The following is a 54,974-nucleotide window of genomic DNA, read 5'->3' as shown; positions in this document are numbered from 1 at the left end:
ACGTCGAGCTGATGACGTACGTGACCTGCCCGACCGTTCGCTATCACCCCGCGGTGGTGGCCCAGAAGGCCGCGACCCTTCAGCTCCTGTCCGACGGTCGTTTCACTCTGGGCCTGGGATCCGGCGAGAACTTGAACGAGCACGTCGTGGGTGAGGGGTGGCCCGCCGTCCACGCGCGTCAGGACATGCTCGTCGAGGCGATCGAGATCATCCGCGCGCTGCACACGGGCGACCTCGTCACCTACGACGGCGAGTATTTCCGCGTCGACTCCGCACGCGTGTGGGATGCCCCCGACGGTGGCGTCCCCATCGGTGTGGCCGTGTCGGGCGAGCACTCGATCGAACGCTTCGCCCCGCTCGGCGACCACCTGATCACCACGGAACCCGACGGCGATCTGATCGCCGGATGGGATGCGCACCACGAGGGCACCTCGCGGAAGATCGGCCAGATCCCGATCAGCTGGGATCCGGACAAGGATGCCGCGGTGGCCCGCGCCCACGATCAGTTCCGGTGGTTCGCCGGCGGCTGGGCGGTGAACGCCGACCTGCCCACTCCGGCCGGCTTCGCGGGTGCGTCGCAGTTCGTGCGGCCCGAGGACGTCGCGGAGTCGATCGCCTGCGGCCCGGACCTCGACGAGCTCGCCGAGAGCGTCCGCCCCTTCATCGACGCGGGGTTCACCGACATCGCGATCGTCCAGGTGGGCGACGAGCAGCAGCAGCGCTTCGTCGACGAGATCGCGGCCCCGCTTCTCGAGAAGCTCCGCGCGCTGTGAGGGGTCGGGGTGCGCACTGCGCGCACCCCGGCATCACGCGCGTCCGACGTACCCCGCCTCGGCGACCCACCGCTCGAGCTTCCAGACGGGGAAGCGGAAAATCCGGGCGACGGTGACCACGTCGTAGTCCGCCTCGGCGACGGCCGCGACCGCGAATTCCCGGAGGGAGCGGAACTCCCGACCTGCGAGAACCCCCTCGCGCAGATCGGAGAAAGTCCGCGGTTCGCGGGCGACACCCGCATCCTGAGCGACGAGGACGTAGCGCGAAGTGGGCGGGGGCGCGTCGCTCTCGGCCACGAGAGGAGCCGGAGGCGCCACGCCGATCTCCGTTCGGACGATCGTGGCGGTGGACGCGGGCGAGACGACCGTCGTCGCCGCCGGGGCGCTCCCCATCCACGGCGCCGGAGGAAGAGCGCCTCCCCACGACTTCTCCGTCGGTTCGATCGGGGGTGACGCGGGCGCAGGGTCGGCTCGCGGCGGCGTGACGGAGGTCGTCTGCGGCGCCGGGGTGCCTCTCACCCACGGGGCGGCGGGGAGCTCCCCTCCCCAGATCACCTCACTGGGCACGACATGGGGGCTCGACGCGGGCGCGGGCGCGGCCGACGTCATCCACGGCGCCGGAGGGAGGTCCCCGCCCCAGGTCACCTCGCTCGGCACGACGTACGGGCTCTTGGGTTCTCGATCGCTCCGGTCCCGAGCCGTCTCGCCGAACAGCTCCGACAGATCGATCTCGAAGGCTTCCGCGAGAGCGACGAGGGTCGCCAGCGAGGCCGTGGTGCGTCCGGATTCGATCGCGCGAACACGCGACTCCGAGATCCCGGCTTCGTACGACAGAGCCGTGACGGACAGGTCGCGCTCGCGCCGCAGACGACGGACTCGGTCAGCGAGGGTGTTCAGGACGGCGTCGAGGCGGTCGTCGACGGACATCGAGGTCACCTTCCGGCCTCAGTGCACTGCACCGATACCGCGCCCCGCGCGGGAGATGGCCCCGAAGGACGCCGGTCTCGAGTCGGAGAACCCGCCTCGACCGCGCCGTGTGATCGTACCGACACCGTTCTCCCCCTCAGGCACCAAGCCGTCGACTCATGTCCGGGGGAGACACTGAACACTATCGCGTCCGACGAGCGCCGTGTGAACGCCGCGCGCACCCCCTCGTGTGCGCCCGCTCCGCCGGCGCCGGCCCACCGGACTGACCGCCGACGACTCGTGGGCGGTCAGTCCGGTTCGTCTTCACGCGCCGTCGCGCAGGTCGCGGAAGAACGTGTCGACGTGGGCGCGCAGCGCCTCGACCCGTCGATCGCGAGCGGCCGCGGCGTCGTGCCCGAGGTAGGCGGGCGGATCGAGCCGCCGAACATTCCGCGAGCACTCGAACCGCGCGCACACGAGGGTTCCGACGGTGTTGCCCGCGCGCCCGGCCTTCCCGGCGCGGCGGGCGGCGAAGAACACGACGTCGTTCGGCAACGTCACATCGGAGCACCACGAGCATTGCGGGCGCGTGCGCGTCGGTTGCTCTGCTTGTCGCAGTTGAAGACCGACGGGGCTCCCGTCGATGTCGGCGACCACGAATCCGAGGAGCGGGGTCTTGGCGTCACGCCAGCCGAAGTAGTCGAGGCGGTCCCACGGAGCCGCGTCGAGGTCGGTGGGGATGACGATGGAGCTGCGCTCACGCGTGGAGACGTTGACGAAGCTGGAGCGGAGATCGGAGGCAGAGAAGGCGTGCATGGAAAGTCCCGTCGGTGAACCGCGTCGCGCGGGGCGGAGCGGCGACGAACGCGCGGGAAATCGCGCGGCGATAGGCCCGCCTCGAGAGGACGGGCGAGGTGGGCGCGTGCGGCGAAGCCGAGCGCCCGCGCCGGTCACCCGGCGAGGAAGGCGGCGTGCACGGCGCCTGTGCCGTCGGCGCTCCGCGCGCCGACGACCCCCTCACGCCCGGAGGGCATCGACGAGGTGACGGGGGACATGGACCCCACCATACGCCTCTCAGCCTCGGAAAACGGCCGAGCCGAGGACGCGCTCGACGGTCATCTCCAGGACGACCCGATCGGGGTTGACCCGCGGCTGCCGGTAGCGGGCGGCGTACAACTCGACCGCGTGGCTCACGGCATCCGGATCATCGCTCACCCGCGCCGCACCCTCGAAACTGATCCACTTCGCCCCGTCGACCGAGCAGATGGAAGCCCGACCACTGCGGTCCGCGTTGACGAACTTCTGCGTTCCCCGCGAACCGATGACGCGGACGACGCCGTCCTCGTAGGTGAAGCCGACCGGAACGGAATGCACCCGCCCCGACCGCCCGATGGTCGACAGGGTGGCCAGGTGGTATTCGCGGAGGAACTCGAAGGCGTCGTCGGTCAGCACGATTCCAGGGTGCCACGTCCCACGAGATCCGTGACCGTCTTCGTCGCAGCGTCCCACCGGCGGATGCCGACCGCTCGCGCTGCGAGATCCTCGCCGCCTCGTTCCTCGAGCACGCCGAGCGCGTCGCCCAGGCGCTCCAGCGGCACCCGCCGGGCGAGTGTCACGTGCGCCGTCCACGCGCCGGGAACCGAGTGGTCGACGTCGGCCCCCGGCCCGGCGAGCTCGTGGACTCGCGCGTGCAGCGAGAGGAGCTCCTCCGTCGGGACCACGGAGCGTGCGATGACCCGGTTGCGTCCCCTCCCGAACAGGACGGGGGCCCCGAGGCGGAGCGCGAGCGGAAGAGCCGCCTCCAGGGGCGCGACATCGAACGGCGCCAGGTCCGGTCGGACGAGGAGGGTCACGTGGGGGCGGTTGCTCTCGCCACGGTGACGGGCCTGACTGGGCAGGTCGGCGCTGACGAGGGCGTCCCACTCTGCGCGGACGGCGGAGTCGGTCTCGTCGTCGAAGACCAGCTCCAGGCTGACCACATCCGTCATCGTCGCTTCACCGGGTGGACCACCACGCGGCCGCCACCAGGACGGGCTGGAAGAACAACCGCCCGAAACGCTTCTGGTCGGTGTCCAGCCCGAACGCCGAACGACCCTTGCGCCACTGGTCGATGTTGCCGGGGAAGATCGCCACGAAGAAGGCGGCGAGCGCGGCTCCGATCCGACGCCGCTCCTTCGGGAGGACGAGGAGCGCAAGCCCGAAGGCCGCCTCTACCACGCCGGATGCCACGACCACCGCGTCGCGATCGAGCGGACCGTTCTCGACCAGCACGTCGGGCACCTGGGCCTGGAAGTCGCGGCGGGCGAAGGTCAGGTGCGAGACACCGGCGAACAGCATTGCCAGGGCGAGAGCCCAGCGCACGACAGATTTCATGGAGACACCGTACGACGGTCCTCGGTTGCCGCGGGCAGGCTTGACGCCACGTTCCGGCGCTCCCGCGCTCCCCTCACCGATCGCTACGGCACACGTCCCGATCGCGCAACCCCAGGCCGCCGACGGCGCACGGCGGTTGACTGGCATCACGGACGAAGGAGGTGCACCGTGACCATGACCGATACCGCGACCCGCGAGAGTCGAGAGCAGGATCTCGACGCCCTCCTCGTGCGCGCAGCCTCGGGCGACTGCGACGCCTTCGTCGAGTTCTACGACGCCACCTCACCCCGCATCTATGCGGTGCTGCTCTCCCTCACGGGGATCGCGGCGCGCGCCGACGCGCTTCTCGAGGGCATCTACGTCGAGGCGTGGGAACGCATGCGCGGGCGTTCGGCTCCCCCGTGCCCCGGCATGGAGTGGATGTCGGCCATCGCTCACCGCCACGCCACGGCGTCGCGGTGAGTCTCAGCGGGCGTCCGCGACGAGTGCAGCGGTGCTGTCGCCGAGATCGAGCGTGAGACCGCTCGATGAATTCGCCGCGTTCGCCAGGCTCTGTAGCACGGCGGGGTCGAGCACCTCGGGCTCCGCAGACCCGAACACGAACCGCAGGGGAATCGACGGCTGGATCCAGAGGGTGCTCCGCCCGGCGGGTTCATCCGATGGATGCCGCCACGAGACGGTGAAACTCTCGCCGCGACGCAACTTGGTCGCGATGACGACCTTGACGTGGGCGAGGACGCGATCGGGGATGCGGATCGGACTCGGAGAAGATCCGTAGAACAGTGAGCCCATCGGCGTCTCCTTCCGGGTGGTTCCGGTCCCCTGATCATACGAGATCCGCCCGGCTGAGCACATGAACCGAAAGGGAAGTCTCAGCGTGATCTCCCTTGTCGGACTCGAGCCGGAATGCATCGTTCGGCTGGAATCTCGGCGACCTAACTAGAATGCCTACACGGGGGCTCTACCCCGAGGAGACTCATGACGCTCGAGACGCAGGACGATCACGCGATGACGGCGGCGCGCGCGGTCGAAAGGCTCCGCCTCGCGGAGGCCCGGCTCGCTCGGCGGCGGCAGACGGATTGCGGTCCCAGCGAGAACGCCCGCGCGGCAATGCGTCTGATCCTGGAACGCGCCGACGCCGGAGTCACCGTCACCCCGACGGAGATCGCCCAGGCGCTCGGAATCTCCACCGCCTCGGTCACGGGGATGCTGGACCGCCTGCGCGCGGGCGGGTTGATCGATTTCGTCGCGAACCCCTCGGACCGCCGGAGCAAGTTCGTCGTCCCCTTCGATCGCGGCGCCGATCCGGATGCCATCGACCCGGTGACCGCGCGCATCCGCGAATTCGCCCTGGGCCTTCCGGAAGACACCGCGGATCAGCTCGCTGTGTTCCTGGACCGTGTGCGCGAGGTCGTCGACGCCGAGTGCGCCTGAGGGAGCTCAGCCCACCGAGGCGGAAACCGCGTCGGGGTCGGGCTCGGCCGTGATGCTCAGTCCCTGCGGGGAACTCGCCTCGTCCATGAGAGCTTCAACCCACCGACGATTGAGCTGCGGCGCTCGACTGCCGTAGAAGTGGAAGACCAGCGGGATCGACGGTGAGATCCAAAGCGTGCGGGTCCCGCTGCCGTCCCCCATCGGGAACTGGAACATGAAGGGTTCGCCGCGGCGCAGCTTGTTCATGAAGACCACTCGGAGGTGGGACAGGGTCCGATCCTCGATGTCGAAAGAATGCCCGAGGGTGTTGTAAACCAGTTTGCCCACGGCCACAGTCTATAACGCTTCACCCCCTTAACTACCTCGGCACTGGCCCCGCTCACCTCGACTAGAGTCCTGAACGTGGCGAGATCACCCCGGCCGAGGCGGCCCCGACGGCGGGTCCCGCGCGCGCTCATCGTCGCCGGCGCGATCGTCGCCGTCGTCGCTCTCATCGCCGGAATCGGCGTCGTCGGGAGCCTGGTCACGAACCTCTTCCAGACGCTGTCGGCGAAGCCGCCGGCGGTCGGCACCCGGATCGTCGCGCCGGACGAGTCGAAGGCCGCGCAGGCCGCACGCTCGGGAGAGGGCGACACCGACCAGGTCGCGGCCGCGCAGTGGCTCTCCACGCAGCCCACCACGTACTGGCTGACGCCCGAGCTCGACCCCATCGATGAGGTGTGGGACCGAATCGCTCACCTCGCGGCCGAGGCGCGAGACCAGAAGGCATCCATCTCGGTCGCGGTGTACGGACTCCCGGACCGCGATTGCGGCAATCATTCCGCGGGGGGCCTCGACCCCGCGTCGTACGCGCAGTGGACCAAGCGCATCGGCGACGCCCTCCGCAACGCCTCCGACATCCAGAAGATCGTCGTGCTCGAGCCGGACTCCATCGCCCTGTCCTCCTCGTGCGGGTCGGTGAGCGATCGCGCGGGCTATCTGCAGCAGGCGGTTCAGAACATCCGTGGAACGAACACCTGGATCTACGTCGACGGCGGCCACTCCGCGTGGCATCCCGCCGCCGAGATGGCGAGCCTGATCCAGGCGATGGGAGTCCTCCCCGACGTCCGAGGCGTGGCCCTGAACGTCTCGAACTACCAGGACACCGCCGCGGAGTTCGCCTACGCCCACGAGCTGTCCGACCTTCTCGGCGGAACTCACGCGGTCGTCGACACTTCGCGCAACGGCGCAGGCCCCGCCGGGTCGGAGTGGTGCAACCCCTCGGGCCGCCTGGTCGGCAGCCCCGGCGGCTCCTACGGCGATGGAGTGGTCGACACCAACCTGTGGATCAAGCCGGCCGGTGAGAGCGACGGCGAGTGCAACGGGGGTCCCGTCGCCGGCGCATGGTGGCCGGCCGCAGCGGCGGAATTGACCCGCGAACAGCGCTGACCCAGGGGTCGACCGCGACCGTGCCGGGAAGTGTGTCAAAATTGCGCTCGTCGCGCTGCGACACCGCGACTCGGGGGAGAACGCGGGCACGGTCCCGTGCGAAGCCGGAAGAGTGGGTGACATGAGCGACAGCACCGAGATGCTGAAGACAGCCGTAATCGTGGAAGACGATCCCGATATCCGCCACCTGCTGGTCGAGGTGCTCGAATCAGCGGGCTTCTCCACCGTGTCCGTCGGCAACGGGATCGACGGGGTGCGCGCGGTCATCGCCTATCAACCGCTCATCACCACGCTGGACGTGAACATGCCCGGCATCGACGGCTTCGAAGCCGCGCGCCGGATCCGCCAGCAGAGTGACACCTACATCATCATGCTCACCGGTCTCGAAGAAGAGGCCGACGTGGTCCTCGGTCTCGGCGCCGGCGCCGACGAATACGTCGTGAAGCCCTTCCGCCCGCGCGAGCTGCGCGCGCGCATCGAGGCGCTGCTGCGTCGCCCCCGGGGCGGAGAGTCGGCCGTCTCGTCGGCACCGCGCCAGGACAGCGTCGGCCCGTCCTTCCCGGCGGGCCGCTCCGAGGTCCCCAGCGTGCAGCCCGCCGCCACCGGTCCCACGGCGGCCGTCATCGTTCCGTCGTCGCAGGGACCGGAGCCTCGACAGGCCGCTCCGGGCGGAGAGGTCGTCCCGCGGTCGGCACCGGGAGAGCTCACTCCGACCGGCGGCGCCTGGGTCGCGCACCGCGACCTGCTCCTCGACCCCGACAGCCGGCTCGTCCGGGTCGGTGGGGAAGAGCTGGAGCTCACGCGGACCGAGTTCGACCTTCTCGCGACCCTCATGGAATCGAAGCGACGCGTCCGCAGCAAGGCCGATCTCACCCTCGTGCTCCGCGGGGAGTCCTACGTCACGAGCTATTTCGTCGGCGAGGCGGACAAGCGCGCGATCGAGGCGCACATGACGAACCTGCGTCGCAAGCTCGGCGACAACCCCGCGAACCCGCGCTACATCGAGACCGTTCGCGGAGTGGGCTACCGGCTCACCTCCGAGCTGCTCGCGACGCCCTGACGCTCCGCGCATACAACGGATGCCTCGACCCTCCCCAGGGCCGAGGCATCCGTTTTCTCTGATGCGTTCGGGCGTATCAGACCGGGTGTCCGTCAGACCTTGAACCCGTGGTGGCGACGGACGAGCTTGGAGAACATGAGGAGCGTCTGGAGGACGGTCACGACGCCGACGATCGGCCAACCGATCCACAGGATCGACGACTGCACCATCGGACCGACCATCACCCAGATCACGGCGAGCGCGATCGCGACGGCGACCAGCACGACCATCGGGGTCCAGTGGCCGAGACCGCCACCGCGTTCGGCCTTGGCCTGCATGGCCCAGTTGTCGACCTTCTTGCGCGAGAGGAATCGGGTCCAGGAGCGCACGAAGTGGCTGATGCGGATCCACATGAAGATCTCGGCAGGGAAGAACAGGACGGCGAAGAGCACGTCCGTGCGATCGACGTTCTTCATCGTGCGGGCGATGCGCAGGTTCAGCAGCATCGCGATCACCGGCGGGATGAGCCACAGCGGCGAGAACACGAAGGCGCCGATCGAGAGCGAACCCGCCAGCAACGTGAGGAAGGCCACGCGGACGAAGAGGTTCGTGAGCATGCCGAAGTTCTCGAACCAGCGCAGGCGCAGGTTGGGGTGGAACGGCTGGCCCTTCGTATCACCGCGCTGGCCCGGCCACATCAGCTCGATGGCACCGTAGGTCCACTTCACCTGCTGGGCGTCGTAGCCGGAGAGGGTGGTCATGCCGCCCACGTCGGCGCGGGCGTACGGGCTGATCTTCGTGAGGTAGCCCGCGCTCTTGATCTGCAGGGACAGCAGCGAGTCCTCGACCTCGGAGTCCTTCACCCAGGGGGTGGACTGGTGGTTCTGCTTCATCGCGTCGCGCAGGGCGTTCGTCGAGAAGATCGAGAACTGCCCACCGAGCACGGCCATGTTTCGGCCGCGGAGCATGTTCTGCAGGTTGAACGCCGCGAACTGCGTGCGCTGACCCGCGGTGAGGAACCGCGCGACGAGACCCTTGATGGGCTTGTCGTCGATCGTGTAGATCGCCGAGATACCACCGATGCGCGAGTCCGAGATCGCCTCGGTCTCGAGGTACTCGACGGCCTTGGAGTCGGCGATGGTGTCACCGTCGACGCCGAGGAGGTAGTCGTACCCCTCGACGAGCGAGTAGCCGTAGTTGAGCGCGCCGACCTTCTTGTCGGGGTTCTTCCCGATGTCGTGCACGAAGACCTCGGTGAACTGCTCGCCGAGTTCGGTGTGCAGCTCGTGCGGTCCGCTGAACTCCGACGCGATCTTCACCGTGGCATCCGAGGTGTTGTTCACGACAACGTGGATGACGTCGGGCACACGGGTCTGAGCGAGGAGGGCCTCGATCACGTCCGCGATCGACTCCTCCTCGTTGTAGGCCGGGATGACGCAGCCGATGGTGGACCGGTGCACGGAGGTGTTCTCCAGCACGGCCGCGAAGTCGTCGGCGAAACCGTGCTCACCCGCGGCCTCGAGCGCACCCTGGTGCATGTCGAAGTCCCTCGTGTGGGGGGTGAAGCTGCGCGCATCAGTCATGGCGGTGTCTTCCTGTCGGTTCTCGCGGCGTATCGGCCGAGTCCTACTCTGATAGGTTCGCCGCAAGACGACCGCTGTACACGACCACCGTCGCCGCAAGATTTGCTCAAGATTGCGGCGGCACCCGAAGGAGACGTCCGTCCGTGATCGTCCTCGCCCTGCTGGCATCCATCGCCGCCGCGGGAGTCGCCCTCACGATGCTCTTCCTGGCCCACGGTCGACCCGACGACGATCGGGGCGGAGAACGCGCCGACATGGTCCGGTACTTCGGTATGTCGGCGATCGCCGCCCTCGTGTGCGGGGCGATGAACGTCATGGAGACCGCGTGGGACTCGGTCGCCGCCGCGGCCGCCGGGAACGCGACCAACATCGTGGCGGTCGGACTGCTGTGGGCCGGCGCACGTCGATTGAACGGTCGACGTGCGATCGGCGCCGTGAGCACGGGCGCCGGCGGCATCCTCCTCTTCGGCCTGACCTTCCTCGTCCCCCTGGACGACGCGACTCTCCTCAAGACGGCCGGTCTCGTCGTGTTCTCGGCGCTGTGCGCGCTGGAATGCGCGCGCCCACCGGTCGGGCAGCTGGGCGGGGCCCGGCTCCTCTCCTGGACGTTGAGCCTCTACGCCGCCTACAACCTCGCCCGCCTCACCGTCGCCGCCGCCTTCGGCATGGGGCCGCTGCTTCGGCCCGGGCCGGTATCGGCTGAGACCACGGCGGCCGTGAGCGCGGTCGCGATCGCCCTGGTCTCCGTGGGCGCCGTCTGGGTCGGTCGGCAGCTCGACGACGACCCCGCGCCCGGAACGCGGGCCTTCGCGCGGGGAGCCCTCCGCCGTGAGACCAGTCGCCTGCTCTCGGAGCACGCCATCATCCGCGCGACCCTCGTCCGCGTCCCCGAGATCGACCTGATCCGCGCCGCCCACAGCGGCGAGCGGGGAGAGACGATGCTGCGCACCGTGGCCGACGCCGCGATGGATGCGGTGCCCGGTGCCGTCACCGGGATGCCGGCGCGCGACACGGTGTTCGTCGTCGCCCCCGCAGCGACGGACGCAGCCGGGGTCGAGGAGTCGCTGCGCAACGCCTTCGCGCGCCGGATGCCGTCGATCGATTACGACGACGTCCCCGATCTCGCCTTCGAGCACCATCTACTCAGAGACGTCGACGACCTCTCGTGGCTCATGGAGAGCCGGCGGTCGCGACCGCGTCGGACGCAGTCCGGAAGCGACTGAGTCCGACACGCAGGGTCAGCCCTGGTTCGTCGTCTGTCCCCAGCCGGGCGCGCGTCCGTTCGTGCTCGATGTGCCCGTGCTCTGCCCGTTCGTGGACTGTCCCTCGTCGGCGAAGATCGCGATCGGGAGGTACTGGTAGACGGTCTGCTGGCTGAACGAGGTGTCGGTGTTGGCCGTTCCCTCGACGGCGACGTTCAGCGCGAACTCCAAGGTGATGCCGTAGGTATCCGTCGGCAGCTGCCGGATCGAGGTGGTCGGCACGAGAAGACCACCCTGGAAGCTGTTCAGAAGCAGTCCCCGGTCGGAGCGCAGGGTGTCGGAGGGAACCAGGGTCCGCGGGTCGGCGCTGAACTGGAAGGGACTCGACACCTGGCCGCTGGTCTGCGCGGTCTGCGAAGTGATCGAGATGGACGAGACGTAGACGCGACGCTTCTGGGCGAGGACGGCCTTCTCGTCCACGCGGTTGTCGACGATGTTGACCGCGAACCCGAGCTGCTTCTCGTTGGTCGCGGTCCACTCCATCGTCCGCTTGGGATCGACCGCCCAGACGTCGAGGCGCAGCTCGAGGCCGTCCGCGACTTCCGACGTCAGACGCACGGACCCGTCGTAGGTGAACTGCGAGTCGAAGGGCTTCGTGCCCGCCGACGACTGCGGCACGGGTGTGGGGACGACCACGGAGGCGTTGCTTCCGGCCTGTCCGGGGAATTGTCCGATGGCATCGGCGATCTGGCTGCAGCCGGACAGCATCGTCGGGACGACGAGGGCGAGGGCGACGGCGGTTGCGGCTACGCGTGCACGACGGCGAGAGGGCATGCTCACAGGTATCTCCTGAGGAACGAGCGCGAAACGCGCGAGAGGTCGATGATCGACCATCACGCTGCAGGATGCAGGCCTCAGGGGGAGTCTGACCGGGCGACGCGATCGGGATCACGCGCGGCGAGCAGAGACAGGATGGCGCGCAGAAGACTACACCACTCTCTATACACTCGGAGAATGGCATCCTTGAGGAGCGTCCCCCCGGCGGTTCCTCCGGAGGGCATTCCCGACGACGACACGACGAATCCGGGCAGTCGCACGCGTTCGGTGTGGCTCCTGCAGTTGGTGCTGGGCGCGAGTGTGGTCATCACGGTGCTGCTGGTCCAGGCTCTCGAGCCCTCCCTCTTCTCGCTGTGGCCGTTCTCGTCCGGTGTGGGCGTCATCATCGCGCTCACGGCGATCGCCATCGTGGTGCCCTGGCAGAAGTTGCCTCGGTCGGCGGTCGCCGCGATCCCGTTCGGCGACATCATCGGCATCGGTCTGCTGAGCTTCGGAACCGACCTCCGCTTCGGTTACTTCTGGGTCTTCCCCATCATCTGGATCGCCACCCACTTCACCCTCGTCTACCTGATCTCGGCGATCAGCGCGGTCGGCGTCATCATCGTCGTAGATGCCACGGTGAACGCGTCCGGCCCGGTGACGGCGCTCCGACTGATCGTCGTCCTCCTGTCGCTCGCCTTCATCGCCATCACGTCGTTCCTCTCGGCCCGGCAGACGAGGGCGTTCAAGCAGCTGCTGCGACGGCAGGCCAGCCGTCTCCAGGGAACTCTCCAGCGCGTGTCCGGTCAGGAACGGCGCGTCTCGCAGATGCTGAACGGGCTCGACACCGGCATCGCGCGCCTGTCGGTGGACGGCGAGGTGCTCGCCCTGAACGACACCTACGTCGCCCTCTACGGGGTCGAGCGCGACGAACCGCAGCGCCCCGGGTCGGCTGTCGAATACGCGACGCTGAGGGGCGAGCCCCTGCCCGAGGCGGAGCGACCCTTCGCGCGGGCGTCGCGGGGCGAGCAGTTCGACGACGAGCGTGTGTGGCTGTTCGATCCGCACGGGGAGTGGCACGCCCTGTCCGCCTCGACCCGACGACTCATCTCCTCAGACGAGCCCGAGAGCACGCTGCTGATCGTGCACGACATCACCGCACTGATCGAGTCGGAGCGCGCCCGTGAACGCCTCGCCGCCACGGTGTCCCACGAGCTGCGCAACCCGCTGACGGCGATCATCGGACACGCGGATCTCGCCCTCGACGATCCGAACCTGTCCCCCAAGGTCCGGGAGCAGCTCGAGGTGATCGCTGGCGCCGGCGAGCGGATGCAGAAGCTCATCTCCGAGATCCTCGCGACGTCTCGAGGTGTGTTCCGCGAAACCTCCTCCCCCGTCGCCGCCGACGCGAGTCGGATCATCGCGTCGTCGCTGGCGTCGTTCCGCCCCGCGGCCGCAGCGCGTCGGGTGAGCGTCGTGGACGATCTGCCGGAATCGGCCGAGGTCGGAGGAGACGCCTTCCGTCTCCGCCAGGCGTTCGACAACATCCTGAGCAATGCCATCAAGTACACCCCGGCGGGGGGAACGATCCGCATCTCGGGCGAGGTCTCGGAGGAGGACGTGATCCTGAACTTCGCGGACACGGGGATCGGCATCCACCCCGATGACCTCGAGCGCGTCTTCGATCCGTATTTCCGCGCGCAGTCCGTCCGCGAGAGCCCCACACCCGGGACCGGGCTCGGAATGGGCATCATCCGCAGCATCGTCGAGGATCAGGGCGGTTCGCTCTTCCTCGAGAGCGAGCTGGGCGCAGGCACGACGGTCACGGTGATCCTGCCCGCCCGCGCCGAAGCCGGAGCCGCCTGATGCCGTCGGACGTCCTGTCCAATCTCGGTTTGGCGCAGGCGACGGTCGCGACCCTCGGGACCGTGATGATCATCGGGTTGGGCTTCTTGCACCGTCCCTCCCGATCCGCGCTGCTGTGGTCGCTGGCGTTCGTGTTGGCGATGTCGAGCACCTGGGTCTCGGTCACCGGGGCGATCCTCGAGGACGAGACCGTCCGTCGCGCCGGCCTCGGTCTCATGCTGGGGGCCCCCGCCCTCATCTGGTCGGGCTTCCGTGCGCGTCGCGGGGCGCGCGCCCTTCCCTGGGTCGGGGCCGCCCAGGCCGTGGCGACGGCGCTCGTGTTCGTCCTCGTCACCGATCTCAGCGCCTACGGTCTGGTGTTCCGCTTGGCGTTCGTCGGCTCCTCGGTCTTCGCGGGTCTCACCGTGTGGGAGTTGCGTCTCGCCGCCGACCGCCTTGAACGCTTGGCGCTCCCCCTGACGGTCGTCTCGGCCGCCTTCGTGGCGCTGGGGGTCGGGACGCTCATCTCGGGGCTCGCCGCGCCCACGACGCTGGGCGATCTCGAGCTGCCGCGAGTCCTCAACGGGCTGGGGATGCTGATCTTCCTCGTGTGCGCCACGGTCTCACTGCTGTATTTCACCTCGGTCTCCCCGAGTGGCCGACGCGCGGCATCGAGCTGGCCGCACTTCGTCGTCACCGCCACCGACCGCCTGTCTCGCGCGGAGCGCGCGCACGAGGAATCGTGGGCCGTCTTGAGCGTCCGCCTCGACGACCCCGCCCAGCTGCGCAGTGCTGCGGGCGAGAGCGGTTGGCTCAGCCTGGTCGCGCAGTTCGAGGCGATCGTGGCCGATACCTTTCCCGCCGAGGCGGACTTGGGCCGGGAGATCCGCGGCCGCGTGGTGGTCGTCGTCTCCCGTCCGGACTCGGTACTCCGCGAGCACGTGCGCTCCGTCCTCCGCCGGGTCACCGAACTCGACGTCTCCGCCTTCATCGACATCCAGCTCTCCGCGAGCGTCGGATGGGTTCCGGCGGCGACCGGCGGTTACGATCTGACCTCGCTCATCGCCGCAGCGGACGCGGCGGCCGGGGAGGCGACGCGCCACGGCGGCGACCGGTGGGAGCGCGTCAGAGCCTGATCAGCCGCCGGTGCTGGCGTCTCCGCCACCCGCGATCGCCACGGTGAGCGAATCGCTGGCCGTCTGCTTCGCGAACTCGTTCGACGTGGGGGTGGTCTGAACCAAGAACTCGAAGGTGAACTGAAGGGTGACGAATGTCGCCTCCGCCGGAACCTCTCCGACGTTGAACGTCTGCGAGTAGCTGTACGGCGAGAGGACCAGGTAACCCGGAGCATCCGTCTGGTCGCTCTGGGGCGAGAGCGCCGCGAACGACTGCGACGCGTTGCCCGGTACCGCCGTCATCGTTGCCCGCTGCAGGTACACCTTCTGCCCGTCGTTGGGCGTCACCGTCGTCTCCATCGAGAGGTTGACGGGCTTGAGAGCTGTCGCCGTCCAGCGGTCCATCGAGAGCGTGGACCAGTAGTTCACCGTGGCGGCGACGGATCCTGCCGTGAGCGAACGTTGCGTGGACCCGCTCGACAGGTCGTTGCGGACGGGCTGCGGGGCCGTCGTCATCGTGGCCGTGGGCGACGCGGACACGGGCGCTTGACCGCCACCCTGAGCCCACGGAGGAGCTCCGCACCCGGTGAGACCGAGCACGGCCGTCACCGCCACGGCCGTGACGAAAACCGCTCTGCGGCGACGCGCTGCGAGACGCATGAATCCTCCCCCGGACCTTTCCCCCCAGTGTAGGTGGCGTGGAGGCGGGTACCGCCGACCACAGGTGCTGGCCTCGTTGGCGCCGGGGGCGCGGGATTCATCGCCGTACCGGTTCACAACGCCGCGAAGCTGTGGCCCTGCGTCACCTCTGCGGTGATGAGGATGGGCAGGTGGTCGCTGAGCCCCTGGGGCAGCGTCTTGATGTGCGCGATGTCGAACCCGATCGACGTCGCGAAGTCGTAGTGGCCCCGGAAGAAGCGGTAGCGGGTGTACGTGCGGGCATCGCTGAGGGTGAGCTCGTACCCCTGGTCTCGCACTTTCTGCCCCAGGTTCTCTTTGAACACCGGGTAGTTGTAGTCGCCCACCATCAGCGCGGGCAGACCGGGGCCGAGGTTCTGCAACTCGGCCAGAGCGGTGCGGATCTGGTGGCGGCGCAGGGAGTTGAGCGCGGTCAGCGGCGCCGCGTGGAACGACGCGACGATGACGTCGCGCCCGCCGTCGATGTCGCGCAACCGCACGCCCAGCATGCGCTCCTCCGCGGGCTTGAGGACGTAGTCGTGCAGGGACTTCTTCAGCCCGATGGCACGGACCTCTTCGGCGCGGAAGGTGTTCTCGCGGTAATAGACGGCGAGACCCAGGCGGTTGCGCTGAGTCGCCTCCGCGAGCCGGAGACCACCGATGTGCTCGGGGATGTCGGTGGAGTCGCACTCCTGCAGGCAGAGCACGTCGACCTCGTGCGTGTCGACGAGGGCGACGAGCTCACCGGCGGCGCGGTGCTTGTTGAGGTTGTACGAGATGACCTTCATGGCCCACACAGCATACGACCGGCGTCGAAGAGCGGGGCGAGGGTTGCGCTCACGCCGCCCGAGGCGGATTCAGGATGCCGCGTCGTCGGCGTCGCGACGGTTGCGCGTCTGCTCGGCCCGCGCGGCGAGTAGGTCATCGGCGGGGTAGCCGACCTCGGCAAGCACGAGACCGCGGGCTGCCAGCACCTTGGTCTCTGGAATGCGCAGGCGCGCGTCCCGGATGGCGACGACGTCGTCGACTCCGATCCGCCCCTCCCCCACGGCGACGCACGCGCCGACGAGGGCGCGCACCATGCTGTGGCAGAACGCGTCCGCGCGCACGTTGGCGACCAGCACACCGTCGTCACCGCGCCGCCAGTCGTATTCGAGCAGGGTCCGGATCGTCGTGGCCTCCTCGCGCGCTTTGCAGTACGCGGCGAAGTCGTGAAGTCCGATCAAGCGCCCCGCGGCGGCATCCATCGCCTCGACGTCGAGCGTGCTTCGCAGTGTCGTCGTCCGCAGCCGGTCGAGGGGGTCGTAGCCGGTCGTCGCGTCGGCCAGACGGTAGCTGTACCGGCGCCAGACGGCCGAGAATCGTGCGTCGAACCCTTCGGGGGCGATCGAGGTGCGACTCACCGTCACGTCGGGATACGCACCGAGGACTCCCCGCACGCGGCCGGCGAGGGAGGCGACGGCATCCCCCTCGTCGTTGTCACGCCTGCGGCGGGGCAGACGGGCCGCCTGCTCCTCGTCGAGGTCGAGATGCGCGACCTGCCCGCTCGCGTGCACACCTGCATCGGTGCGCCCGGCCACGATCAGTCGCGGTGAGCCCCCGACGATGCGCTCGAGCGCGGTCTCGAGATCGCCCTGCACCGTGCGCAGCCCGGGCTGGCGGGCCCAGCCACGGAAATGCGAGCCGTCGTAGGCGATGTCGAGACGGATGCGCACGCCTCCAGCCTACGAGCGCCGAGGGGCGCTCGCGAACGCGAGCGGGCGACAACCGTGCGCGAACGACGAGGCCCCCACCCTGATCGGGTGGGGGCCTCGTACGAGCGAGAAGGCTCAGGCCTTGGCGTCGTCCTGGACGGCGTCGTCGGCGGCGGCCTCGGCGGCAGCGCCCTCCTCGGGCGACTCGGCGCCGGCCTCGGCGGCCTCGTCGTTCGAGGTCTCCTCAGCAGCGGTCTCGTCGGCGGTGGGCTCCTCGGCGGCGGCCGGGGCGGCAGCGGCGGCGGGGGCCGCAGCGGCCTTGTTCGACGCCTTCTTCGCGACGGGCTCGAGCACGAGCTCGATCACGGCCATGGGGGCGTTGTCGCCCTTGCGGTTGCCGACCTTGGTGATGCGGGTGTAGCCGCCGTCACGCTCGGCCACCAGGGGCGCGATCTCGGTGAAGAGGGTGTGCACGACCTCTTTGTCGCCGATGACGCTCAGCACGCGACGACGCGCGTGGAGGTCGCCACGCTTGGCGAAAGTGATGAGGCGCTCAGCGAGCGGGCGGAGGCGCTTGGCCTTCGTCTCGGTCGTCTTGATCGACTTGTGCGTGTAGAGGGCTGCCGCGAGGTTCGCGAGAAGCAGACGCTCGTGGGCCGGGCCGCCTCCGAGGCGGGGACCCTTCGTGGGCTTGGGCATGTCTTATTACTCCAGGAGAAGGTTCGGTCGGGTCCGACGGGGTCAGACGGTTTCTTCGTCGTAGCCGCTGTAGAACTGAGCGCCGTCGAAACCGGGCACCGAGTCCTTGAGCGACAGGCCGAGGGAGGTGAGCTTGTCGCGCACCTCGTCGACCGACTTCTGACCGAAGTTGCGGATGTTCATCAGCTGCGTCTCGGAAAGGGCGACCAGCTCCGAAACGGTGTTGATTCCCTCGCGCTTGAGGCAGTTGTACGAGCGGACCGACAGATCGAGGTCTTCGATCGGCATCGACAGCTCGTTCGAGAGGACGGTCTCGACCGGCGCGGGGCCGATCTCGATGCCCTCGGCCTCGACGTTCAGCTCGCGGGCGAGGCCGAAGAGCTCGACGAGGGTACGACCGGCGGAGGCCACGGCATCGCGCGGGGCGATGGAGGCCTTCGACTCGACGTCCAGCACCAGCTTGTCGAAGTCGGTGCGCTCACCCGCACGGGTGGCGTCGACGCGGTAGCTGACCTTGAGCACGGGCGAGTAGATCGAGTCGATCGGGATCTGACCGGCCTCTGCGTACTCGTTGCGGTTCTGGGTCGCCGAGACGTAGCCGCGGCCACGCTCGATCGTCAGTTCGAGCTCGAACTTGGCGGTGTCGTTGAGCGTCGCGATGACCAACTCGGGGTTGTGCACCTCGACACCCGCGGGAGCGGAGATGTCGGCGGCGGTGACCTCACCGGCGCCGGTCTTTCGCAGGTACGCCGTGATGGGCTCGTCGCGCTCGCTCGAGACGACCAGCTGCTTAATGTTCAGGATGATCTCGGTGACGTCTTCCTTCACGCCCGGGATGGTGCTGAACTCGTGCAGGACGCCGTCGATGCGGATGCTCGTGACGGCCGCGCCGGGGATCGACGACAGGAGGCTGCGACGCAGCGCGTTGCCGATCGTGTAACCGAAGCCGGGCTCCAGCGGCTCGATGACGAAACGGCTGCGGAACTCCCCGATCTTCTCCTCGGTCAGAGTGGGACGCTGTGCGATGAGCACTATGTGTTCCTTTCGATCACGTGCCCGCTATATGACACGTGTAATGGGGTGAGGTGTTGAGTTGTACTCGCGGGATGCCAGGTGACCTCGACGGTCGCTCGGGGCATCCGGAAGTCTGAATCGCGCGGGAGCGCGGCGTTCCCGGGGAGTGACGAGCACTCCCCGGGAACGAAACGCATCAGACGCGGCGACGCTTGGGCGGACGGCAGCCGTTGTGGGCCTGCGGCGTCACGTCCTGGATCGAGCCGACCTCGAGGCCGGCCGCGGTGAGCGAACGGATCGCGGTCTCACGACCCGAACCCGGACCCTTCACGAAGACGTCGACCTTCTTGACGCCGTGCTCCTGCGCCTGGCGAGCGGCCGACTCCGCGGCCATGCCGGCGGCGTAGGGCGTCGACTTGCGCGAGCCCTTGAACCCGACACCGCCGGACGAAGCCCAGCTGATGACGGCACCCGAGGGGTCGGTGATCGAAACGATGGTGTTGTTGAACGTCGACTTGATGTGGGCCTGACCCACGGCGATGTTCTTCTTTTCCTTGCGGCGCGGCTTGCGCGCGGCGGACTTGGCCTGTGCCATGTGCGTTCTCCTGAATCCTGACGCTCAGCCCGCGGCTTAGCGCGCCTTCTTCTTGCCGGCGACGGTGCGCTTGGGACCCTTGCGGGTACGCGCGTTCGTCTTCGTGCGCTGACCGCGCACCGGGAGGCCGCGGCGGTGGCGCAGGCCCTCGTAGGAACCGATCTCGACCTTGCGGCGGATGTCGGCGGCGACCTCGCGACGGAGGTCACCCTCCACCTTGTAGGTGCCTTCGATGTGGTCGCGCAGAGCGACCAGCTGGTCGTCGGTGAGGTCCTTGACGCGGATGTCCTGGCTGATGTCCGTTGCGTTCAGGATCTCGACGGAGCGGGTGCGACCCACGCCGTAGATGTAAGTAAGTGCGATCACCACGCGCTTGTCGCGCGGGATGTCGACGCCGGCGAGACGTGCCATGCGGCTCTCCTCAGAGTGTCGTGGAGGTGTGGAGCAGGATCGGTGCTCGGGCCTCCGACCCGAGGTGTCCCCCATCCGCTTCGCGGAACGGGATCTGATCCTGCCGTTGTGTATTCAGTTGGAAAAGGTGTCGAGCTGGAAGCTCAGCCCTGGCGCTGCTTGTGGCGCGGGTTGCTCTTGCAGATCACCATCACGCGCCCGTGACGACGGATCACCTTGCAGTGGTCGCAGATGGGCTTGACGGAGGGGTTGACCTTCATGATGTTCCTGATTTCGCTGTCTTCGAGACCGCGGAAGCGGCTCGTTACTTCTCGGCCGGACTCAGCGGTAGCGGTAGACGATACGACCACGGGTGAGGTCGTAGGGGCTCAGTTCGACGACGACGCGGTCCTCCGGGATGATGCGGATGTAGTTCTGCCGCATCTTGCCCGAGATGGTCGCGAGCACTTTGTGCCCGTTCGTCAGCTCGACACGGAACATCGCGTTGGGCAGTGCTTCGGACACCGTGCCCTCGATCTCGATGACACCGTCTTTCTTCGCCATAAACTCGCTCACGCTCAGTTGCAGACCGGCCGGTCTGCGGTGGATGGGGATTCGGTGCTTCGACACGCCAATGAAGGCGCAACGCACCAAAGATCAAGCATACGTGGTATCGCCTGACCCGGCAACTCGCCGGGAGTGTCGTCAGCCGTTGAGGCGGGCGACGATGTCCTTCTGCGGGTCGCCGGACAGGTCGGTCTGGTTCTGCAGGACGGTGCCGTTGACGGCGATCGTCGGCGTGGCCACACTGGTCGCGTTCGGCTGCAACGGGGTCTTCTGCGTCATCGCCGTCACGAACTTGGTGTACGTGCCCGACGTGATGCAAGAGGACACGGCATCCGATGCTCCCGCTGACGTCGCGATCGAGGCGAGGGTCGCGTCATCGAGGCCCGCGGTGTTCTCCTTGGGCTGCTGGGCGTAGAGCGCCTTCACGAACGCCGGGATGTTCGCGGAGTTGTCCACCGCGACGCAGTACGCGGCGTTGGCCGCACGCGTCGAGTACTGGGTGCCCTGCGAGAGACGGTCGAGGATGGCGATCGGGTGGATCTTCAGCGTGATCGTGCTGTCGTCGACGAGCTGTTGCAGGGTCGGGCCGTACGCCTGCTCGAACGAGTTGCACACGGGGCACATGAAGTCGATGTAGGTGTCGACGGTCTTCTCACCCGATCCGACGGAGATCGCACCGGTCTCGGTGTCGACCGCGGAGGCCTGCGGCAGCGTGCCGGGCGAGGTCGCCTGGCTGTTGGCGAACCACACCACTCCCCCGACGATCAGGACCACGACCAGAGCGGCGGCGGTCACCCCGATCGCGAACCAGTTTGTGGTCTTCCGCGCGGCGGCCATCATCATCAGTCGATCTCCTTCGGCACCACACCGAACGGCGCCAGTTTCTCGGCACCGCCGTCATGCGCGGTGAGGACCCAGATGCCTCCATCATGCACGGCGACACTATGTTCCCAATGGGAGCCGGCCGTGCCGTCGACGGTCGAGACGGTCCACCCATCGTCCTCGGTGAACGTCTCCTGGTCGCCGATGACGACCATGGGCTCGATCGCGACGGCCAGGCCGGGGCGCACCTCGGGTCCGCGGTCCGGAACCGCGTAGTTGAAGATGCTCGGCGACTCGTGCATCTTGCGGCCGATGCCGTGACCCACGTAATCGCGCAGGATGCCGTAGCCCCCCGCGGGCGCGTGCTCCTGGATGTACTGCTCGATGGCCGCGCCGACCTCGGCGAGGTGGCTGGCGCGGCTGAGCGCCGCGATCCCCGCCCACAGCGATCCCTCGGTCACCTCGGACAGTCGCCGACGCGGTGCCACGAGTTCTTCGGGCGCCTCTCCCGGCACGATCATCGTGAAAGCGGAATCGCCGTTCCATCCGCGGAACTCCGCTCCCGCGTCGATCGAGAGGATGTCACCCGCCTGCAGAGGACGATCGTTCGGGATGCCGTGGACCACCTCCTCGTTCACGGAGGCGCAGATGGTGTGCCGATAGCCGCGCACCATCTGGAAGTTGGACACCGCTCCGCGCGCCGTGATCAGCGCGGACGCCGCCGCATCGAGCTCGAGCGTCGTGACGCCCGGCGCGATCAGTGCGCGGACGGCATCCAGTGCATCGGCGGTGATGAGTCCGGGTTCGACCATCGACCGCAGCTGCGCGGGCTTCTTGTAGATCGAGGAGCGCAACCCCACGTCAGGCGGCCGGTGTCGCGGCGATGCCGCGCGCTTCGAGAGCAGCGAAGATCCGGGCCGTGACCTCGTCGAGGCTGCCCACCCCGTCGATCTCGTCCACGATGCCGCGCGTGCCGTAGACATCGAGAATGGGGGCCGTCTCGCGCTCGTAGATCCCCAGACGGGTCGCGATCGCCTCTTCGGTGTCGTCGGCGCGGCCCTGCTCGGCGGCGCGGGCGGTGAGACGCGACAGCGACTCCTCTCGGGGCACCACGAGCGCGATCACGGCATCGAGGGACTCGCCGCGGCCCTCGAGGAACTCGTCGAGGTGCATGACCTGCGCGAGGTTGCGGGGGTACCCGTCGAGGAGGAATCCCTCGGCGGCGTCGTCCTGCGCCAGACGGTCGCGTACGACGGCGCTGGTCAGCTCGTCGGGAACGAGGTCGCCCCCATCGATGATGGACTTCACCTGAAGGCCGAGCTCCGTGCCGTCCTTGACGTTGGCGCGGAACACGTCACCCGTGGAGACGACCGGGATGCCGAGGGCGTCGCCGACGCGGACGCCCTGGGTTCCCTTGCCCGAGCCCTGCGGCCCGACGATCAGAAGGCGAGCGGTCATCGCAGCAGCCCTTCGTAGTGGCGCTGCTGAAGCTGCGCGTCGATCTGCTTCACCGTCTCGAGGCCGACACCCACGATGATGAGGATCGAGGCTCCGCCGAAGGGGAAGTTCTGGTTGGCGCCTACCGTGGCCAGCGCCACCAGAGGCAGCAGCGCGATCAGACCGAGGTAGATCGAGCCCGGCAGCGTGATGCGGGTGAGCACGTAGTCGAGGTACTCGGCGGTGGGGCGACCGGCGCGGATGCCCGGGATGAACCCGCCGTACTTCTTCATGTTGTCGGCGACGTCGACCGGGTTGAACGTGATCGCCACGTAGAAGTACGCGAAGCCGATGATCAGGAGGAAGTACACGAGCATGTACAGCGGGTGGTCGCCACGCGTCAGGTACTGGGAGATCCAGGTCACCCACGGGGCCGGCTCCTGGCCCGCCTGCGGCTGGTTGAACTGGGCGATGAGCGCCGGGATGTACAGCAGCGACGAGGCGAAGATGACCGGCACGACACCGGCCATGTTGACCTTGATCGGGATGTACGTGTTCGTGCCGCCGTAGGTGCGGCGTCCGACCATGCGTTTGGCGTACTGCACCGGGATTCGACGCTGCGACTGTTCGACGAACACCACGAGGGCGACGATCACGATGCTGACGGCGAGCACGAGGAGGAAGACCTCGACGCCGCGGGCGTTGAGGATCGAGATCATCGCGCCGGGGAACGTGGCGGCGATCGAGGTGAAGATGAGGATCGACATGCCGTTGCCGACGCCGCGCTCGGTGACGAGCTCGGCGAACCACATGACCAGGCCGGTGCCGGCGGTCATCGTGATGATCATGAGCAGCTGCGCCCACCAGATGTCGTTGGTGAGGAGCTGCTGGCACTCGGGCACACCGGCGGAGCCGAAGAGCTGGCCCGAGCGCGCCACCGTGACGAGCGTCGTCGACTGCAGAAGAGCGAGCGCGATCGTGAGGTAGCGGGTGTACTGCGTGAGCTTGGCCTGACCCGCCTGGCCCTCTTTGTAGAGGGTCTCGAAGTGCGGGATGACCACGCGCAGCAGCTGCACGATGATGGTCGCCGTGATGTACGGCATCACCCCGAGGGCGAAGATCGACAGCTGCAGCAGAGCGCCACCGGAGAACAGGTTGACCAGGGAGAGCAGACCCTCGGTACCACCCGACTGGTTCAGACACTGCTGAACGTTCGGGAAGTCGACGAAGGGCGTCGGCACGTGGGCACCCAGCCGGTAGATGGCGATGATGCCCAGCGTGAAGGCGATCTTCCGCCTCAGGTCGGGCGTGCGGAAAACCCGCGCGATGGCGCTGAACAAGGGAGATTCCTCCAGAACGATCTCGGCACGCGACGGGGCGCACACCAAATCAGACTAACCCAGAAGGGGCCGACGGCCGTAAGGCCGCCGGCCCCTCCAGGGTCGGGCGTCAGTTGACGGAGCCGCCAGCGGCGACGATCTTCTGCTCAGCGGAGCCGGAGACCTTGTCGACCGAAACGGTCAGCGCGACCGAGATGTCGCCGGTGCCGAGCACCTTGACCTTCTCGTTCTTGCGGACGGCGCCCTTCGCCACCAGGTCGGCGACGGTCACGTCGCCACCCTGCGGGTAGAGCTCGCCGAGCTTGTCCAGGTTCACGACCTGGTACTCGACGCGGAACGGGTTCTTGAAGCCGCGGAGCTTCGGGGTGCGCATGTGCAGCGGCATCTGCCCACCCTCGAAGCCGACCTTGACCTGGTAACGGGCCTTGGTTCCCTTGGTACCGCGACCCGACGTCTTACCCTTCGAGCCCTCACCGCGACCCACACGGGTCTTGGCGGTGCGGGCGCCCGGGACGGGACGCAGGTGGTGGACCTTGAGCACGCCGGGGCGCGCCGCGGGGGCTTCCTTCTTCTCGGCCGTCTTACGAGCCGATGCCTTCTTCGGGGCGTCGACCGTGGCGGTCTCGTCCTTCTTGGCAGCCATTAGTCGATCTCCTCAACCTTGACGAGGTGGGCGACGGTCTTGACGTAACCGCGCGTCTGCGCGTCGTCGGGACGGACGACCGAGTCGCCGATCCGCTTGAGACCGAGCGAACGCAGCGTGTCACGCTGGTTCTGCTTCTCGCTCACCTTGGACTTGATCTGCGTGACCTTCAGACGCTCGGCCATCAGGCACCTACCTTCTGAGCGGCGGCCTCGGCGCGCACGAGGCGGGCCGGGGCGACCTGGTCGAACTCCAGGCCACGGCGGGCGGCCACGGCGCGGGGCTCCTCGAGCGACTTCAGCGCCTCGACGGTCGCGTGCACGATGTTGATCGTGTTCGACGAGCCGAGCGACTTCGAGAGGACATCGTGGATGCCGGCGCACTCGAGGACGGCGCGGACGGGACCACCGGCGATAACACCGGTACCGGCAGCGGCGGGGCGCAGGAGCACCACACCGGCAGCGGCCTCACCCTGGACGGGGTGGGGAATGGTCGAGCCCGAGCGGGGGACGCGGAAGAAGTTGCGCTTGGCCTCTTCGACACCCTTCGAGATGGCGAGGGGGACTTCGCGGGCCTTGCCGTAACCGACACCCACGACGCCGTTGCCATCGCCCACGACGACGAGCGCCGTGAAGCTGAAGCGACGGCCACCCTTGACCACCTTCGACACGCGGTTGATCGTCACGACGCGCTCGAGGAACTGGCTCTCGTTGCGGTCGCGCGAACCACGGTCGCGCTGGTTGGTGTTGCGCTCGCGACCACCGCGACGCGGCTCGCGCTCACGCTCGGCGGGGGCCTGAGCCGCAGCCGCACCCTCAGCCGGTGCAGTCTGCTCGGTCACTTCGGTCTCCTTGTTGTCACTCACAGGTTCAGCCCTCCTTCGCGAGCTCCGTCGGCGATCGCGGCGACACGACCGGCGTAACGGTTACCGCCGCGGTCGAACACGACGTCGGACACGCCGGCGGCCTTCGCACGCTCGGCGACGAGCTCGCCGACCTTGCGGGCCTTGGCGGTCTTGTCACCGTCGAAGCCGCGCAGGTCGGTCTCGAGGGTGGAGGCGGAGGCCACGGTGTGGCCCTTGCTGTCGTCCACGACCTGGACGAAGACGTGGCGAGCGGAACGCGTCACCACGAGGCGGGGGCGCAGCTCGGTACCGACGATCTTCTTGCGAAGACGAAGGTGGCGACGCGAGCGAGCGACGGACTTTGTCTTGACAGCCATGGCTACTTACCACTCTTTCCGGCCTTGCGGCGCACGACCTCGCCCGCGTACCGCACACCCTTGCCCTTGTAGGGCTCGGGCTTGCGGATCTTGCGGATGTTGGCGGCGGCCTCGCCGACGGCCTGCTTGTCGATGCCGCTCACGGTGACCTTGTTGTTGCCTTCGACCGTGAGGGTGATGCCGGCGGGCGGGTCGATCAGGACGGGGTGCGAGAAGCCGAGGGCGAACTCGATCGAGCTCCCCTTCTGCGCCACGCGGTAACCCGTACCGACGACCTCGAGGCCCTTGGTGTAGCCCTCGGTGACACCGATGATGTTGTTGTTGATGAGAGTGCGGGTCAGGCCGTGGAGCGACCGCGACTCGCGCTCGTCGTCCGGACGCGTGACGAGAACCTGGTTCTCTTCGACCGCGACCTCGAGGGGCTGGGCAACGGTGAGCGCGAGCTCGCCCTTGGGGCCCTTGACGGAGACCTCCCGGCCGTTCACCGAAACGGTGACACCGGCGGGGATGTCGATGGGAAGACGTCCAATACGCGACATGTCAGATCACCACACGTAGGCGAGAACTTCTCCGCCCACGCCCTTCTGCTCGGCCTGACGGTCGGTGAGGAGACCGGAGGAGGTGGACAGGATGGCGACGCCGAGGCCACCGAGGACCGTGGGGACCTCGGTCGACTTCGCGTACACGCGGAGGCCGGGCTTCGACACGCGCTTGATGCCGGCGATCGACCGCTCGCGGTTCGGGCCGTACTTCAGCGTCATGTTGAGGGTCTGGCCGACGCGAGCGTCTTCGACGCTCCAGTCGGCGATGTAACCCTCCTGCTTGAGGATGGCGGCGATGTTCGTCTTGAGCTTGGAGCTCGGCATCGACACGGAGTCGTGGTGCGCCGAGTTCGCGTTGCGCAGACGGGTCAGCATGTCTGCGACCGGGTCTGTCATCGTCATGTGTTGCTTCTTTCGATCATGAGGTTTCGACTGCCGTTACGCGACAGTCGACCTTCTATGAGGGGCCCCCGGAAACCCGGGGGCCCGAGGTGTCAGGCCTGCGCGTCGGCCGACTGGAAGGGGAAGCCGAGCTGGCGGAGCAGCGAGCGACCCTCGTCGTCGGTCTTGGCGGTGGTGACGATGGTGATGTCGAAACCACGCACGCGGTCGATGCGGTCCTGATCGATCTCGTGGAACACGGACTGCTCCTGGAGACCGAAGGTGTAGTTGCCGTTGCCGTCGAACTGCTTGGCCGACAGTCCGCGGAAGTCGCGGATGCGGGGCAGGGCGAGGTTGACGAGGCGGTCCACGAACTCCCACGCACGGTCGCCACGGAGGGTGACGTGCGCACCGATGGCCTGGCCCTCGCGCAGCTTGAACTGCGCGATGGACTTGCGGGCCTTGGTGACGATGGGCTTCTGACCGGTGATCTTGGTGAGGTCGTCGACCGCACCATCGATCACCTTGCTGTCACGAGCCGCCTCACCGACACCGGTGTTCACGACGACCTTGACCAGACCGGGGATCTGCATGACGTTCTCGTAGCCGAACTCGTCCTGCAGCGCCTTCTTGATCTCGGCGTTGTACTTCTGCTTCAGGCGGGGCTGGATCTTGCCAGCCGCCGCGGCAGTCGAGGTGCTCATGTTCAGAGGTCCTTGCCTGACTTCTTCGCGAAGCGCACGCGGACGGTGCGCTTGACGCCGTCCTTCACCTGCTCCTCGACCCGGCGACCGACACGGGTCGGCTTCTTGGTCGAGGGATCGACGATCGCGACGTTGGAGATGTGGATCGGAGCTTCGAAGGTCTCGATGCCGCCGGTCTTGGTGCCGCGCTGGGACTGACCCACGCGGTTGTGCTTGGTGACGTAGTTCACGCCCTCGACGATGACGCGGTTCTGCTCGACGAGGACCTCGAGGACCTTGCCCTGCTTACCGCGGTCGCCGCCGCGCTCGGGCTTCGCGCCCGAGATGACCTGAACCAGGTCGCCCTTTTTGATTTTCGCCATGATCAGATGACCTCCGGGGCGAGCGAGACGATCTTCATGAACTTCTTGTCGCGAAGCTCACGGCCGACCGGTCCGAAGATACGGGTGCCGCGGGGCTCCCCGTCGTTCTTCAGGATCACGGCGGCGTTCTCGTCGAACTTGATGTACGAGCCGTCGGGACGGCGGGTCTGCTTGACGACACGGACGACGACGGCCTTGACCACGTCGCCCTTCTTGACGTTTCCACCGGGGATCGCGTCCTTGACCGTGGCGACGATGACGTCACCGAGGCCGGCGTAGCGACGGTTGGAGCCGCCGAGCACGCGAATGGTGAGCAGCTCCTTGGCGCCGGTGTTGTCGGCGACCTTCAGCCGGGATTCGTTCTGAATCACTTTTTACTCCTTGGATTCCAAGTAAGCCGCGAGGCTTACTTGGCCTTCTCGAGGATCTCGACCAGGCGCCAGCGCTTAGTGGCGCTCAGCGGACGGGTCTCGTTGATGACGACGAGGTCGCCGATGCCCGCCGAGTTGGACTCGTCGTGCGCCTTGACCTTCGAGGTGCGGCGGATGACCTTGCCGTAGAGCGGGTGCTTCACACGGTCCTCGACCTCGACGACGATGGTCTTGTCCATCTTGTCGCTGACGACGTAGCCACGACGCGCCTTGCGGTAACCGCGGGCGTTCTCGTCGCGAACGTCGTTCTCGGAGTGCTCGTGACCGGCGACCTGCGCCTCGGCCTTCTTCGCGGTAGCCATTACTCCGCCTCTTCCTTCGCGGCGTCGTCAGCGGAGTCCGCCTTCTTCGCCTTGCTCTTCTTCGCCTTCGTCGCCTCGACCGGGGCCGGGGTGGCGCGGATGCCGAGCTCGCGCTCACGGATCACGGTGTACAGACGCGCGATGTCGCGCTTGACTGCACGGATGCGACCGTGGCTCTCGAGCTGGCCGGTGGCCGACTGGAAGCGCAGGTTGAACAGCTCTTCCTTGGCCTTACGCAGCTCCTCGACGAGGCGCTGGTCTTCGAACGTGTCGAGCTCGCTCGGGGCGAGCTGCTTGGTGCCGATCGCCATTACGCGTCGCCCTCCTCGCGCTTGATGATGCGTGCCTTCAGGGGCAGCTTGTGAATTGCTCGGGTCAGAGCTTCGCGAGCGAGCTGCTCGTCGACGCCCGCGACCTCGAAGAGGACGCGGCCCGGCTTGACGTTCGCAACCCACCACTCGGGGGAACCCTTACCCGAACCCATGCGGGTTTCGGCGGGCTTCTTCGTGAGGGGGCGGTCGGGGTAGATGTTGATCCACACCTTTCCACCGCGCTTGATGTGACGCGTCATGGCGATACGAGCGGACTCGATCTGACGGTTGGTCACGTAAGCGGGGGTCAGCGCCTGGATCCCGAACTCACCGAACGACACCTGGGTGCCACCGGTGGCCTGGCCCGAACGGCCGGGGTGGTGCTGCTTGCGGTACTTGACCTTGCGGGGGATGAGCATTACGCCGACGCTCCTTCTGCCACGGGGGCCTCGTTACGAGGGCCACGACGACGGTCGCCGCCGCGGTCGTCACGACCGCGGGACTTGGGCGCGTTGGCCTGCTCGCGGGCGAGCTCCTTGTTGGTGAGGTCGCCCTTGTAGATCCAGACCTTCACGCCGATGCGGCCGAAGGTGGTCTTGGCCTCGTAGAAGCCGTAGTCGATGTTCGCGCGCAGGGTGTGCAGGGGCACACGGCCTTCGCGGTAGAACTCCGAGCGGCTCATCTCGGCGCCGCCGAGGCGGCCCGACACCTGGATGCGGACACCCTTGGCACCGGCACGCTGAGCGCCCTGGAGACCCTTGCGCATCGCGCGACGGAACGCCACGCGAGCGGTGAGCTGCTCCGCGACACCCTGAGCGACCAGCTGAGCGTCGGCCTCGGGGTTCTTGACCTCGAGGATGTTCAGCTGGATCTGCTTTCCGGTGAGCTTCTCGAGGTCGGCACGGATGCGCTCGGCCTCGGCGCCGCGGCGACCGATCACGATGCCCGGACGGGCGGTGTGGATGTCGACGCGGACACGGTCACGCGTGCGCTCGATCTCGATGTTGCTGACACCGGCGCGGTCGAGCGAGGTGGTCAGCAGGCGACGGATCTTGATGTCCTCGGCGAGGTAGTCGGCGTAACGCTGACCGGCCTTCGTCGAGTCCGAGAACCACCGCGACACGTGGTCGGTCGTGATGCCGAGGCGGAAGCCGTACGGGTTGACTTTCTGTCCCATTACTTGCTCGCCTTCTTGTTGGCGCGAGCCGGGGCCGCCTCAGCGGTCTCGGGCGTCGCGAGCACGACCGTGATGTGGCTCGTGCGCTTCTTGATCTGGAAGGCGCGACCCTGAGCGCGGGGCTGGAAACGCTTGAGCGTCGTGCCCTCGTCGACGTACGCGTTCTTCACGTACAGGTCGGCGTCATCCAGGTACTCGTTCGTCTTGTCGGCCGTGACGCGAGCGTTCGCGATGGCCGAGGCGACGAGCTTGTAGATCGGCTCGCTCGCGCCCTGCGGCGCGAACTTCAGGATCGCGAGGGCCTCTTCGGCCTGCTTGCCCTTGATGAGGGCGACGACGCGACGAGCCTTCTGAGGGGTCACGCGGATGTGTCGCACACGTGCGATGGACTCCACCATTTCTCTCTCCTCCTCGGTCGCCTTAGCGGCGACGGCCCTTCTTGTCGTCCTTCACGTGGCCGCGGAAGGTGCGGGTGGGCGAGAACTCGCCCAGCTTGTGGCCGACCATGGTCTCGGTCACGAACACGGGGATGTGCTTGCGACCGTCGTGCACGGCGATGGTGTGTCCCAGCATGGCGGGGATGATCATCGAACGGCGCGACCAGGTCTTGATGACGTTCTTCGAACCGGCTTCGTTCTGCGAGACGACCTTGCGAAGCAGGTGCTCGTCGACGAAGGGGCCCTTCTTAAGGCTGCGAGGCATCTTCCTCTACTCCTACTTGCGCTTCTTGCCGGCGGTGCGACGGCGGACGATGAGCTTGTCGCTCTCCTTGTTCGCGTGGCGGGTGCGGCCCTCGGCCTTACCCCACGGCGACACAGGGTGACGACCACCGGAGGTCTTACCCTCACCACCACCGTGCGGGTGGTCGACCGGGTTCATGGCGACACCACGCACGGTCGGGCGGACGCCCTTCCAGCGCATGCGGCCGGCCTTGCCCCAGTTGATGTTCGACTGCTCGGCGTTGCCGACCTCGCCGATCGTCGCGCGGCAGCGGACGTCGAAGTTGCGGATCTCGCCGGAGGGCAGACGCAGCTGCGCGTAGGGGCCGTCCTTCGCGACCAGACGCACGGAGGCGCCGGCCGAACGGGCCATCTTCGCGCCGCCACCGGGACGGAGCTCGATCGCGTGGATCACGGTACCGGTGGGGATGTTGCGCAGCGGCAGGTTGTTGCCGGGCTTGATGTCAGCACCGGCACCCGACTCGACGACGTCGCCCTGCGACAGCTTCGCCGGAGCGAGGATGTAGCGCTTCTCACCGTCGGCGTAGTGCAGCAGCGCGATGCGCGCGGTGCGGTTGGGGTCGTACTCGATGTGAGCGACCTTGGCGTCGATGCCGTCCTTGTCGTTACGACGGAAGTCGATCAGACGGTACTGACGCTTGTGTCCACCACCGATGTGGCGGGTCGTGATGCGGCCCTGGTTGTTGCGGCCACCGGTCTTCGACAGCGGGCGCAGCAGCGACTTCTCAGGCGTCGATCGGGTGATCTCGGCGAAGTCGGCCACCGACGAGCCGCGGCGACCGGGGGTCGTGGGCTTGTACTTGCGAATAGCCATTGTTCTTGTCCTCTATCCCGACCGTCAGCCGACAGACGTGAAGATGTCGATGGTGCCCGACTTGAGCGACACGATGGCGCGCTTGGTGTCCTTGCGCTTGCCGATGCCGAAGCGGGTGCGACGGGCCTTGCCGACGCGGTTGATCGTGTTGACCGAGGCCACCTTGACGCCGAAGATCTTCTCGATGGCGAGCTTGATCTCGGTCTTCGACGAACGGGGGTCCACCAGGAAGGTGTACTTGCCCTCGTCGATGAGCGAGTAGCTCTTTTCCGAGACGACCGGCTTCAGGATGATGTCGCGCGGGTCCTTGTTGACGGTGGTCATGCCGAGACCTCCTCGGTGGCTGCGGACTTCGACGCGACGAACGCGTCGTAGGCGGCCTTGGTGAAGACGATGTCGTCGGAGACGATCACGTCGTAGGTGTTCAGCTGGCCGACGGTCAGCACGTGGACGTACGCGAGGTTGCGGACGCTCTTGATCGTCAGCTCGTCGTCGCGGTCGATGACCACGAGGACGTTCTTGACGGCACCGAAGGCCTTCAGCGCGGCGGCAGCGGCCTTGGTCGAGGGGGCACCCTCGATGGCGAAGCTGTCGACGATGTGCAGACGCTGCCCACGAGCACGGTCGCTGAGCGCACCCAGGAGGGCGGCCGCGATCATCTTCTTGGGGGTGCGCTGGCTGTAGTCGCGGGGCTTGGGGCCGTGGACGATGCCACCACCGGTCATGTGCGGCGCGCGGATCGAGCCCTGGCGGGCGTTACCCGTGCCCTTCTGCTTGAAGGGCTTGCGACCGGCACCGGAGACCTCGCCACGACGCTTGGTCGAGTGCGTGCCCTGGCGAGCCGCAGCGCGCTGCGCCACGACGACCTGGTGGATCAGCGGGATGTTCGTCTTGACGTCGAAGAGCGCGGCGGGCAGCTCGACAGAGCCGGCCTTCTTGCCGTCGGCCTTCACGACGTCGAGCGCGAGAGTCGAGTCAGCCATGATCAGGCACCCTTCACTGCGTTGCGGACGTAGACGATGCGGCCACGAGCACCGGGGACGGCGCCCTTGACGAGCATGAGTCCCTTCTCGGCGTCGACGGCGTGCACCGTGAGGTTGAGGACGGTCACGCGCTCGCCACCCATACGGCCGGCCATGCGCATGCCCTTGAAGACGCGGCTCGGGGTCGACGAGGCGCCGATCGAGCCGGGCTTGCGGTGGTTGCGGTGCGCACCGTGGGATGCGGAGACGCCCTTGAAGTTGTGACGCTTCATGACACCGGCGGTGCCCTTGCCCTTGCTGGTGCCGACGACGTCGACCAGCTGGCCGGCCTCGAACAGACCGTCGACGGTGAGCTCCTGGCCCAGCGCGTAGTCTGCGGCGTCAGCCGTGCGCACCTCGGTGAGGTGGCGGCGAGGGGTGACGCCCGCGGCGTCGAAGTGAGCCGTGAGCGGCTTGTTCACCTTGCGGGGGTCGATCTGGCCGTAGCCGATCTGAACGGCGTTGTAGCCGTCCTTCTCGAGCGAGCGCAGCTGGGTCACGACGTTCGGTGCGACCTCGATGACGGTGACGGGAACGAGCTTGCCGTTCTCGTCCCACACCTGGGTCATGCCGAGCTTGGTGCCGAGGAGGCCCTTGGAGATCTTGGAGTTGATGTCAGCCATGTCGAACCTCAGAGCTTGATCTCGATGTTGACATCGGCAGGAAGGTCGAGGCGCATCAGCGAGTCGACGGCCTTGGGCGTCGGGTCGATGATGTCGATGAGGCGCTTGTGGGTGCGCATCTCGAAGTGCTCGCGGCTGTCCTTGTACTTGTGGGGCGACCGGATGACGCACACGACGTTCTTCTCGGTCGGAAGGGGAACCGGGCCCACCACGGTGGCACCGGCACGGGTCACGGTGTCGACGATCTTGCGCGCCGACGAGTCAAGCCCGGCGTGGTCGTACGACTTCAGGCGAATGCGGATCTTCTGTCCCGCCATTGTCTGCTCTCTCTCTTTCTCGCGTCTTACCCGACCTGGGGCATTGGACGCACGGTGGCGCTTTCGCGCCCTGGCACTTCCCCTCGCTTTCGCGAGAGATGCTGCACCGCTGTTCAGCTGTGAAACCGGATGCCATGGCATCCGGCCCGCCCCTCGCACGCACGCGCGCGAATCTCACGAGGAGATGAAGGGGGTTCGGTGTGGTGTTCTGCTGCCCGCGGCCCAGGACCCTGCGCTGACGCGCCGCCTGTGCACTGCCGAGACAGTGATCCTGGCGCACGCCGAGCGCGCACCGGAATGTGGAACTGGACTAGTCTACGTACCGCTCGGGCGAGTCGCAAACCCGGGCGTGTCGCGCCCGGCCGATGCACAGCAAACCGCAGTCCGAACGACAGCGGCGCCGCCCCGATGCTCGGGGACGGCGCCGCTCCGGGCTGCGTTCGTCAGGCGTTGCCGATGTGCTTGTCGACGTTCGCTCGGGTCTCGTCGACCTTCGCGTGGTGTTCCGCGGGAACGACCTTCTTGATGGCGTCGGCCGCTCCGTCGAGCACCTTGTCGCTGACCTCTTCGGCCTTCTCGCTCTTCAGAGCCTCTTCGATCTTGTCGCGGTTCTCGTCCAGGAGCTTTTTGCCCTTGGCGATGATGTCGTCCACTCCCATGCGCATCTCCTTCGCAGACACGGCCGGCGATTCCGCCGACTCTCGCCTCATTGTGGTCACGGACGGGCGTGGAACGGAACCCCCGGCTTCGGAGATCGCACTCGAGGGAGAATCCCCCGCGGGAACGACAAAGGCCGGGCCCGAAGGCCCGGCCTGTGCCGAGTGAAGTCTGGAAGGACTTACTTGAGGATCTTGGTGACGGTACCGGCACCGACGGTGCGGCCACCCTCACGGATCGCGTAGCCGAGGCCCTCTTCCATGGCGATCGGCTGGATGAGCTCGACCGACATCTCCGTGGTGTCACCGGGCATGACCATCTCGGTGCCCTCGGGCAGCGTGATGACGCCGGTCACGTCGGTGGTGCGGAAGTAGAACTGCGGGCGGTAGTTCGTGAAGAACGGGTTGTGGCGGCCGCCCTCTTCCTTGGACAGGATGTACGCCGTGCCCTCGAAGTTGGTGTGCGGGGTGACCGAACCGGGCTTCACGACGACCTGGCCGCGCTCGACGTCGTCACGCTTGGTGCCGCGGAGGAGCAGACCACAGTTCTCGCCGGCCCAGGCCTCGTCGAGCTGCTTGTGGAACATCTCGATACCCGTGACCGTGGTCTTCTGCGTCGGGCGGATGCCGACGATCTCGACCTCGGAGTTGATCGCGAGGGTACCGCGCTCGGCGCGACCCGTGACGACCGTTCCACGACCGGTGATGGTGAAGACGTCCTCGATGGGCATGAGGAACGGCTTGTCCTTGTCACGCACCGGGTCGGGGATCGACTCGTCGACGGCTTCCATGAGCTCGACGATCGCGTTGACCCACTGCTCGTCGCCCTCGAGAGCCTTGAGACCCGAGACGCGGACGACGGGGGCGTTGTCGCCGTCGAAGTCCTGCGACGACAGCAGCTCGCGAACCTCGAGCTCGACGAGCTCCAGGATCTCCTCGTCGTCGACCATGTCGCTCTTGTTCAGTGCGACCAGCAGGTAGGGAACGCCGACCTGCTTGGCGAGCAGAACGTGCTCACGGGTCTGAGCCATCGGGCCGTCGGTGGCGGCGACCACGAGGATCGCGCCGTCCATCTGAGCGGCACCGGTGATCATGTTCTTGATGTAGTCGGCGTGACCGGGCGCGTCGACGTGAGCGTAGTGACGCTTCGGGGTCTCGTACTCGACGTGCGAGATGTTGATCGTGATACCGCGCTGACGCTCTTCCGGCGCCGAGTCGATCGACGCGAAGTCGCGCTGAACGTTGGTGGCCGACGGGAACTTGTCGGCGAGCACCTTCGAGATGGCAGCGGTGAGCGTGGTCTTGCCGTGGTCGACGTGACCGATCGTTCCGATGTTCACGTGCGGCTTGGTCCGCTCGAACTTGGCCTTAGCCACTGGGTCCTCCTCAGGACGTTGGTTGCGAGGTCTCGGGCACTGGATTGCGACCGGTTCTTCGCGGGGATGGTTCTCAGATTACTAGAGAGTCGGTATTCAGTTTGAGCGGATGCCGGGAACCTGAGCAGAACCCGGGGTTCCCGGCATCCGTGAGAGCGGTTTTACTCGCCCTTGTTCTTCTGGATGATCTCGTCGGCGACGGCCTTCGGGACATCGGCGTAGCTGTCGAACTCCATCGAGTAGACGGCGCGACCCGAGGTCTTCGAGCGCAGGTCACCGATGTAGCCGAACATCTCGGACAGCGGCACGTTGGCCCGGACGACCTTGACGCCGGCGGCGTCTTCCATCGACTGGATCTGGCCACGACGCGAGTTCAGGTCGCCGATGACGTCGCCCATGTACTCCTCGGGAGTACGGACCTCGACGGCCATGATCGGCTCGAGGATCGTGGGGTTCGCCTTGCGGACGGCCTCCTTGAAGCCCATGGAGCCGGCGATCTTGAACGCCATCTCCGAGGAGTCGACGTCGTGCGAGGCGCCGTCGAGGAGGATCGCCTTGACACCCACCATGGGGTAGCCGGCGAGCACGCCGACGTTCATGGCGTCCTGGAAGCCCTGGTCGGTCGGCGAGATGTACTCGCGCGGGATACGACCACCGGTGACCTTGTTCTCGAACTCGTAGGTCTTGTCGGCCGTGACCTCGAGGGGCTCGATCGCGAACTGGATCTTCGCGAACTGACCCGATCCACCGGTCTGCTTCTTGTGCGTGTAGTCGTGACGCTCGACCGACTTGCGGATGGTCTCGCGGTACGCGACCTGCGGCTTTCCGACGTTGGCCTCGACCTTGAACTCGCGCTTCATGCGGTCGACCAGGATGTCGAGGTGCAGCTCGCCCATGCCCTTGATGACGGTCTGACCGGTCTCGGAGTTCTGCTCGACGCGGAACGTCGGGTCTTCCTCCGCGAGCTTCTGGATGGCGACACCCAGCTTCTCCTGGTCGGCCTTGGTCTTGGGCTCGATGGCGACCTCGATGACCGGCTCCGGGAACGTCATCGACTCGAGGACGACCTGGTTGGCCGGGTCGCACAGGGTGTCACCGGTGGTGGTGTCCTTGAGGCCGATGACCGCGTAGATGTGACCGGCGGTGACCGAGTCGACCGGCATCTCCTTGTTGGCGTGCATCTGGAAGATCTTCCCGATGCGCTCCTTTTTGCCCTTGGTCGCGTTGACGACCTGGGCGCCGGAGTCGAGGTGACCCGAGTACACGCGGATGTAGGTGAGGCGACCGAAGAACGGGTGCGTCACGATCTTGAACGCGAGAGCCGCGAAGGGCTCCTCGCGGTCGGCGTGGCGCTCGATGACGATCTCTTCGTCCTTGGGGTCGTGGGCCTCGATGGCCGGCACGTCCAGGGGCGAGGGGAGGTAGTCGACGACCGCGTCGAGCATGGGCTGCACGCCGCGGTTCTTGAACGCCGAACCGCAGAGCACGGGGTAGAGCTCCGAGTTGATCGTCATCTTGCGGATGGCGCCCTTGATCTCGGCGACCGTGAGCTCCTCGCCACCGAAGAACTTCTCGAGGAGGGCGTCGTCGGACTCGGCGACGGTCTCGAGGAGCTGCTGGCGGTACTCGGCGGCCTTGTCGGCGAGGTCGGCCGGGATCTCCTGGATCTCGTACTTGGCGCCCATGGTCACGTCACCCTTGGCGTCGCCGGGCCACACCAGTGCGCGCATCTCGACGAGGTCGATGACGCCGACGAAGTCGTTCTCGGCACCGATCGGCAGCTGGATGACCAGCGGCTTGGCCTTCAGGCGGTTGACGATGGTGTCGACCGTGAAGTAGAAGTCGGCGCCCAGCTTGTCCATCTTGTTGACGAAGCAGATGCGGGGAACGTCGTACTTGTCGGCCTGACGCCACACGGTCTCGGACTGGGGCTCGACGCCCTCCTTGCCGTCGAAGACGGCGACGGCGCCATCGAGCACGCGCAGCGAGCGCTCGACCTCGACCGTGAAGTCGACGTGACCGGGGGTGTCGATGATGTTGATCTGGTTCTTGTCCCAGAAGCAGGTCACAGCAGCGGAGGTGATCGTGATGCCACGCTCCTGCTCCTGCTCCATCCAGTCGGTGGTCGCCGCACCATCGTGCGTCTCACCGATCTTGTGGTTGACGCCCGTGTAGAACAGGATGCGCTCGGTCGTCGTGGTCTTGCCGGCATCGATGTGGGCCATGATGCCGATGTTGCGGACCTTGTGAAGGTCGGTGAGCACGTCTTGTGCCACGGGTGTCTTCCTTACCTGTTGGGAGGTTGATGCCGGGCCCATCGGAGGGTCCGCGACCGGGGTGCGGTCACGGACCCTCCGCGGGTTTTACCAGCGGTAGTGCGCGAAGGCGCGGTTCGACTCGGCCATCTTGTGGGTGTCTTCGCGGCGCTTGACCGCGGCACCGAGGCCGTTCGAGGCGTCGAGGATCTCGTTCTGCAGACGCTCGGTCATCGTCTTCTCACGACGACCCTTCGCGTAGCTCACGAGCCAGCGCAGCGCGAGGGTGTTCGCACGGTGCGGCTTGACCTCGACGGGAACCTGGTAGGTCGAGCCGCCGACGCGGCGGCTCTTGACCTCGAGGGTGGGACGGACGTTGTCGAGCGCCTTCTTGAGCGTGGCGACGGCGTCCTGGCTGTTCTTCGCCTCGACACCCTTGAGGGCGTCGTAGACGATCGACTCGGCGATGGACTTCTTGCCGTCGACGAGGATCTTGTTGACCAGCTGGGTGACGACGGGAGCGCCGTACACCGGGTCGTTGACGACGGGACGCTTCGGGGCAGGACCCTTACGAGGCATGTTTCTCAGCCCTTCTTCGCGCCGTAGCGGCTGCGAGCCTGCTTACGGTTCTTGACAGCCTGGGTGTCGAGTGCACCGCGGACGATCTTGTAACGGACACCGGGGAGGTCCTTGACGCGACCGCCGCGAACCAGCACGAGCGAGTGCTCCTGCAGGTTGTGGCCCTCGCCGGGGATGTAGGCGGTGACCTCGGTGCCGTTGCGCAGCTTCACGCGGGCGACCTTGCGCATGGCCGAGTTCGGCTTCTTGGGGGTCGTGGTGTACACGCGGGTGCACACGCCGGCCTGCTGGGGGTTCGACTTCAGCGCGGGAGCCTTGGTCTTCGAGACCTTCGGCGAGCGGCCCTTGCGAACCAACTGCTGAATGGTTGGCACGTTCTCTCCTTGATTGGCTGGACGTTCCCTCGCGGTGGCGCCCAGGGTGCTGCACGGTGACAGCGTCGTGTCTCCCCCGTCATGTCGCTCATCTTGCGATTCGTGACGTGTCGGGCTCACGTGTGATCCACCGCGCGCCAGAATGATCTTGCGCGATTCGTGGTGGATATGCCGTGGGGGCGACCTGTTCGCAGGCCGATCCCTGAGATGGTGCGAGCGTTGATCCGAACGACTCACCCGAAGGCATGACGCACGGCGCGCGTGAACGCACACCCGGTCAATGATACGCGTTCCCCGGGACGTGGGCAAACGAGTACGGGTCCGGTCACTGGGAGTATCCCGGATGCCGAGCCCCTCAGCCTGTCAGCAGCAGGACGGCCCCGACGATCGAGGCGACGAGCACCACCGCGATGACCGCGACGAGGACGATGACGCGGCCGGCGCCCCGGTTCGCGCGCGGACGGACCGTCCCGATGTCCGGGGCCGACGGCGCTCGGACGGCGGCGACACGCTCGACTCGCGCGGGCGCGTCGCGTCGCGGTTCGTACGACTCCGTGGCGAGGGCGTCGGGGACACGGGCATCGCGAACGGCGCCCTCGACCACCGGTTCCGTCCGTCCCCCTGCCGCTTCGCGGCGACGACGGCGCGAGCCCGAGGCGGTCTCGTCGTCGACGTCCGCGGCGGGACGAGCGCGCGTGGCCTCGTCGAGCGGATCCGGGTCGGAGCTCCGGCGACGGGTGAGCTCATCGGGGACGAGGCCCTCCGCCTCCGGCGTCGATCGACTCCGCGTCGCCTCGTCGGGAACGGCGGCGTCGAGCGGGGGAGGCGTGGCGGCGCGCCGCGGAGCGGTGGTGCCCACCTCGTCGTCGGCGGGACCGGCCCGGCCGGGAAGTGCGGATCGCGTCGGGGGCGAAGCGATGGTCGCGTCGTCGACGACCTCACGGTGCGAGACGACCGTCGCGTCGTCGGGAAGATCCACCCGCGACCGCGACATCTCACCCGCCGGCACCTCCGCGCGCGACACGATCGTCTCGTCGTCCGGAAGATCCACCCGCGAAGCCGAGGGCTCCTCCACCGGCACCTCACGACGCGACACGACCGTCGCCTCGTCCGCAAGGTCCACCCGCGAATCCGAGGACTCCTCCACCGTCGCCTCACGACGCGAAACCACCGTCGCCTCGTCCGCAAGGTCCACCCGCGAAGCCGAGGACTCCTCCCCCGGCGTCCGCCGCGAGACGAAAGTCTCGTCCTCGGGGACGTCGGCCGCAGACCGAACCGTGTCGTCGTCCGGGGTGTCCCGACGGGAGAGGACCGTCTCGTCGGCGAGCTCGTCGTCCTCCGCCGGCGCCGGGGTCGGCCACGATCGGAGTCGCCCTGCCCAGAGCGTGACCTCGTCGGGGTCGTCCGGGCGGTCGTACGGGCCGCTCACGCGTCGCTCCGCGAGAGGCGCACCTCCGCGTCACCGAGGAAGAAGCGCTCACCGGCTTCGATCTCCTCGCCCGGAGGGGCCTCGACCTCGGTACCCATGAGCGTGGCGAAGAGGACGCCGTTGGTGGAGTGCAGATCGGTGACGTACCAGGTGTCGCCGCGGAGCTCGAGACGCGCGTGGGTCTTGGAGACCGTCCGCGTCTCGTCCGAGATCGGCACGAGCTGCGCATCCGGATAGGCGGAGTCGGGGCCGGGACGGCGACCCAGGATCACCACCGCGGAGGTGAGATCGACGGGCGTGCCACTCGGCGGCACGAGAGCCCACGGGATTCGCTTGCGACGCGTGACGACGGTCCGATCGAGGGCGTCGAAGTCGTCCTCTGCCGACACCGCCGGAACCTCGGGCTGCGTGTAGAGCGCCGACACCGACGTGCGCGCGGAGCGGGGGGAGCCGGCATCCGGAGCCTCAGCCACCGCGGAGACCGCCTCGGACAACTCGGGGAACTCGTCGAGGGCCGCGGCCACCGAGGGGCGAGGAGCGGGGACCGCGTCGGGTGCGGGGCGAGTGAGGGGCACGTCCGCGATGGGCGCGGATGCGGCACCCTGCGAGGAACGACGCGGCGGGTTGGCCCACGGAGCGACGGGGTCGGACTCCTCCTCGACCTCGTCGGCCGGAGCGGGCGAGGGCGTCGGTGCGACCACGGGCGGCGCCCAGGTGGGGACGGCCGCCGGAGCGTCGGCGACGTGGGAGCGGGGAGCCTCGGGCGCTGCGGACGGAACCGGCGGGGCGGCGGGGGCGGCTGCGGGACGGTCGTCCTCGACAGGTGACCCGTCGCGCAGGGCATCGAGCACGTCGAAGACGGACGTCGCGGGCGCGGCGTCGCGGGCCTGCCCGACCCGCTCGTCCTCTGCACGAGGGCGCTCCGCCGCGGGGGCGGGGACGTGAGCCGGCGGGGCCCAGTCGTTCACCGAGGGAACCGCGTCGGCGAGCGACGGCGAGGGAGCGGCGAAGGGGAGGGTGACCGGGGCGGACACCGGCGCGAGCGGCGCGGAGGGAGCCGCGGCATCCGGGGCGGGAGCCGAGGGCCCCTGTTCCGGGGTCCATCCGCCGATGAGGGGGACGTACGGGCCGTCGAAGTCCTTGCCGCGCCGGACGGGAGCGGAGTTCTCGTCGGGGCGGCTCGTACGGCGCTCCCCGTGCCACCGCGCGGACCCGAAGCCCAGGATGCTCGCCCAGATGACGGGGAACAACGCCCCCACGACGGTGAGGCCCGCTCCGACCCCGAACCCCGTGTTGATGCGATGCACCGCCACGATGAAGACCGCGATGAAGGCGATCCCTCCGAAGATGGGCACGAGGTTCAACAGGATCAGCCACGGCGAGAACCCGCCGAGCTTGAGCACGGTGGCCCCGTTCAGGACGGGCACCCACGCCTTCCAGGCGGGTTCTCCGACCTTGCGGAAAAGCGCCGCGAGGGCGAGAGCGAGCCAGACGTACAAGACGACGACGAGGGCGAAAGACGTCGCCCCGAGCACCACCATGGTCGAATCGTTCATGTCGTGTCGCGTTCCACCAGGGCGGTGGAGCGCTTCCCCCTCTCGTCGCGGTGCGGCGACCCCCGCCGCGAAGGGCGTGGAGCGAGGAACCGCAGGAACGATCTCAACGATACGGCCGCACGCAGGCGCCGCCAGAAGCCCCGCTCACGGGTGAGAGTACGGCGTTCCTCGTCGACGATGCGCCAGAACGCCTCCACCTCGTCGGAATCCACCTGCTCCGACGAGAACACGGCCCGGTCGGCACCCTCGGCGAGAAGCGTTCCGGAGGGGGTGGCGAAGGCCTCCGCCACCTCGCGACGCGTCGGCGCGCGCGGAACGGTGCGACCCGCATCGACGCCCGCGTCGACGTACTCGTCCCAGCCTCCGGCGATGGCCGTCCGCGGATCCGCGTCGCGGCGGCGCCCACGACGGCGCACCGCCTTGGCGATGACGACCGCGAGGAACGGGCCGAAGAGCACGAGCAGGACGAGCAGCGAGATCCCCGCGATGCGCAGGCTCGCCCATAGCCAGGCGAGGTCGACCCCGTCGTCGGTGCGCGGGTCGTCGTTCTGGGCGTTGTCCTCCTGGACCGGCTCGGGAGGCACGACCTCCTGAACGGTGTCGGGCCGCACCTCCGTGACGTTCTCGGGATCCTGCTGCTGAGTGACCTCGAGGCTCGGCGACTGCTCCCACTGCGGGGTGACATCGATGGGAGCCCATCGGCCGTCGGATCCCTGCACCTCGGTCCACGCGGTGAGATCGCGCGCTCGACACTCCCCCGCCTCGCAGGTGGAGAGCTTCGCGTCCGTGGACACCAACCGCGTGCCCACGACCACCCGAGCCGGGAAGCCGAGCTCGTGGGCGATGAGCGCCGTGGCGACGGCGAACTGCTCGTCATCGCCGACGGCGGCGACGAAGTTACCCGAAGCGGCGGCTCGCGGGTCGTCTTCCCGCTCGAGCAGACGCTCGAACATGCGGTCGATACGGGCCAAGGAATGTCCGGACGCGCTGGGCTGGAGCTGATACCCCTGCAGACCGGCCGCCCACTTCGGCGTCGGCCCACCCTCCGGGGCGAGGCTGTGGCTGAGGTAGCCCCGCTGACGGAGCATCTGGACCAGGCTCTGCAGAGCCGCGCCGTCGTTGCCGCTGGCGTGTTCCTGGACCCAGCGACGGAGGTTGTCTCCCCCGGAGACGCCGTCTCCCGCGCCCGGCGGGGTCATCGTGGCGAGGTCGTCGGTGACGGGCTCGACGGCGTCGAGGCGGTAGCGATCCCCCTCGACGAGCCCGCCGTCAGCGGTCTGCACGCCCGCCTCGGCGTCGGAGCTGTAGTAGAACCGGTCGGCGAGAAGGCCGCGGCGGTCTCCCTCGAACGTGGCGGACGCGAGACGGCCGGCGGTCGGCATCCAAATGCCTCCGAGGTCGACGATCTCGACCTCCGCCTCGACGGGCCTACCCTCCCCCGCATCGCGCGTCGACGGAAGGCGCACGAACCCGGCACCCTCGTTGCCGGAAGCCCGGAAGATCTCGCCGTCGTAGGCGTCGAGGGTCGCGATGCGGATGCGCTCGGGCTCCGCCCCCGTCCCGCCGACGCGGAACAGCACCTGGTCCGAGCGCGCGTCGGAGAACATCGAGCGGTACTCCGACAGGGGACTCACGGCCTCGGCGATCAGTCGCTCCGGACCAGCGGCCGATCGGAGGACCTGGCGATCCGCGTCGCGCGCGGCCGCAGGGACCACGGCGACCGTGACGGCCACCGCGACCACCAGCATCCCCGCGCCGAGGCCCAGCCGTCGGCGATCCGCACGCGAGCGTCCAGGGCCCACGGGAACGGCCGAGACGTCGCTCGCTCGGCGGAGGGCTCGCCCGCGCTCGTCCTGCGCCCTCCACGCCAACCACAGCACCGAGACCAGCAGGGCGCTGAGACCCACGAACGTCTCCACCGGCGCCGGCAGGTCGAACGAGCCGATCGATAGGGGCGCACTGGTCGAGGTGCGCCCGAAGAAGAGGCCGAACCCGGTCATGCCCAGACCGCCCACGACCGCGAACGGTGCCCAGCGATCGCCGCGGGTGGCGAGAGCGAAGGTGAGGGCGGTTCCCACGAGGAAGATCACGAGCGCGGGGATCAACAGGTTGCGGTAGGCCCCCACCGGCAGATCGACCGTGACGAGGTCCTTCCAGGCGACGATGATGCCCGCGAACGACTCGCCCAGGCCGCGCAGGACGTCGAGGGGAGAGGTGAGCCGCGAGGGGACGGCCAGCGGAACCGCGAGCACCGTGAACGCCCCCAGCAGACCGGCCGCGAGGATCCACCCGCTCCACCGGCGCCACGACACGACCCCCACGACCGCTCCGGCGACGATGACCGACACCGCCACCAGCAGCAGGAAGGAGCCCGACGCGTAAACGGGCCAGGCGGCGACGGTGGCCAGCGCGACCGACAGCACGGTGTAGACGGCAGCGGCCGCATTGCGCGGCAGGTTCGTCCCGCGCCGGCGCATCCCCGCGCGCGTGCTTCGACGCCCGCTCACGAGGTCGCCCCCCTCACCAGCAGACCCGAGAGGTCGTCGAGGGTGCCGATGGTCAGCACCGTCAGGCCCGCGATGTTCTGCATCCGCGGGTGCGCGCGCTCGTCGCAGATCACGGCGGCGACGGCCGTGTCGGCCGGGAACGCGAGGGCCGCCTGGCGCAGGCGGCTGAGCGGCACTGCGGCGCCCACGACCACGAAGGCGATCGAGAGGCGTTCGTTCGCCTCGGATGCCAATCGGCAGACGTCCTCGACGGGCATGGTGTTCTCGTGCCGCTCGATCGCGCTGAACCCGTCGAGCATCGTGCGCGGGGCCACGACGGGGATGTGACGAATGGCGCGCAGGCGCCCTTTCACGACACGCGGGATCTCGGACCCGGTGACGATGTCGATGTCACGCGCGTCGCGCACGGCCCGAAGGCCTAGGGAGGCCGCGGCCGAGACGGCGAGCTCGTACTCGTCGGCGTCCGTGTACTCCTGCGTCGCCGCAGCGAGCACGACCGCCATCCTCGAGCGGCGCGACTCTTCGTACTGCCGCACCATGAGCCGGCCCGTCTTCGCGGTGGACTTCCAGTGCACCTGCCGACGGGAGTCCCCGGGGACGTACTCGCGGATGGCGTGGAACGACATGTCCGCATCGACCAGTCGGCGCGTGGCGTTGCCCTCGAGGTCGCGCACGAGACCCGCGCTCGTGGAGGGCAGCCCCACCGTGCGCGGGTGCACGAACAGGTCGTGCACGTCGTCGAAGGCGTGCTCCCGACGAAGCAGGCCCACGGGGTCGCTGCGCACCGTCGTGACAGGCCCGACCCGGACGACTCCGCGCGGGAGCGGGGGGATCTCGAGCGGTTCCGTGGAGCTCTGCCCGGGGCGGAGGAAGGGCACCCCGAACTCCACGAGGCCCCGACCGACGGGGATGTCGAGGCGGCCGGGCAGCGCGGGACGCGCGCTCTCGTTGCGCACAACGATCTGTCCCGTCACACCGTTGCCGGCGGTCACGCGCTCGTGCTCGAGCGCCAGGTCGACCTCGTAGGCCCGAGCGCCGAACAGGAACGGCACGCTCATGACCAGCAGGATCAGGGCCGCGCTGCCCGCGACCATCCACTCGACCCACCCGAACAGCACGCCCAGCAGCAGGCCGACCGTCGCGGCGACCACGACCACCACCCCGGCGGGACGCACGGTCCGGCCAGCCCATCGCACCGCGGCGGCGACGGCCTCGGTCGTGATCCGCCACCACTCCGCGACCTGGACCACCGCACGCACGATCCGACGCTGTCGACGGACCGAGGTCGACGTGACCGAGGTGCGCGAGCCCGTCACCATGGTGCCCGCCGAGGTCCGCGTGAGACGCGACTCGGTCAGATTCAGATCGGGCACGGCTCACCCCCCGAGCGGGGTGCGGACGCCACGGGACGCGCCACCGTCAGGCGCTCTCGCGCTGCGAGGGCGGCTGGGTGTCGAGGAGCACCTGGCCGACGACGGCCTCTTGGGTGACCCCGTCGAACTCGGCTTCGGGGTGCAGGATGAGCCGGTGCGCCAGCACCGCGACGGCCAGGGCCTTGACGTCGTCGGGGGTGGCGTAGGTCCGCCCCTGCGACGCGGCACGGGCGCGCGTGGCGCGCGTGAGGGCGAGGGCCCCGCGGATGCTCACGCCGAGGCGGACCTCGTCGGCCGTGCGGGTGGCATCCACGAGACGCGCGATGTAGTCCAGCACGAGCGCGTCGACGTAGACGGATGCCGCGAGGTCGGCCATTCCGACCAGGGCCTGCGGCGTGATGATCGCGCGCAGCTCGGCCGTGGCGACGGGCGCACCGTCGAGGATGCGGACGGTCGCCGCGTGGTCGGGGTACCCGAGCGAGGTGCGCAGCAGGAAGCGGTCGAGCTGGGCCTCGGGGAGACGGTAGGTTCCCGCCTGCTCGACGGGGTTCTGGGTCGCCAGGACGAGGAAGGGCACGCCCACCTCTCGAGAGACGCCGTCGATGGTGACCTTGCCCTCTTCCATGACCTCGAGCAGCGCCGACTGGGTCTTGGGGCTCGCGCGGTTGATCTCGTCGGCCAGGACGATGTTCGCGAAGATCGGGCCCGTGTGGAACTCGAAGGTCCCCGTCTTCTGGTCGTAGACCGTGATGCCCGTGATGTCACCGGGCAAGAGATCGGGGGTGAACTGGATGCGCGTGTTCGTGCCCTGGACCGACGACGCGACCGCCCGCGCGAGCGAGGTCTTGCCAGTGCCGGGGACGTCCTCGAGGAGGACGTGGCCGTCGCTGAGCATGGCGGTGAGCACCAGCTCGACCACGTGCCGCTTGCCGAGGACGGCGCGCTCGACGTTGTCGGCGATCTGCGAGAAGGTCTGGGAGAACCAGGTGGCCTGCTCCTGGGTGATCGTCATGTCGAAATCCTTCGGTGGGCGAGAGCGGGAATGGGGATGCCGGGAGGGCTCAGGACGAGGGCTTCGGGGCGGAGGCGCTGGGCTTGCATTCGCCGCCGAAGTCGGTGGACGCGGAATCGAGGTTCCAGCCCTGAGCGGACCAATCGACGGTGACGCGGATTTTGTCGACGCTCGCGGCTTCGGCGGGGACGGCCGTTGCGGCCGCACCCTCGGCACGCGGGAGCTGATTGCCGTTCTTGTCGAAGTAGCGGGCGTTGTCGTAGTTGAAGGTGACCTTGGCTTTGTCATTGCTCGAGGAGCCGTTCGCGGAGAGGGTCTTGCCGCCCTCGCAGCTCGCCACCTTCCATGACGCCTGGACCTGGTACGGGGCGCTCCCACTCGCAGGTGTCACGGCGCCGTACTGCGACTGGGTACCCCACACCTGGTGCTGGAAGTACACCTGGATCTCCGGGTCGCGGTCGAAGATCGTGTTACCCGGACCCCAGTTGACGAATCTCTTGTCGTTGAAGCGCGGCGGCGGATCGCCATCGTTGATGCGGTCGATGTACCACCGTGCTTCATTGCCCTTGATCGTCTCTTTCGCTCCGACCCGGAAGGTGTACCCCTTCGGCGCCGCCTTGCTCTGCTCGGCGTTCACCTGCTGGTCCAGGCTCACCGAGCCGTACGACCGGCCGTTGAACCACGACTCCGCGCACATCGTGAACGTGTACGTCTCGCCGTCGCCGAGTGCGGTGAATCTCTGGGTGTCACCACCGCTGCGGGGGATGCAGGGCAGCCCCTTCTGCACGATGTTGAACCGCACCTCGGAATCCGTGCCGTTCTGCTGCGCGGTCGCGCGGGCGTCGACGGTCGAGGTGCCGTTTCCGTTCGAGGTCGAGGTCAGCGTGAGGGTCGGATTGGTCGGTGCCCCGACGCCGTGCGCGATAGCGCTCAGCTGATTGCCCGCCGAGGCGCCACCGAGACCCGGAGGCACGGTGAAGCGCGAGATCGGGGTGACGGTGACCTGCGTCGACGAGTTGGAACCCACGCGGAAGCGGGCGACCTGCACGACCTCCTGGTTGCGGCCGACGCTCACTTGGATCTTGTCGCCCGCGGCGCTCGCGATCTCGAGGGTCCCCGTCTCGGCGCTGTCGACGCCCTTGATGACGAGGTCGGCGAGGTTTCCCTCTCCCCCGGTCTGCGTCGGCGTGAAGTCCATGCCCTGCGGTGCGTTCGGCGGGCGGTACGCCCACCCGGTCGTGCGCACGGCCGCCTTGGACTCGCCGACGCTGTTCACCGCGGTCACGACGTACTCGCGCTGTTCGCCGTTGGGAGCAGCGATCGGCGGACAGGTGCCGTCCGCGCCGCACTGGCCGACGACCGCGCCGTTGGACCGCACGGTGAAGCCCGAGATCGCGGGGTAGGCGCGTCGCGCCTCGCCCGGATCCACGCGGAGGGTGAGGGAGCCGTCGGCGTAAGCGGTCTGTCGCACGCTCCCCGGCGGGCGCGGGAATCCGAGCAGGTCGAGCACCACGCGGGCGTCGCGCGTCGACGCCGTCGTGCGCCCCTGCGCGTCGCGGAGCGTGACGCTCGCGCTGCAGGTGGCGCCGGGGGCGTCATCGCTCCACGAGGCGACGATGCCCGAGGCCGAGGCGACGCCGAAGCTCACGCCGGCGCAGGCAGCCGTCGGGCGCACGTCGACGACCTCGAGGGGCGTGCGCGGCAGCGGGTTGACCTCGCCGCTCGTTCCGACGACACCGATGGTGCAGCTCGAGCCCGAGGCCTGCGAGCACTGCTGCGACGTGGTGCCTCCCTGCGGAAGGGTCGAGGGAGCAGCACCCACGCGCAGCACCAGGCGCGCCGGGGCGACCGCGTTGTGGCTCGTCACCGAGATGATCGCGGCGTTCTCGGTGCCGGGAACGGAGCGGTCGTTGCCCGTGACGGTCACGATCGACCCGTCGAGCGACACGCCGAAGGCGGATCCGCCGTAGTCCAGGGCGTAGCGGATGCCGTCCCAGTCCTCGCGACCCAGCTGCCAGCTCGTCATATTGCGCAGATCGAAGGTGGCCGTCTCACCGGGCCCGACCGTCAGGGCTCCGGGCTTGAGCTCGGGCTGAGGGTCGCGCGCGACGATGCCGATGGGCACCGACACCACCGTCCATTCCTCGGTGCCCGCGATGCGCACCGGCACCTGGCAGGCATCGGTATACGGGGAGCCGGCGCCGGCGTCGTAGCGGACGACCGTCCCCGTAACGGAGCACCGTCCTTCGGCGCGCACCCCGGTCGCCGAGACATCGCTGCCGACCTCGAGCGTCGCCCGGCGTGGGAGCGCGACGAGCCCTGCCATGTCGAACTCGACCGAGGCGAGCTCGTCGACGCGCTGAGCGGCGCCCGGGCGCAGGGAGAGACTCAGGTCGTCGTCACCGGGGACGCGCAGGAACGCGTACGTGGTCACGTCGGAGTCGCCGACGCGGCCGGTGATGGCGAACGGGATCACGCGTCGCGTCGCGGGCAGGGTGCCCGAGATCTGGCGACCGTTCAACGTGACGTCTGCGGGCGTGCCCCACAGCGAGACGTCGAGGTCGCTGACGTCACCGCCGGACCACGTTGCTTTGCCCGCGAGCACATCGACGCCGGAGGTGAAATCGTCGCGGTTCTCGACCGTCAGCACGGTGTCGGTGACGACGGGATAGTCCGGCACGTTCTCTCGGACGACTTTGACCACGATGAGACCGCGGCCGGTGTTTCCCGAGTCGGAGGCGACGTCGTAGAGGAACGACATCGTTCCCGGCTGTTCGCCCGCCTCGATGACGACGCCGGTGTCGGACACCGCGTCGATGTATCCCTTGAGGCGGGCGTATTCAGGGTTGTCGCTCTCGTCGACGAGCTTCTCGGGCAGGTCCGGACGGACGCCGGTGAGCGTGAGCCGCCCCTGCGTGGGGTCGATGTCGTTGGCCAGCGGGCTCACGCGGATCGTACGGTCAGCGCCGGCCTGCACCTGCACGTAGTCGGTGAAGGTGATGGGGCTGGGGTTGGCCTGCGCATCGAGCACGCCGATGCGGACGGTCCCCTCGCCCGTCGCTCCCGAGGAGTCCGAGACGCGGTACCGGAAGGACACCTGACCACGGTCACCGGGGACCGAGGAGTACAGGATGCTGGACCCGTCCGGCGAGATCGAGGCGGTGCCGCGGTTGGGCTGCGCGACGATCCGGTCGAGCGTGACGGCGTCACCGTCGGGGTCGACACCGAAACCCTTGAAGTCGATCGAGGCGGTGCCGCCGCTGAGGACGCGGCCCTCGAGGGTGTCGGGCAGGGGGGCGCGGTTCGCCTCTCCGCCCAGGACCGTGACGTGCACGGTCGCTTCGTCCCAGAGAGCCGGAGTACCGGTCGTGTAGACGCGGTACGTCACCTCGTACGAACCCGGCGTCGTCGGGGCGAGGTAGCGCAGCACTCCCCCGGAGGTGAAGGCGAGGGCATCGCTGGCCGGCTGGGTCTGCACGCTCGAGGGGTCGAGCGTCGGGCGTCCGCCCGCCGGTGAGATGTCGTTGTCGAGGACGGGGATGTCGATCTGCGCACCCACGCGCACCGTGACGTTGTCGTCGACCGCGATCGGAGCGATCTCGGGGGCCGGCGGGAGCAGATAGACCGTCGCCTCACCCGTCACCCGCGAGCCCTCGTCGTCCGTTCCGTCGCTGACGGTGTACGCGACGGTGCCGAGCAGCCCCGCCGAGCCGTCGGCGGTGCTGCCCGAGACGCGCAGGTCGTTCTGGCCCACGGTGTCGACGGTGAGCGAGGCGCCCTCCTGGGCCGTCCCGGCCACGTCGCTGAGCAGGAGCACGCGACCGGTGGGGTTCGACACCGCGCTGAAGACGTCGAGCGTCGCGTCCTCCTGAGGCCGGACGAACGCGACGACCGGGGAGGTCGCCAGCTGCGCCGGCGCGTCAGCGGGGAGCAGGGTGATGCGCGCGGTCCCCGTCGCGTCGCGACCCCCGCCGTTGACGGTGAAGTCGACGCGGTAGACGCCGGGCTGGTTCGCCGAGAAGTCGAACGTGGTGCTGCCGCCGACCACCGTCGCGGTGGCGGTGGCGTCGTCAAGGACCCGGACCGAGGTGAGGCTGACATTGCCGGCGGTCCCGGTCACGTGGGGGCCCACATCGACCGCGACCGACGACCCGACCGTGTCGATCTTCGCGAAGGACTGGACGGCCAACGTGGGATCGGGAGCCACGCGGATGACGAGGGGCTTGGTCGTCACGGCCCCCTCGGTGTCGGCCACGGTGACGTCGAGCTGGATGTTCTGCTCTCCGCCCGAGCCGTCGTCGGCGTGCTGGTAGACCACGTCTCCCGCGGGGGTCGCGGCGACCGTGCCCACGCCGCCGGGGTTGTCCACCGAGAGCAGCAGCAGCGGGTCGCCGTCGGGGTCCACCCAGCCGGGCAGGACGGGGACCGTGATGGTGCCGCCGCGAGCGACCTCGGGGGTCGGCCAGGGCTGCAGGCACTTGTCGACGCCGCACCACACGGGTGCCGCGTTCGACGAGGGCGCCGAGACCGAGAGGGTCACCGAGGCGGGGGCGGAGTTCAAGCCGTCGGCGGCGGTACCGTCGGTGACCGCGTACGAGAAGGTGGCGCTGCCGGTCGCGCCCGGCGCGACGCGCACGGCGAGACGCTGACCGGCGTCGGTCACCGTGAGGGTTCCGAAGCCCGGATCGAGTCCCGTGACGCTCTCGGCGATAATGCTGAGGACGTCCTCGTTGGGGTCGTGGTCGTTCAAGAGCACGGGGAGCGTCGTGAGACGACCGGGCCGCACGCCGAACGAATCGGGTTCGGCGATCGGCGGCTTCGGGTCGAGGACGACGCTCAGCTTCTCGTCGCTCTGCACGGCGGTCTGCTCGGTGCGGTCGTCGAGCGACCAGTTCTGGCTGGACGCGACGAGAGCCCCGTCGGGCACGGTCCAGACCCACCCCGTGCGCGTCTCGTTCAGGATGACGGCGTGGTCGGTCGCGACGAAGACCGGCCGCCGCTGGTCGGGCATGGTCGCTCCGCCGTAGTCGAGGTCGGTCTCACCCTGGTCGGAGCGCCACAGCGTGCCGCGTGCATCTCCCGGCAGGAGCCAGGCGGCGTACGCGACGCCCTGGTGCGACAAGGGGCGGGCCGGCTGGCCGAGGACGTTGCCGCCGCCGCCGACCTCGCGCCGGGGCTCGGAACCGTCTGCCGGGATGCTCCACAGCGACTGGTCGTCGGCCACGTACACCGCGCGTGCGTCGGCGTCGGCATCGGCGACCACGAGCTGATCGGCCGCGTCGATGGTGACGGGGTCCGCGCCGCGGACCCATACTCGCCCGGCGTCCGCGTCGACGAGCACCCAGGTGTCCCCGGCCGCCGAGAGGACGGGAGCCGCGAGCTCGGCCTCGAGCGCGTCGCGGCCGCGCAGCTCGTCGGCGTCGATGTCGTACCGGATGACCGAGCCGTCGGCGGACGAGTAGGCGAAGAGCATGCCGCGGGCGTCGAGGGCGATGGCATCCGCGGTGTAGGACGGCGCGTTCTCGTCCTGCGATGTGTCAAAGGGGTCGAGCTCGGTGGGCTTCTGCCCCGCCTGGCTCAGGCGGCTCGCGAAGAGCGTGCCGGTGTCGGTGCGATACACCGCGTAGTCGCCCGCCGTGACCACCGATGTCGTACCGGGCGGGGTGTCGGGGGCGGCCTCGAGCTGATCGTCGGACAGGTCGACGGGCTGAGCCTCGTTGATCCGGGTGAGCTTGCTGAAGCTGTCGGTGAAGAGGTAGGCACCGTCACCGCTCTGCACCACCTGGCTGGGGTTGCCCGCCGTGCGCACGGTGTCGAGTTCGCCGACGGTGGTGTTCACGCGCGCGTAGCGCTGGCCGTCACCGGTCTGCAGCGCCCACACCGACGTGTCGACCTCGGGGGTCTGCTGGGCGTCGAGACCGGGCCACACGATGCTCGCCGTGATGACGAGGGCGGCGGCGGCGAGGGTCGAGGCCAACCCCGCGATCGTCGAGCGCTTCACCGGAGGACTCCCGTGGCGAACAAGGCGGCGACGACGACGGCCCCCGCGGTCACGAGCGTCGCCGAGGCGAGGATCCACGGCAGCGCCTTGGAGCCGGTCGAGGCTGGCGCGGCGATGTCGGTGTCTTCGTCGCGGACATAGCCCGCCATGCCGGAGGTGCCGCGGAGCTTGCGCCCACCCTCGCGCTCGATGCGCGACCGCGCCGGGCCGCGCAACGTCCCGTCGGCGAAATCGACCGCCCGAGCGGCGGGCGCCCACTCGGCGGCGGGGACCTCGAGCGGCGTCGAGGGCAGGCCGCTCTCGACCTGGACGGCCTGGAGCGCCTCGCCGAACTCACGCGCGCTGGCGTACCGGTCGGCGGGGTTGCGGGACATCGACTTTGCGAGCACCGCCTGCAGCGAGGCGGGGACGTCGCTGCGGGTGATGTCGGTGTAGGTCGCGCGAGCGATGCGGCGTCGCAACTGCTCGCGGGAGTTCTGCCCCTTCTCGCGTCGTTCGAAGGGGCTCTGCCCCGCGAGCAGAGAGTAGATCGTGGCGCCGAGGCTCCACACCTCGCTCGACACGGTTCCGGCCGTCTGCTCGGCGACGACCTCGGGAGCGCTCCACGGCACCGACATCGCCAGCATCTCGTTCGCCCCCTGGCGCACGAGGGACGAGGAGATACCGAAGTCGGCGAGGACGGGGGCTCCGAACGTCGTCACGAGGATGTTGCTCGGCTTCACGTCGCGGTGGATGAGTCCCGCGTGGTGCGCCGATTCGAGGGCCCCCGACATGCGGACGCCGATCGAGAGGACCTCGGGCACGGGCATGCGCTCGACGCGGTAACGCTGAGCGAGCGAGCCCGGGCAGAACTCCATGACGATGTACGGCCGGCCGTCGGCCGAGATCCCCGCCTGGTAGACGGTGACGATCGAGGGGTGGGCCGAGAGATGGGCGAGGACGTCGGCCTCGGCATTGAACATGCGCAGCAGATCGGTGTCGCGCACATCGCTCGGAAGCACCTTGACCGCGACGTCGCGGCGCGGCATGTCCTGTCCGTAGAGGAAGACGTCGGCGAATCCTCCGGACCCCAGTGGTCGGATGTACGCGAGCCCGGGCAAGATGGGCGGCGACGACGGCAGGCGCTGCGGCATCGAGCCCCCTCCCCCTGAGACGCGTCCGCGACTCGATAAGCGGACAACCCGTTGATGCTAACAAAAGCGCGGCCTCCCGCCGTGCCCTTGTGAACAGAGCTTCAGGATGCCGGAGGCTCCACGTCGCGCGGATCGAACGGCGCATCGAGCGAGCGGGTGAGGTCGTCCAGCAGCGCGGCGATCTGCGGCTCGACGAATTCCGCCACCGCCGCCTGGATCCGGAGGCGGTGATGGAGGAGGATCGTGCACACTTCGCGGCCGATCATGTTGGCGTAATCGTCGGCGAGGCCCACCTCTTGTCGCAGCGCCGCCTTCGCGGCATCCGACAGCGGGGGAAGAGCGGGGATGGCCGCATCCTCTTCGGCCGCGAGGCCCGACAGGGTGAAGAGGAAGGGTGATCCGGGCTCGGGGTCGGGGTCGAGCGGCATCCCGTCGAACTCGGGTTCGAGTCCCTCGGCCGGACGGTAGGAGCGTCGTCGGTTGCGTTCGGCCTGCTGGTCGAGCTCGGCCTGCAGCATCGGGAGGTTGCGGGACGTGTACTCGGCAACCGCATGATCGACGATCGCCTTCACCCGCGTCGACAGGCCATGCTGCACCCCGTGCGGAACATCGGACCCGAGGCCCGCGGCCGACAGGACCGGCGAGCCGAAGCACCGACGGCACGGAGCGACACGTCCGCGGTGGTTCGCGGGCTCCCACCGGGGCAGCCAACGGAGCCAGGCGTCCACCGCCTGACCGACCTGGCTCTCGAGCGACCGCTCCACGCCCCTACGCTAGCCCGACACGCCCGGGAACACGCGGATGCGGGCGGACCCGCGCGTCACGGGTCGCTTCACGGGCCCTCGTCCTCGTCTTCCCAGCGCCAGCGCGGGCCCGTCGTGCGGGCCCGCACCAGCAGGATGCCGAAGAGTCCCGCCAGCACAGCCGCGCCGGCCACCACCGGACCGGGGAATCCCAGCGCGACGCTTTGCGCCGCGGCGACGCCGCGAACCGGATCGGCCCCGCTGACGAGAGCGCCGAGCACGACCCCGAGTACTTCGCCCAGATAGGCCGCGATGGCGCACGGGACGGCGGTCAACCAGCCGGGCGGATCGGCCCGAAGGCCCCACCACAGCGTCGCCGCGAATCCCGCGAGGGCCAGCACCTGACCGATGACGCCGGGGATCGCGCCGAGACCGCCGACGGGGATGACATCGGCATCGACGACGAGGCTCGTCACCCCGAGGCCGCCGATCGAGAGGGCGATGAAGACGACGGACGCGAAGACGACAGCGACCGGCGGGGAAACCCCCGCCGGTCGCTGTTCGTTGGTCATCGACTCCGGCTCAGCGCTGCGAGAGCTGCGGACCGGCCTCGAGGGTGCGCTCGTACTCGCGCTGGGCT

The 54,974-nt window shown here is 68.5% G+C and carries 65 protein-coding genes (2 of these 65 only partly in view); 8 read left to right on the top strand and 57 right to left on the bottom strand.

The genetic code is table 11. The features are described from left to right. Positions 1–773, top strand: partial view of an LLM class F420-dependent oxidoreductase gene (locus tag ASE56_RS06180; RefSeq protein WP_056228305.1) — the 3' portion only. The gene continues 193 nt to the left of window position 1, outside the view; only the last 773 of its 966 coding nucleotides appear in the window; the start codon falls outside the window, past its left edge; the stop codon is at positions 771–773. A gap of 33 nt (positions 774–806) precedes the next feature. Here ASE56_RS06180 and ASE56_RS17810 read toward each other — a convergent pair whose 3' ends face one another. From ASE56_RS17810 to ASE56_RS06155, 5 genes are all read right to left on the bottom strand, one after another. Beyond that, complete coding sequence (locus tag ASE56_RS17810) at positions 807–1,700, bottom strand: helix-turn-helix transcriptional regulator (RefSeq protein WP_056226335.1); 894 nt, start codon at positions 1,698–1,700, stop codon at positions 807–809. Positions 1,701–2,003: 303 nt separating this feature from the next. Continuing rightward, positions 2,004–2,495: an FBP domain-containing protein gene (locus ASE56_RS06170; RefSeq protein WP_056226331.1), complete on the bottom strand. Its 492-nt coding sequence runs from the start codon at positions 2,493–2,495 to the stop codon at positions 2,004–2,006. A gap of 258 nt (positions 2,496–2,753) precedes the next feature. Further along, entirely contained in the window at positions 2,754–3,131 is a 378-nt protein-coding gene (locus ASE56_RS06165) for a PPOX class F420-dependent oxidoreductase (protein WP_081349852.1), read from the bottom strand. Continuing rightward, the gene (locus ASE56_RS06160; RefSeq protein ID WP_056226328.1) at positions 3,125–3,667 is read right to left on the bottom strand and encodes a 2'-5' RNA ligase family protein; all 543 of its coding nucleotides are present in this window, start codon (positions 3,665–3,667) and stop codon (positions 3,125–3,127) included. The genes ASE56_RS06165 and ASE56_RS06160 overlap by 7 nt, the downstream gene beginning before the upstream one ends. Before the next feature lie 7 nt (positions 3,668–3,674). Beyond that, positions 3,675–4,052, bottom strand: coding sequence for a hypothetical protein (locus tag ASE56_RS06155; protein WP_056226325.1), 378 nt, complete (start codon positions 4,050–4,052; stop codon positions 3,675–3,677). A 168-nt stretch (positions 4,053–4,220) separates the two neighbouring features. Between ASE56_RS06155 and ASE56_RS06150 the strand changes: the two genes are divergently transcribed. Further along, complete coding sequence (locus ASE56_RS06150; RefSeq protein ID WP_056226322.1) at positions 4,221–4,514, top strand: hypothetical protein; 294 nt, start codon at positions 4,221–4,223, stop codon at positions 4,512–4,514. A gap of 3 nt (positions 4,515–4,517) precedes the next feature. Here ASE56_RS06150 and ASE56_RS06145 read toward each other — a convergent pair whose 3' ends face one another. Then, positions 4,518–4,844, bottom strand: a complete 327-nt coding sequence (locus ASE56_RS06145; protein WP_056226319.1) for a hypothetical protein — start codon at positions 4,842–4,844, stop codon at positions 4,518–4,520. A 186-nt stretch (positions 4,845–5,030) separates the two neighbouring features. On the opposite strand from ASE56_RS06145, the gene ASE56_RS06140 reads away from it, so the two are divergent. Beyond that, entirely contained in the window at positions 5,031–5,486 is a 456-nt protein-coding gene (locus ASE56_RS06140) for a MarR family winged helix-turn-helix transcriptional regulator (RefSeq protein ID WP_056226316.1), read from the top strand. Positions 5,487–5,492: 6 nt separating this feature from the next. On the opposite strand, the gene ASE56_RS06135 is transcribed toward ASE56_RS06140, so the two are convergent. Continuing rightward, positions 5,493–5,813 carry a hypothetical protein gene (locus tag ASE56_RS06135; RefSeq protein ID WP_056228297.1) on the bottom strand — a complete coding sequence of 107 codons (321 nt, stop codon included), beginning with the start codon at positions 5,811–5,813 and terminating at the stop codon, positions 5,493–5,495. Between the two features lie 75 nt (positions 5,814–5,888). Here ASE56_RS06135 and ASE56_RS06130 point away from each other — a divergent pair, with 75 nt between their 5' ends. Beyond that, positions 5,889–6,914, top strand: a complete 1,026-nt coding sequence (locus tag ASE56_RS06130; protein WP_056226314.1) for a glycoside hydrolase family 6 protein — start codon at positions 5,889–5,891, stop codon at positions 6,912–6,914. 121 nt (positions 6,915–7,035) lie between these two features. Then, a complete protein-coding gene (locus ASE56_RS06125) occupies positions 7,036–7,974 on the top strand; it encodes a response regulator transcription factor (RefSeq protein ID WP_176786377.1) in 939 nt (312 codons plus the stop codon). A gap of 92 nt (positions 7,975–8,066) precedes the next feature. Here ASE56_RS06125 and ASE56_RS06120 read toward each other — a convergent pair whose 3' ends face one another. Beyond that, entirely contained in the window at positions 8,067–9,536 is a 1,470-nt protein-coding gene (locus ASE56_RS06120) for a glycosyltransferase (protein WP_056226312.1), read from the bottom strand. Between the two features lie 143 nt (positions 9,537–9,679). On the opposite strand from ASE56_RS06120, the gene ASE56_RS06115 reads away from it, so the two are divergent. Beyond that, complete coding sequence (locus ASE56_RS06115; protein WP_056226309.1) at positions 9,680–10,759, top strand: hypothetical protein; 1,080 nt, start codon at positions 9,680–9,682, stop codon at positions 10,757–10,759. A gap of 15 nt (positions 10,760–10,774) precedes the next feature. On the opposite strand, the gene ASE56_RS06110 is transcribed toward ASE56_RS06115, so the two are convergent. Further along, positions 10,775–11,572, bottom strand: a complete 798-nt coding sequence (locus tag ASE56_RS06110; protein WP_056228290.1) for a hypothetical protein — start codon at positions 11,570–11,572, stop codon at positions 10,775–10,777. 180 nt (positions 11,573–11,752) lie between these two features. On the opposite strand from ASE56_RS06110, the gene ASE56_RS06105 reads away from it, so the two are divergent. Together ASE56_RS06105 and ASE56_RS06100 are read left to right on the top strand one after the other, a co-directional pair. Further along, entirely contained in the window at positions 11,753–13,420 is a 1,668-nt protein-coding gene (locus ASE56_RS06105) for a cell wall metabolism sensor histidine kinase WalK (RefSeq protein ID WP_082450327.1), read from the top strand. After that, complete coding sequence (locus ASE56_RS06100; protein ID WP_056226306.1) at positions 13,420–14,535, top strand: hypothetical protein; 1,116 nt, start codon at positions 13,420–13,422, stop codon at positions 14,533–14,535. The genes ASE56_RS06105 and ASE56_RS06100 overlap by 1 nt, the downstream gene beginning before the upstream one ends. On the opposite strand, the gene ASE56_RS06095 is transcribed toward ASE56_RS06100, so the two are convergent. The 48 genes from ASE56_RS06095 to ASE56_RS05860 form a co-directional block, all read right to left on the bottom strand. Further along, positions 14,536–15,174 (bottom strand): hypothetical protein, encoded by a 639-nt coding sequence (locus ASE56_RS06095; protein WP_056226304.1) that lies wholly within the window; start codon positions 15,172–15,174, stop codon positions 14,536–14,538. It abuts the gene before it with no gap. Positions 15,175–15,287: 113 nt separating this feature from the next. Continuing rightward, on the bottom strand, positions 15,288–15,980 hold the full coding sequence (locus ASE56_RS06090) for an endonuclease/exonuclease/phosphatase family protein (protein ID WP_056226301.1): 693 nt from the start codon (positions 15,978–15,980) through the stop codon (positions 15,288–15,290). 69 nt (positions 15,981–16,049) lie between these two features. After that, complete coding sequence (gene truA, locus ASE56_RS06085) at positions 16,050–16,907, bottom strand: tRNA pseudouridine(38-40) synthase TruA (protein ID WP_056226297.1); 858 nt, start codon at positions 16,905–16,907, stop codon at positions 16,050–16,052. 114 nt (positions 16,908–17,021) lie between these two features. Continuing rightward, positions 17,022–17,585 (bottom strand): 50S ribosomal protein L17, encoded by a 564-nt coding sequence (rplQ, locus tag ASE56_RS06080; protein ID WP_056226294.1) that lies wholly within the window; start codon positions 17,583–17,585, stop codon positions 17,022–17,024. Between the two features lie 42 nt (positions 17,586–17,627). After that, positions 17,628–18,617 carry a DNA-directed RNA polymerase subunit alpha gene (locus tag ASE56_RS06075; protein WP_056226291.1) on the bottom strand — a complete coding sequence of 330 codons (990 nt, stop codon included), beginning with the start codon at positions 18,615–18,617 and terminating at the stop codon, positions 17,628–17,630. A gap of 178 nt (positions 18,618–18,795) precedes the next feature. Then, positions 18,796–19,194: a 30S ribosomal protein S11 gene (gene rpsK, locus ASE56_RS06070; RefSeq protein ID WP_013583990.1), complete on the bottom strand. Its 399-nt coding sequence runs from the start codon at positions 19,192–19,194 to the stop codon at positions 18,796–18,798. A 36-nt stretch (positions 19,195–19,230) separates the two neighbouring features. Further along, positions 19,231–19,605 carry a 30S ribosomal protein S13 gene (rpsM, locus tag ASE56_RS06065; RefSeq protein WP_056226287.1) on the bottom strand — a complete coding sequence of 125 codons (375 nt, stop codon included), beginning with the start codon at positions 19,603–19,605 and terminating at the stop codon, positions 19,231–19,233. Positions 19,606–19,748: 143 nt separating this feature from the next. Continuing rightward, positions 19,749–19,865, bottom strand: a complete 117-nt coding sequence (gene rpmJ / locus ASE56_RS06060; RefSeq protein ID WP_005050492.1) for a 50S ribosomal protein L36 — start codon at positions 19,863–19,865, stop codon at positions 19,749–19,751. A 61-nt stretch (positions 19,866–19,926) separates the two neighbouring features. Continuing rightward, positions 19,927–20,148 carry a translation initiation factor IF-1 gene (gene infA, locus ASE56_RS06055; RefSeq protein ID WP_013583992.1) on the bottom strand — a complete coding sequence of 74 codons (222 nt, stop codon included), beginning with the start codon at positions 20,146–20,148 and terminating at the stop codon, positions 19,927–19,929. Positions 20,149–20,289: 141 nt separating this feature from the next. Further along, a complete protein-coding gene (locus tag ASE56_RS06050; RefSeq protein ID WP_056226285.1) occupies positions 20,290–20,994 on the bottom strand; it encodes a thioredoxin domain-containing protein in 705 nt (234 codons plus the stop codon). After that, positions 20,994–21,833: a type I methionyl aminopeptidase gene (map, locus tag ASE56_RS06045; RefSeq protein WP_074696431.1), complete on the bottom strand. Its 840-nt coding sequence runs from the start codon at positions 21,831–21,833 to the stop codon at positions 20,994–20,996. The genes ASE56_RS06050 and map overlap by 1 nt, the downstream gene beginning before the upstream one ends. 1 nt (position 21,834) lies before the next feature. Beyond that, complete coding sequence (locus ASE56_RS06040; RefSeq protein ID WP_056226282.1) at positions 21,835–22,431, bottom strand: adenylate kinase; 597 nt, start codon at positions 22,429–22,431, stop codon at positions 21,835–21,837. After that, positions 22,428–23,750, bottom strand: coding sequence for a preprotein translocase subunit SecY (gene secY, locus ASE56_RS06035; protein WP_056226277.1), 1,323 nt, complete (start codon positions 23,748–23,750; stop codon positions 22,428–22,430). Before secY ends, ASE56_RS06040 begins: the two co-directional genes overlap by 4 nt. A 109-nt stretch (positions 23,751–23,859) precedes the next feature. After that, complete coding sequence (gene rplO, locus ASE56_RS06030; protein ID WP_074696429.1) at positions 23,860–24,393, bottom strand: 50S ribosomal protein L15; 534 nt, start codon at positions 24,391–24,393, stop codon at positions 23,860–23,862. Then, positions 24,393–24,578, bottom strand: coding sequence for a 50S ribosomal protein L30 (gene rpmD, locus ASE56_RS06025; RefSeq protein ID WP_013583998.1), 186 nt, complete (start codon positions 24,576–24,578; stop codon positions 24,393–24,395). The genes rplO and rpmD overlap by 1 nt, the downstream gene beginning before the upstream one ends. Next, positions 24,578–25,234, bottom strand: a complete 657-nt coding sequence (rpsE, locus tag ASE56_RS06020) for a 30S ribosomal protein S5 (protein ID WP_225310208.1) — start codon at positions 25,232–25,234, stop codon at positions 24,578–24,580. Before rpsE ends, rpmD begins: the two co-directional genes overlap by 1 nt. A gap of 20 nt (positions 25,235–25,254) precedes the next feature. Continuing rightward, on the bottom strand, positions 25,255–25,614 hold the full coding sequence (rplR, locus tag ASE56_RS06015; RefSeq protein WP_056226271.1) for a 50S ribosomal protein L18: 360 nt from the start codon (positions 25,612–25,614) through the stop codon (positions 25,255–25,257). 2 nt (positions 25,615–25,616) lie between these two features. Then, positions 25,617–26,153 (bottom strand): 50S ribosomal protein L6, encoded by a 537-nt coding sequence (rplF, locus tag ASE56_RS06010; RefSeq protein ID WP_056226268.1) that lies wholly within the window; start codon positions 26,151–26,153, stop codon positions 25,617–25,619. A 6-nt stretch (positions 26,154–26,159) separates the two neighbouring features. Then, a complete protein-coding gene (gene rpsH, locus ASE56_RS06005) occupies positions 26,160–26,558 on the bottom strand; it encodes a 30S ribosomal protein S8 (protein WP_013584002.1) in 399 nt (132 codons plus the stop codon). A gap of 92 nt (positions 26,559–26,650) precedes the next feature. After that, entirely contained in the window at positions 26,651–27,241 is a 591-nt protein-coding gene (gene rplE / locus ASE56_RS06000; protein WP_056226265.1) for a 50S ribosomal protein L5, read from the bottom strand. 2 nt (positions 27,242–27,243) lie between these two features. Beyond that, positions 27,244–27,603, bottom strand: a complete 360-nt coding sequence (rplX, locus tag ASE56_RS05995) for a 50S ribosomal protein L24 (protein ID WP_056226262.1) — start codon at positions 27,601–27,603, stop codon at positions 27,244–27,246. Between the two features lie 2 nt (positions 27,604–27,605). Next, complete coding sequence (gene rplN, locus ASE56_RS05990) at positions 27,606–27,974, bottom strand: 50S ribosomal protein L14 (RefSeq protein WP_013584005.1); 369 nt, start codon at positions 27,972–27,974, stop codon at positions 27,606–27,608. A 35-nt stretch (positions 27,975–28,009) separates the two neighbouring features. After that, positions 28,010–28,336 carry a 30S ribosomal protein S17 gene (gene rpsQ / locus ASE56_RS05985; protein WP_056226259.1) on the bottom strand — a complete coding sequence of 109 codons (327 nt, stop codon included), beginning with the start codon at positions 28,334–28,336 and terminating at the stop codon, positions 28,010–28,012. Further along, positions 28,336–28,647, bottom strand: a complete 312-nt coding sequence (rpmC, locus tag ASE56_RS17685) for a 50S ribosomal protein L29 (protein WP_056226256.1) — start codon at positions 28,645–28,647, stop codon at positions 28,336–28,338. The genes rpsQ and rpmC overlap by 1 nt, the downstream gene beginning before the upstream one ends. Further along, complete coding sequence (gene rplP / locus ASE56_RS05975) at positions 28,647–29,066, bottom strand: 50S ribosomal protein L16 (RefSeq protein WP_056226254.1); 420 nt, start codon at positions 29,064–29,066, stop codon at positions 28,647–28,649. The genes rpmC and rplP overlap by 1 nt, the downstream gene beginning before the upstream one ends. Further along, on the bottom strand, positions 29,066–29,824 hold the full coding sequence (rpsC, locus tag ASE56_RS05970) for a 30S ribosomal protein S3 (protein WP_013584009.1): 759 nt from the start codon (positions 29,822–29,824) through the stop codon (positions 29,066–29,068). Before rpsC ends, rplP begins: the two co-directional genes overlap by 1 nt. Further along, positions 29,824–30,222, bottom strand: a complete 399-nt coding sequence (gene rplV / locus ASE56_RS05965) for a 50S ribosomal protein L22 (protein WP_013584010.1) — start codon at positions 30,220–30,222, stop codon at positions 29,824–29,826. The genes rpsC and rplV overlap by 1 nt, the downstream gene beginning before the upstream one ends. 22 nt (positions 30,223–30,244) lie before the next feature. Beyond that, a complete protein-coding gene (gene rpsS, locus ASE56_RS05960; RefSeq protein ID WP_013584011.1) occupies positions 30,245–30,526 on the bottom strand; it encodes a 30S ribosomal protein S19 in 282 nt (93 codons plus the stop codon). Between the two features lie 12 nt (positions 30,527–30,538). Continuing rightward, entirely contained in the window at positions 30,539–31,378 is an 840-nt protein-coding gene (rplB, locus tag ASE56_RS05955) for a 50S ribosomal protein L2 (protein WP_056226251.1), read from the bottom strand. A 24-nt stretch (positions 31,379–31,402) separates the two neighbouring features. Continuing rightward, positions 31,403–31,702, bottom strand: a complete 300-nt coding sequence (gene rplW, locus ASE56_RS05950) for a 50S ribosomal protein L23 (RefSeq protein WP_056226248.1) — start codon at positions 31,700–31,702, stop codon at positions 31,403–31,405. Continuing rightward, the gene (gene rplD, locus ASE56_RS05945; RefSeq protein ID WP_056226247.1) at positions 31,699–32,361 is read right to left on the bottom strand and encodes a 50S ribosomal protein L4; all 663 of its coding nucleotides are present in this window, start codon (positions 32,359–32,361) and stop codon (positions 31,699–31,701) included. Before rplD ends, rplW begins: the two co-directional genes overlap by 4 nt. A gap of 2 nt (positions 32,362–32,363) precedes the next feature. Beyond that, positions 32,364–33,023, bottom strand: coding sequence for a 50S ribosomal protein L3 (rplC, locus tag ASE56_RS05940; protein ID WP_056226244.1), 660 nt, complete (start codon positions 33,021–33,023; stop codon positions 32,364–32,366). Positions 33,024–33,031: 8 nt separating this feature from the next. Further along, the gene (rpsJ, locus tag ASE56_RS05935) at positions 33,032–33,340 is read right to left on the bottom strand and encodes a 30S ribosomal protein S10 (protein WP_013584016.1); all 309 of its coding nucleotides are present in this window, start codon (positions 33,338–33,340) and stop codon (positions 33,032–33,034) included. A gap of 443 nt (positions 33,341–33,783) precedes the next feature. After that, positions 33,784–33,999 carry a hypothetical protein gene (locus ASE56_RS05930; RefSeq protein ID WP_056226241.1) on the bottom strand — a complete coding sequence of 72 codons (216 nt, stop codon included), beginning with the start codon at positions 33,997–33,999 and terminating at the stop codon, positions 33,784–33,786. A 179-nt stretch (positions 34,000–34,178) separates the two neighbouring features. Further along, positions 34,179–35,372: an elongation factor Tu gene (gene tuf / locus ASE56_RS05925; protein WP_056226238.1), complete on the bottom strand. Its 1,194-nt coding sequence runs from the start codon at positions 35,370–35,372 to the stop codon at positions 34,179–34,181. 161 nt (positions 35,373–35,533) lie between these two features. Then, positions 35,534–37,648 carry an elongation factor G gene (gene fusA / locus ASE56_RS05920; RefSeq protein WP_056226235.1) on the bottom strand — a complete coding sequence of 705 codons (2,115 nt, stop codon included), beginning with the start codon at positions 37,646–37,648 and terminating at the stop codon, positions 35,534–35,536. An 87-nt stretch (positions 37,649–37,735) separates the two neighbouring features. Next, a complete protein-coding gene (gene rpsG / locus ASE56_RS05915; protein WP_013584050.1) occupies positions 37,736–38,206 on the bottom strand; it encodes a 30S ribosomal protein S7 in 471 nt (156 codons plus the stop codon). Positions 38,207–38,211: 5 nt separating this feature from the next. Beyond that, complete coding sequence (rpsL, locus tag ASE56_RS05910) at positions 38,212–38,580, bottom strand: 30S ribosomal protein S12 (protein ID WP_013584051.1); 369 nt, start codon at positions 38,578–38,580, stop codon at positions 38,212–38,214. A gap of 355 nt (positions 38,581–38,935) precedes the next feature. After that, positions 38,936–40,009: a hypothetical protein gene (locus tag ASE56_RS05905; protein WP_056226232.1), complete on the bottom strand. Its 1,074-nt coding sequence runs from the start codon at positions 40,007–40,009 to the stop codon at positions 38,936–38,938. Then, the gene (locus tag ASE56_RS05900) at positions 40,006–41,565 is read right to left on the bottom strand and encodes a DUF5684 domain-containing protein (protein WP_056226229.1); all 1,560 of its coding nucleotides are present in this window, start codon (positions 41,563–41,565) and stop codon (positions 40,006–40,008) included. Before ASE56_RS05900 ends, ASE56_RS05905 begins: the two co-directional genes overlap by 4 nt. Beyond that, positions 41,562–44,072, bottom strand: coding sequence for a transglutaminase domain-containing protein (locus ASE56_RS05895; RefSeq protein ID WP_235556937.1), 2,511 nt, complete (start codon positions 44,070–44,072; stop codon positions 41,562–41,564). Before ASE56_RS05895 ends, ASE56_RS05900 begins: the two co-directional genes overlap by 4 nt. Beyond that, on the bottom strand, positions 44,069–45,445 hold the full coding sequence (locus tag ASE56_RS05890) for a DUF58 domain-containing protein (protein WP_327037359.1): 1,377 nt from the start codon (positions 45,443–45,445) through the stop codon (positions 44,069–44,071). The genes ASE56_RS05895 and ASE56_RS05890 overlap by 4 nt, the downstream gene beginning before the upstream one ends. A gap of 46 nt (positions 45,446–45,491) precedes the next feature. Continuing rightward, positions 45,492–46,457: a MoxR family ATPase gene (locus tag ASE56_RS05885; protein WP_056226224.1), complete on the bottom strand. Its 966-nt coding sequence runs from the start codon at positions 46,455–46,457 to the stop codon at positions 45,492–45,494. 49 nt (positions 46,458–46,506) lie between these two features. Beyond that, positions 46,507–52,458: an Ig-like domain-containing protein gene (locus tag ASE56_RS05880; protein ID WP_056226221.1), complete on the bottom strand. Its 5,952-nt coding sequence runs from the start codon at positions 52,456–52,458 to the stop codon at positions 46,507–46,509. Further along, complete coding sequence (locus ASE56_RS05875) at positions 52,455–53,591, bottom strand: serine/threonine-protein kinase (RefSeq protein WP_056226218.1); 1,137 nt, start codon at positions 53,589–53,591, stop codon at positions 52,455–52,457. The genes ASE56_RS05880 and ASE56_RS05875 overlap by 4 nt, the downstream gene beginning before the upstream one ends. A 101-nt stretch (positions 53,592–53,692) precedes the next feature. Then, positions 53,693–54,355, bottom strand: a complete 663-nt coding sequence (locus ASE56_RS05870; RefSeq protein WP_056226214.1) for a hypothetical protein — start codon at positions 54,353–54,355, stop codon at positions 53,693–53,695. Between the two features lie 68 nt (positions 54,356–54,423). Continuing rightward, positions 54,424–54,906: a hypothetical protein gene (locus ASE56_RS05865; RefSeq protein ID WP_056226212.1), complete on the bottom strand. Its 483-nt coding sequence runs from the start codon at positions 54,904–54,906 to the stop codon at positions 54,424–54,426. Between the two features lie 10 nt (positions 54,907–54,916). Next, on the bottom strand, positions 54,917–54,974 hold the end of the coding sequence (locus tag ASE56_RS05860) for a hypothetical protein (RefSeq protein WP_056226209.1). It continues 1,034 nt past the right edge of the window; 58 of the gene's 1,092 nt are visible here — the last part of the coding sequence; its start codon lies off the right edge, out of view; its stop codon occupies positions 54,917–54,919.

This window comes from Microbacterium sp. Leaf203 (assembly GCF_001421275.1).
GTDB classification, from domain to species: Bacteria; Actinomycetota; Actinomycetes; order Actinomycetales; family Microbacteriaceae; genus Microbacterium; species Microbacterium testaceum_A.
The sequence above is the reverse complement of the archived record's forward strand: the minus strand, read 5'-3'. Positions and strand labels throughout refer to the sequence as shown.

Bases quoted from the DNA above. Each gene is read 5' to 3' on its own strand.
- ASE56_RS17810 (WP_056226335.1), bottom strand. From the start codon at position 1,700: ATGTCCGTCGACGACCGCCTCGACGCCGTCCTGAACACCCTCGCTGAC.
- ASE56_RS06170 (WP_056226331.1), bottom strand. From the start codon at position 2,495: ATGCACGCCTTCTCTGCCTCCGATCTCCGCTCCAGCTTCGTCAACGTC.
- ASE56_RS06160 (WP_056226328.1), bottom strand. From the start codon at position 3,667: ATGACGGATGTGGTCAGCCTGGAGCTGGTCTTCGACGACGAGACCGAC.
- ASE56_RS06155 (WP_056226325.1), bottom strand. From the start codon at position 4,052: ATGAAATCTGTCGTGCGCTGGGCTCTCGCCCTGGCAATGCTGTTCGCC.
- ASE56_RS06145 (WP_056226319.1), bottom strand. From the start codon at position 4,844: ATGGGCTCACTGTTCTACGGATCTTCTCCGAGTCCGATCCGCATCCCC.
- ASE56_RS06140 (WP_056226316.1), top strand. From the start codon at position 5,031: ATGACGCTCGAGACGCAGGACGATCACGCGATGACGGCGGCGCGCGCG.
- ASE56_RS06125 (WP_176786377.1), top strand. From the start codon at position 7,036: ATGAGCGACAGCACCGAGATGCTGAAGACAGCCGTAATCGTGGAAGAC.
- ASE56_RS06120 (WP_056226312.1), bottom strand. From the start codon at position 9,536: ATGACTGATGCGCGCAGCTTCACCCCCCACACGAGGGACTTCGACATG.
- ASE56_RS06110 (WP_056228290.1), bottom strand. From the start codon at position 11,572: ATGCCCTCTCGCCGTCGTGCACGCGTAGCCGCAACCGCCGTCGCCCTC.
- ASE56_RS06105 (WP_082450327.1), top strand. From the start codon at position 11,753: ATGGCATCCTTGAGGAGCGTCCCCCCGGCGGTTCCTCCGGAGGGCATT.
- ASE56_RS06100 (WP_056226306.1), top strand. From the start codon at position 13,420: ATGCCGTCGGACGTCCTGTCCAATCTCGGTTTGGCGCAGGCGACGGTC.
- ASE56_RS06095 (WP_056226304.1), bottom strand. From the start codon at position 15,174: ATGCGTCTCGCAGCGCGTCGCCGCAGAGCGGTTTTCGTCACGGCCGTG.
- ASE56_RS06090 (WP_056226301.1), bottom strand. From the start codon at position 15,980: ATGAAGGTCATCTCGTACAACCTCAACAAGCACCGCGCCGCCGGTGAG.
- rplQ (WP_056226294.1), bottom strand. From the start codon at position 17,585: ATGCCCAAGCCCACGAAGGGTCCCCGCCTCGGAGGCGGCCCGGCCCAC.
- rpsK (WP_013583990.1), bottom strand. From the start codon at position 19,194: ATGGCACAGGCCAAGTCCGCCGCGCGCAAGCCGCGCCGCAAGGAAAAG.
- rpsM (WP_056226287.1), bottom strand. From the start codon at position 19,605: ATGGCACGTCTCGCCGGCGTCGACATCCCGCGCGACAAGCGCGTGGTG.
- rpmJ (WP_005050492.1), bottom strand. From the start codon at position 19,865: ATGAAGGTCAACCCCTCCGTCAAGCCCATCTGCGACCACTGCAAGGTG.
- infA (WP_013583992.1), bottom strand. From the start codon at position 20,148: ATGGCGAAGAAAGACGGTGTCATCGAGATCGAGGGCACGGTGTCCGAA.
- ASE56_RS06050 (WP_056226285.1), bottom strand. From the start codon at position 20,994: ATGATGATGGCCGCCGCGCGGAAGACCACAAACTGGTTCGCGATCGGG.
- ASE56_RS06040 (WP_056226282.1), bottom strand. From the start codon at position 22,431: ATGACCGCTCGCCTTCTGATCGTCGGGCCGCAGGGCTCGGGCAAGGGA.
- rplO (WP_074696429.1), bottom strand. From the start codon at position 24,393: ATGGCTGCCAAGAAGGACGAGACCGCCACGGTCGACGCCCCGAAGAAG.
- rpmD (WP_013583998.1), bottom strand. From the start codon at position 24,578: ATGGCCGAGCGTCTGAAGGTCACGCAGATCAAGTCCAAGGTGAGCGAG.
- rplR (WP_056226271.1), bottom strand. From the start codon at position 25,614: ATGGCTGTCAAGACAAAGTCCGTCGCTCGCTCGCGTCGCCACCTTCGT.
- rplF (WP_056226268.1), bottom strand. From the start codon at position 26,153: ATGTCGCGTATTGGACGTCTTCCCATCGACATCCCCGCCGGTGTCACC.
- rpsH (WP_013584002.1), bottom strand. From the start codon at position 26,558: ATGACGATGACAGACCCGGTCGCAGACATGCTGACCCGTCTGCGCAAC.
- rplE (WP_056226265.1), bottom strand. From the start codon at position 27,241: ATGAGCACCTCGACTGCCGCGGCGGCTGGCAAGATCCAGCCCCGCCTG.
- rplX (WP_056226262.1), bottom strand. From the start codon at position 27,603: ATGGCGAAAATCAAAAAGGGCGACCTGGTTCAGGTCATCTCGGGCGCG.
- rpsQ (WP_056226259.1), bottom strand. From the start codon at position 28,336: ATGGCTACCGCGAAGAAGGCCGAGGCGCAGGTCGCCGGTCACGAGCAC.
- rpmC (WP_056226256.1), bottom strand. From the start codon at position 28,647: ATGGCGATCGGCACCAAGCAGCTCGCCCCGAGCGAGCTCGACACGTTC.
- rplP (WP_056226254.1), bottom strand. From the start codon at position 29,066: ATGCTCATCCCCCGCAAGGTCAAGTACCGCAAGCAGCACCACCCCGGC.
- rpsC (WP_013584009.1), bottom strand. From the start codon at position 29,824: ATGGGACAGAAAGTCAACCCGTACGGCTTCCGCCTCGGCATCACGACC.
- rplV (WP_013584010.1), bottom strand. From the start codon at position 30,222: ATGGTGGAGTCCATCGCACGTGTGCGACACATCCGCGTGACCCCTCAG.
- rpsS (WP_013584011.1), bottom strand. From the start codon at position 30,526: ATGCCTCGCAGCCTTAAGAAGGGCCCCTTCGTCGACGAGCACCTGCTT.
- rplB (WP_056226251.1), bottom strand. From the start codon at position 31,378: ATGGCTATTCGCAAGTACAAGCCCACGACCCCCGGTCGCCGCGGCTCG.
- rplW (WP_056226248.1), bottom strand. From the start codon at position 31,702: ATGACCACCGTCAACAAGGACCCGCGCGACATCATCCTGAAGCCGGTC.
- rplD (WP_056226247.1), bottom strand. From the start codon at position 32,361: ATGGCTGACTCGACTCTCGCGCTCGACGTCGTGAAGGCCGACGGCAAG.
- rplC (WP_056226244.1), bottom strand. From the start codon at position 33,023: ATGGCTGACATCAACTCCAAGATCTCCAAGGGCCTCCTCGGCACCAAG.
- rpsJ (WP_013584016.1), bottom strand. From the start codon at position 33,340: ATGGCGGGACAGAAGATCCGCATTCGCCTGAAGTCGTACGACCACGCC.
- ASE56_RS05930 (WP_056226241.1), bottom strand. From the start codon at position 33,999: ATGGGAGTGGACGACATCATCGCCAAGGGCAAAAAGCTCCTGGACGAG.
- rpsG (WP_013584050.1), bottom strand. From the start codon at position 38,206: ATGCCTCGTAAGGGTCCTGCCCCGAAGCGTCCCGTCGTCAACGACCCG.
- ASE56_RS05900 (WP_056226229.1), bottom strand. From the start codon at position 41,565: ATGAACGATTCGACCATGGTGGTGCTCGGGGCGACGTCTTTCGCCCTC.
- ASE56_RS05885 (WP_056226224.1), bottom strand. From the start codon at position 46,457: ATGACGATCACCCAGGAGCAGGCCACCTGGTTCTCCCAGACCTTCTCG.
- ASE56_RS05875 (WP_056226218.1), bottom strand. From the start codon at position 53,591: ATGCCGCAGCGCCTGCCGTCGTCGCCGCCCATCTTGCCCGGGCTCGCG.
- ASE56_RS05865 (WP_056226212.1), bottom strand. From the start codon at position 54,906: ATGACCAACGAACAGCGACCGGCGGGGGTTTCCCCGCCGGTCGCTGTC.